Origin of the sequence: Paracoccus haematequi, from assembly GCF_900631945.1 — a bacterium.
GTDB classification, from domain to species: Bacteria; Pseudomonadota; Alphaproteobacteria; order Rhodobacterales; family Rhodobacteraceae; genus Paracoccus; species Paracoccus haematequi_A.
Map to the genome: position 1 here is coordinate 1 of NZ_UZWE01000025.1, position 56,116 is coordinate 56,116.

The window sequence follows — 56,116 nt, forward strand, 5'->3', positions numbered from 1 at the left end:
GCATCGCCATGCGTGCTTGCAAGACCGACCGGAGCTTTGAAGCAATGATCTACCTCGCTGCCGCCGTTATCAACTCACGATGAATCCCCACAGACCCTAGTCCACCCGGCATATTGCAATTTGCTAAGGGCTTCAGCTTTCCGAGGCAGAGAAGTTCCCCCAGAATAGACGCCGTAGGTCATGGTCTGCTTCTCGTGCCCGACAATGTCAGCGACGATGCCCTCAGAAACCTCAGCGTTTTCTAGGATCGTGACCACGGTCTTTCGGATGCTGTGGAAGACATGCTTTGGGCCGAAGCCTGCGGCAATCTTCAGCTTCCCAAAGCGCTTGCCAATGGCACTCGACCGGCTCCCATACTTGTTTTCCGTATCGAGACCCGAGAGGACATAGCCATCGCTGCTTTCTCGAACTAGCCTCGCCAGCGTCGGTGCAAGTTCCGCATGGATTGGCACTTCACGTTCACCCTTGCGGGTCTTCGCCTCCACAATCTGAATATAGCCATCGTAAACGTCGGAAACCTTAAGGCTGCACAATTCCTCGATCCGACAGCCGGTCCACATACCCAGGCGAATGAGGTCTGCCAGTTGATGATCCGGCTTGCGCTTGCTCTCTGCCGCTCTCAGCAGGCTTAGAACCTGAACATCGGTAAAGGGCTCCCTACTGCCGGTGCTGTCTGTTTTTGCGCGTTTCTTGCGATCACCTGAGAGCACGTTCAGGAAAGGGTTGTCTTCGCGCTCCAAGAGTTCGGCATCCTGCATGAACTGCCAGTATGTCCGAAGGGCAGTAAGCTTCCGCTTTATGGTTGCGTGCTGCACGCCCCGTCCCTCAAGCTCCACGATCCAACGCTTGACGGCCTTTTGGGTGATCTTGTCTGTGGTGGGAAAGCTCTTGGCGAACTCTAGGACGTCCGAACGCCGCATATCAGCCGTTTTGACCTCCACCCTTTGCTTCTGAACATTCACGAATGCGTCCAGATGCTCGGTGGTCAGGATGAACTCTGACCGGACGAGGCCGGGAAGCGCCGCAGCATGATTTGGATCGACGCGAGCCAGCTTGGCGGCCTGTTCCGCAAGAACATCATCGTAGTCCATGCGGAGTTCAGGATCGGCTGCTGCCTTCTGGTAGTCTTGACGCCATTCCAGAACGGTTGCCATGAAGTCTGCGCTAAGCGGTGACGCTCCTGTCCGATATGCCTCGAACTCAGCCTTGTATTTGGCCGCCAGCGGCTTGGCCCTGATCACGGCAATAGAACGGCTGTCGGTCTTGAGAGACTGCACGATGCGTTTCTTGCCATCGTAGTAGGGCCTTAACTTCTCCGGCACCTCAATCTCGAAATACCAGCCCCGTCTCCGTTGATTGACATAGTCCGCCATAGGCCATCCCCCACACGCTTACCCCACACAAATGCATCGCAAAATGCAATTATTCAAGTGGCTTAGTGGGTTATGCCTGCCCCGGTTCGTCTCCCCTTGGCTCCACCAATTTACTGCTATGCAAGCGTGAAATTCCCCGCATTTGCGGCATATTCGCCTTCCGCGCCCTTGAAATCGCTCTTAAATCCCGGCACATGAGGCAGAGCGATGGGCATCACCAAGGATCGCGGTTACTGGTATTCGTGAAACGGGTGGGGCAGCAAATTGTCCTTGTAGACGACAATCCAGAAATCTGACCCATCATAGGACGGATAGAGGGTCAGACTGTCGGCTTCAACACCGACGCTTGTTGCAAACTCGCTGATCGCGGCGTCAGCTATCTTGTCGAAATTTGCAGGGATGAAGTTGTTTCGGATGGGCGTTCTTGCTTCCGTCCAGCTTCCGGCGCATCGCAAGGCCCACCTCTCGGTTGAACTCTGCGCGCACCGCCGGGTCCCATGGGTGCCGCCAACGGGCCGTCTTGCCAGTCTCCTTCCCATGCTTCGAAGGCGTCGTCATAATCCCGATAGAAGCGGGACATGCGAATGCGCATCGGGAAGGTCAACAACTCGCCCAGAAGACCGCTGCAAGGCCTGTCAGGACAGGTCCTCGATGATGTAGTCCTCCCAGTCCTCCTCGGTGACCGAGGCCTCGCTGACGGTCCAGCCGCGCACGCTGGCGCCGGCGAGGTGGACCGACTCCCGGTTGCCGGAGATCAGGTGGTGCCACTTGTAAAGCGGCCGCCCTTCGTGGCGCAGGCGATAGGCGCAGGTGGCGGGCAGCCACCAGGCGATCTCGGCCAGCTTGCGGGGCGTCAGGACCACGCAGTCGGGCACATAGTCGTGGCGGTTGGCATAGCTGCTGCACTGGCATTTGTCGCCGTCCAGCAGCTTGCAGGCGACGCGGGTGAAGGCCAGTTCGCCCGTGTCCTCGTATTCGATCTTGTTCAGGCAGCACTTGCCGCAGCCGTCGCACAGCGCTTCCCATTCATCGGGCTGCAACTGGGGCAGGGGCAGTTCCCAGAAACGCTCGCGCATCAGGCGCCCGCCAGCACCGCGCGGGCCTGGTCGGCGTCGGCGGCGATCTGGTCGATCAGCACCTGCACGCTGTCGAACTCGGCTTCGTCGCGCAGGAATTCGACCAGCCCGACGGACAGGTGCTGACCATAAAGATCGCCGCTGAAATCGAACAGATGGACTTCCAGGTTCGGCGCGTTGCGGCCGAACATCGGGCGCACGCCCAGGCTGGCGACGCCCTGGCAGGACAGCTTGTCCGGCCCGGTCAGCACGTCGACCACCACGGCATAGACGCCCAGGCGGGGCAGGTGCAGGTCGTCGATGCGCATGTTGGCGGTGGGCCAGCCGAATTCGCGGCCGCGCTTGTTGCCGTGGACGACCTCGCCCTCGATCCGGTGCAGGTGGCCCAGCATCCGTTCCGCATCCCGAGGGCGCCCGTCGGTAAGCGCCTGCCGGATCGCGGTCGAGCTGTAGTCCTGCCCGCCCGCGCCGACCAGCGGCACCACGGTCACGCCGAAGCCGAATTGGCCGCCCAGGTCGCGCAGCGTGGCGACATTGCCCGCCCGGTCCTTGCCGAAGACGAAATCGGCGCCGACAGTGACATGGGCGACGCCCAGCCCCCCCACCAGCACATCTCGGGCGAAGGCCTCGGGCGCCAGGCCCGCAAGGACCGCGCCGAAGGGCAGTTCATACAGCTGTTCCACCCCCAGCCGGGCCAGCCGGTTGGCGCGCGATTCCGAATTCATCAGCCGGAAGGGCGGCGCGTCCGGGGCGAAGAACTGCCGGGGATGGGGTTCGAAGGTGACGATGCCCAGAGGCCCGCCCGCCTGGCGCGCGGCCTCGATCACGGCGCGGTGGCCCAGATGGACGCCGTCGAAATTGCCCATGGCGACGGATGCGCCGCGGGCGCTTGCCGGAAGACCTGTCCAGTCGCGGTGGATCTGCAAAGGGTGCCCTCATTGGGGCGGCCCGGCGCCCCGTCAGTCGAACTTGCGGCTTGGCGCCAGAACGACCGCCTCGCCTTTCAGGACGACCGTATCACCCACGAGGCAGCGGGTTGCAAGCGTGACCCGCCGTTTCCCATGGTCGATGGCGTCGACCGTCACTTCGGCGCGCACGGTATCGCCGGGACGGACCGGGGCCATGAACTTCAGCGTCTGGCCCAGATAGACCGTGCCATGCCCCGGCAGCTGTTCCCCGATCACCGCCGAGATCAGCCCGGCCGTCAGCATCCCATGGGCGATGCGCCCCTCGAAGATGGTTTCCTGGGCGTAATCGTCGTCCAGATGCACCGGGTTGCGGTCGGTCGAGACCTCGGCGAACAGTTCGATATCGCGATCGGTCACCTGCTTTTGCAGATAGCGGGTCATCCCGACCTCGAGATCCTCGATGACGATGGTGCCGCGGGGCAGATTGTCGAACATGCTGCGTTCCATTTGGCTGGCCGAACCGGGTGCGATGATGCTGCATAGCAGCGAAAACGCGGGCGCGCAACAAAAGTTACGATCACTTCAACCAAAGTATAATATTGTTGCTGGGCCGATTTCGGGTGGGGCAGGGCGGACGGCCCTGCGCCGGGCCGTCAGCGCAGCCGGCCGATGCTGTATTGCGGGGCCAGGGCGTGCCCTTCCAGCCAATCCAGCAGCAGGGCGTTGTCGGGGTTCTCGACATCCGGTCCCAGGGCGTCCGCCGCAAGGCCGCCGGTCACGAACAGCACGTCGATGCCCTGGTCCAGCCCGCCCTTCACATCGGTGAAAATGCCGTCGCCCACCGCCAGGATCCGCGCGTCCGGCGCCAGATCCAGCAGCCGCCGCGCCCGGTTATAGATCGGCGGATGCGGCTTGCCGAAATACAGCGACGTGCCGCCCAGCCCTTCGTAATATTCGGCCAGGGCACCGGCGCAGTAGATCCGCGTCTCGCCCATGTCCACGACCACGTCCGGGTTGGCGCAGAGCAGCGGCAGGCCCCGGTCGCGCGCCTGAACCAGCCGGTCGTGGTAATCCTGCGGCGTCTCGGTCAGTTCCTCGAAGGGGCCGGTGGCGACGATGCCCTCGGCTTCCTCCAGCGGCACGCGACGGATCGGGGCGGCATCGGCGAATTCGGGGGGAATGTCGTCGAAGAAGCCGTCGTCCTTGTCGGTGCCGATATGCCAGACCTTACGGCCGACCGCGCCGGAAAACATCGCCTCTTGCGCGGCGTCCCCCGAACTGACCACGATGTCCCAGGCGTCGCGCGGCACGCCCATACGGTCCAGTTGCCGGATCACAAACTGGTTCGGGCGCGGCGCATTGGTCATCAGCACGACCTGGCCGCCGTCCTGCCGGAAGGCCCGCAAGGCCGCGACGGCGGCGGGATAGGGCTGCTTGCCGTTGTGCAGGCAACCCCACAGGTCGCAGAACAGCACGTCGTAACCCGCGCCGATCTGCGACAGGGACTGGATGATCCGGGTCATTACAGCGCCAGGACCGGGATGATCTGCTTCTTGCGGCTCATCACGCCGGGCAGGACCACGGTGTCGCCGCTGACAGGCACCCCGAAGCTGCGTTCGGCCAGCAGGCGGACGAAATCGTTGGGGATCAGCAGGGTCGCTTCCTCGCGCAGGATGTCGACGATGAAGCACAGAACCTCGTCCGCGCCGTCTTCGGCCGCGACGCGCGGCATGGCGGCGATCAGCGCGTCCTTGCGCGCCAGCAGAACCTGGGGCGCGGTGGTTTCCAGAACCGTGATGCGCAGCTGCTTGCCGCCCAGTTCGTATTCCTTGCTGTCGGTCCGCAGCAGGGCCTCGTCGCTGAAGGCGCTGATGTCGGACTTGGCGGCGAACATCTGGGCCGCGTAATCGGCGATGGTGATCCCCAGGTCGGCGGCAAGCTTTTCGGCAACGGCGCGGTCATGGGCGGTGGTGGTCGGGCTGCGGAATTCCAGCGTGTCCGACAGGATGCAGGTCAGCATCGCGCCCTTCACCCCCTCGGGGGCGCGGGCCATGTCCTCGCCGATCAGGTCGTGCATGATCGTGGCGGTGCAGGCCAGCGGGCGGATGGTGATGTTGATCGGCATACGGGTCTTGATGCCGCCGGCCAGCAGGTGATGGTCGATGATCTCGATCACCTCGGCCTGGTCCAGGCTGGCGGGCAATTCGGCCGGATTGTTGGTGTCGACGATCACGCATTGGTCGCCCGCCGCCACGTCGGCGATGATCTGCGGCTTCGGCAGGTTCCAGCGGTTCAGCATCCACAGGGCTTCGGTATTGGGTTCGCCTTGCAGGACCGCCTGCGCGGGCGTCTTGCGCACCTCGTTCAGATACCAGGCCCAGATGATGGGAGAGCCGGTCGAATCCGTATCGGGAGAGGTATGGCCGAAGACCTTGATCATGATGCACCTTCGCAGCGTCTGGATGTCGCGCGCGTTATAGGGCGGGCGCGGCGGGATGTCCAAGGGAGAAGGGAAAGGCGGGAACTGGTGCCGGTTGAGGGGATTGAACCCCCGACCTTCGGTTTACAAAACCGCTGCTCTACCGCTGAGCTAAACCGGCCCGGTGCGCTCTTCCTGCGATAGCCTCTGTCAGCCGCTTCCGCAAGCGGGGAAAGCGGTTTGACTGCGCGGGCGGCCCCGCTACTGTGCGGCGGCGCCCCAGCGGCGGGCGGGATCGAAGGGGCAGTGCCGACATGCAGATGGCGTTTCACCTGGGGGTGCATGGCACGGACGGGGACAGGCTGCTGAAGACGCTTCTGAACAACCGCGACTGGCTGATGCAGCACGGCACGGACACCATCACCCCGAACCGCCATCGCGGCCTGTTCGAAGAGGCGCTGATGTCCCTGAAGGGCGGGCGCGCCACGGCCGAGATGCAGCAGATCATGCTGGACGCGGTCCTGCACAGCGACCACCCCGACCGGGCGGTCTTTTCGACGCCGACCTTCATGGGCGCGCCAGGGCGGGTGGTGGGCCAAACGGGTCTTTATCCGCAGATGGGCGCGCGCGCGGCGGCGCTTGCCAACCTGTTTCCCGACCACGAGGTCGAGTTCTTCCTGGCCATCCGCAACCCCGCCACCTTGATCGCCGAGGTTCTGCCGATCTTTACCGGCGGCGGCTATCATGTGCTGATGCAGGGGCGCCATCCGCTGGATCTGCGGTGGCGAGATCCGATCCAGGCGCTGCTGCGGGCGGTGCCGGGCCGCCGCGTTGTGATCTGGTGTCACGAGGACGTGCCGCTGATCTGGCCCGAGATCGCGCACCTGCTGGGTGACATCCCCCCTGACGCTCCGCTGAAGGGCGGCATGACCTATCTGGAGGAGATCCTGACCCCGACCGGGCTGGCGCAGTTGAGGGACGGCCTGGCCGCGCAGGACCAGATGACCGTCGCCCGGCGCCGCGCCCTGTCGGCGCAGGCAATCAAGGACCATGCGCTGCCCGCCGTCCTGGACCAGGTGGTCGACCTGCCGGGCTGGACACAGGATCTGGTGGACCGCGTTACCGACCAGTATCGCGCCGATGTGGCGGAAATCGCGGTCCTGCCGGGGGTGGAATTCGTCCTGCCCTGACAGGGCGCCTTGTCAGCGGCCCACCAGCCGGTCGTATTGCGCGGCGGTCAGATAGCCGGTCGCCTCCATGTCGTTGGCGCGCTGCCAGGCGGCGATGGCGTTGCGGGTGCCCCGGCCGAAAACCCCGTCCACGCCGCGCGTATCGAAGCCGCGTTGCGTCAGCCCGGCCTGCACCGCCTGGCGCTGCTGGCGGTTGAGGCCCAGATCCGCCTCGTTCCCCGCCGGGCCGACGGCCGGGGCGGTGGTCGAAGGCCGGGTGGTCGCCGTTCCTTGCAGGATTTCGTTGGCTTGGGCGGCGTTCAGCGTGCCGGTCTGGGCATAGTTGCGGTCGCGCTGCCACAGGGCGATCGCGCGGCGCGTGCCGGGACCGAAATTGCCGTCCGCCCCGTTCGTGCTGTAGCCCAGCCCGTTCAACTGTCTCTGGATCTGCACGCGCTGCTGGCGGGACAGGCCGGCGGTGTCCGTCTGGGACGGGTTCGTCGGAGCGACCCCGGTCCCGCCGCCCAGCCGCTGGATGCGGTCGCGCGCCTGTTCGGCATAGGCGCCGTTCGGGAACTGCCGCAGATAGGACTGATAGGCCGACAGCGTGTCGGCGCTTTGCGCCTGGGCGAAGGCGGCGCGGTCCTGTTCCTGTTGCAGATACTGGCGGGCCACCCCGCCGACGATATCGCCAAGATCCTGCGCCTGCGCGGGCGCCAGGGTGACGGCGGCGGCAAAGGCCGCGGAAAGCATCGTTCTGACCATCGAAAGGCCCTTTCGCGTTCAAGCCCCAAATCCGGGGCGCCGAAGCTATAGCGCAAAGAAGGGCGTCGGGTTCCGGCGGGGCGGGCGGCCGGGATCGGCAGACAAAGAAAAAGGGCACCCTGGGGCGCCCTTTCAGGTCTGGACCGGAACCGGAAGGCCCGGTCCTGGCGGCAGGATCGTTACTTGATCTTGCCTTCCTTGTATTCGACGTGCTGACGGACGACCGGGTCGAATTTGCGCACGGTCATCTTTTCGGTCATGGTGCGGGCGTTCTTCTTGGTCACATAGAAGTGGCCCGTGCCGGCGGTCGAGTTCAGCCGGATCTTGATGGTAGTCGGCTTCGCCATGTCATTGCTCCTGCTTCGGGGCAATCGCGCGGCGCAGACCCCGTGGAATTCGTTTGAAGCCCGCCTTTTAGCCATGGGCGGGCCGAAGTCAACCCGAATCGCCCCATTCAGACGGCGATTTGCGCGGAGGGCCTGTAAGCCGGATTCTGTCCACCGCTTTCGCGGCTGGATGACCATTCCTCTGGCCCGGCGGTTGCCCGCCGGATCAAGCTGCCTACCCGGACCTGCTGGGGCAAGGCGGCCCTGTGGCTTGCGCCACGCGCGGTCCCTATTCGGCATTGCTCCCGGTGGGGCTTGCCATGCGGGGCCTGTTGCCAGGCCCCCGGTGGGCTCTTACCCCACCGTTTCACCCTTACCCATGCGAACATGGGCGGTCTCGTTCTCTGTGGCGCTTTCCCTGGGGTTGCCCCCGCCGGGCGTTACCCGGCACCGTCGCCTCATGGAGTCCGGACTTTCCTCGACGGCGCGCCGCCGCGGTCATCCAGCCCTCCGCGCGGTGCCGATATGGCGGGGATGGGGGGCGGGGTCAATGCCGATGTCGCTCGACCGAAAAACCCCCGGCGCGGAGCCGGGGGTTCGGGCGTCTCAGAAGTCCAGCGTCAGGCCCAGCGTGACCGTCCGCCCCGGCGCGTAGAGCGGATACACGTCGCGCACCAGGTTGCGGCCATAGGACGAGCGTTCGTAATACGCCTTGTCCAGCAGGTTATCGACGCCCAGGCGGACCACGACGTTCTCGTATTGCGCGGGACGCCAGGCGGCATAGGCGTTCACGACGCCATAGCCGGGATGGTCGCCAAAGCCGTTGTCGTCGATGTAATCGCCCGACAGCCGGTCGGCCAGTTCGACGGTCGCGCCGACGGTCAGGTTGTATTGCGGGATTTCCTGATCGACATACAGGCTGGCCACGGTGCCGATCGGCGTGACCTCGCCCCCGGCGGGCGGCAGTTCGTCGCCGTCATAGGAGAGCTTGGCCTTGGTCAGGCTGGCGCCCGCGCGGCCGCTGCCCCAGCTGTATTGCCCCGACAGGGTAACGCCCCGGCTGCGGTATTCCTCGCTGTTTTCAAGGACGGGGAAATAGGCATTCGCCAGCCCGTCCAGGCGGGTGTCGAACAGCGTCAGGTTGCCGGTCCAGTTGTCCTGGGCCGCGTTCAGCCCCAGCTTGTAGTTCCGGGCCGTGGCCGGTTCGTAATCGGGCGACGTGACGACCGCGCTGTCCCGCGCGTGCAGATAGCCGTATTCGCCGATGTCATAGCCCAGCCAGGTGCGCGAGGCGCCCGCGAACACCTCGTATCCCGGCGCGAATTCATAGGACACCGTGCCGTTCACGCTGGCGCCACTGTCGGTTTTGCGCAGGCTGTTCCAGTCGGTATAGCGGTGGTGGTCCAGCCGCGCGCCGGTGGACAGGTCGATGCCGTTGTCGAACTCGAACCGGCCCTGGACGAAGGCGCCGACCTGCATCGTTTCGGTCGTGTGGATGCGGACATCCGTGTCGCCGTAATTGTCGATGCGGTAATCGGAATAGTTCCAGTCAAGCCCGGCGGTGACGGTGCCCGGCCCGGTGTCGAAGCGGTTCTGCATGACGCCGCCGACGGTCTGGGCCTCGAAGGCGAAGTCGCCGCCCGCCCGGCCCGGCACGAAGTTCGGGCGCCAGTATTCGTTGCGGTTCAGATAGAACACCACCTCGGGATCCCAGGTCGCGGTGGGGGCGGTCTGGGTGTATTTCAGGGTGAAGCTGTCGCGCGTGATCTCCAGCGGGAACAGGTCGCCGTCGCGCCGCTGGTCCATGTTCATGCGCGTCACGCGGTCGGCGTCATCGCGGCTGTGCTCATAGGACAGTTCGATCCGGTGGCCTTCGAATTCATAGCCCAGCTTGACCAGGCCGCCGGTGGTGGCCGATTCGCTGCCCTTGATCTCCAGGCCGTCGCCGGTCTCGTAATCGTCGCCCCGCGCGACATGGACCATCGCGAACCAGTCCATGTTTTCGTAGACGCCATAGCCCGCCAGATTGGCCGACAAACCGCGCCCGTTGCTGCCATAGGACAGGCCGACCCGGCCGCCCTGGTTGCGGCCCTCGGTCAGAAGATCGCGCGCGCCCAAGGTTTCATAGCGCACGGCGCCCGCCGCCGCGCCGAAGCCTGCATCGGCGGTCGCGGCGCCCGCCTCGACCTCGACCCGCTTGAGGAAGGCGGGGTCGATCACGTTCGAGCCGCTGTGGTGCCAGCTGTCCTTGATCTGCGGCACGCCGTCCACCGACACCGCGAGGTTCGACTGTTCCAACCCGAACACATGGACCCGCTTGGACTGGCCCGCCCCAGCCGACACGGTGACGGCCGAGTTGCGCGAGAAGAGTTCGGACACGTCGGCGGGCTGCAACGCCTCGATATCGTCGCGGCCGACCACGACGCCGCCGGTCGCCTCGACGTTTTCCCGGCCGTCGGCGATCAGGGTGATCGCGTCCAGGACGATGCCGCCGGGGGGCGTGGCTTCGGTGATGGTCTGGGCAGTGGCGGAAACCGCCAGGGCCAGGGTGGAAACCCCGGCCAGCAGAAGCCGGCTGTGCATCGGCATGATGTCCCTCGTGTTCTTGGTTGATCTTTTCGCCGCCTCTAATATTGGCTTTGGATAAAGTCAACTATAACAGTCAGGAATTTCATGCGGTGGTGCCGTGCGGCCGCATTGGATTGTTTCAAAAGAAAAACCCCGGCCTTCCGACCGGGGTTTTCCGAAGCGCCGCTGACTGGGATCAGCTTGCTGCCAGGTTGCGCAGCACGTAATGCAGCACGCCGCCGTTCTTGAGGTATTCGATCTCGACCTCGGTATCGACGCGGGCTTTCAGCTGGATTTCCTTCACCGTGCCGTCGCTGTACTTGATGGTGCAGGGCACCAGCGACAGCGGCTTGAAATCGCCCGCAAGGCCGTGGATGGACACCACCTCGTCGCCCTTCAGGCCCAGCGTCTTGCGGTTCTCGCCCGGCAGGAACTCGAACGGGACGACGCCCATGCCCACCAGGTTCGAGCGGTGGATGCGTTCGAAGGATTCCGCGATCACGCCCTTGACGCCCAGCAGGTTGGTGCCCTTGGCCGCCCAGTCGCGCGACGACCCGGCGCCGTATTCGACGCCGCCGAAGATCACCAGCGGCACGCCCGCCTCCTGATAGGCCATCGAGGCGTCGAAGATCGTCGTCTGCTGTCCGTCCGGCCCCTTGGTGAAGCCGCCTTCCACGCCGTCCAGCATCTCGTTCCTGATGCGGATATTGGCGAAGGTGCCGCGCATCATGATCTCGTGGTTGCCGCGGCGCGAGCCGTAGCTGTTGAAATCCTTGGGCGCGACCTGCCGCTCCAGCAGATACTGGCCGGCAGGGGTGGTGGGCTTGAACGACCCGGCCGGGCTGATGTGGTCGGTGGTGATCATGTCGCCCAGGATCGCCAGGACGCGCGCGCCCTCGATGTCGCTGATGACGCCCGCTTCCTTGGCCATGCCCTGGAAATAGGGCGGGTTCTGGATATAGGTCGAGGTCGGCGGCCAGTCATAGGTCTCGCTGTCCGTGACCTTCACGGCCTGCCAGCGCTCGTCGCCCTTGAACACGTCGGCGTATTTCGACTGGAAGGCCTGCCGCGTGACGGTGGCGTGGACCAGATCGGCGATTTCCTGGTTGGTGGGCCAGATGTCCTTCAGATAGACATCGCGGCCTTCCGGCGTCTGGCCGATCGGATCCTTGGTCAGGTCGACGTTCAGGTCGCCCGCGATGGCGTAGGCCACCACCAGCGGCGGCGAGGCCAGGAAGTTCGCGCGCACATCGGGGCTGATGCGGCCCTCGAAGTTGCGGTTGCCCGACAGCACGGCGGTCGCCACCAGGTCGTTTTCGGCGATCGCCTTGGAAATCGCCGGATCGCCCAGCGGACCCGAGTTGCCGATGCAGGTGGTGCAGCCATAGCCCACCAGGTTGAAGCCCAGGGCGTCCAGATCCTCTTGCAGACCGGCCGCTTGCAGGTATTCGCCCACCACCTGGGAACCCGGCGCTAGCGAGGTCTTGACCCAGGGCTTGCGGTTCAGGCCAAGCGCGCGCGCCTTGCGGGCGACCAGACCGGCCCCGATCATCACATAGGGGTTCGAGGTGTTGGTGCAGCTGGTGATCGCCGCGATCACGACCGAGCCGTCGCGGATGCTGTAATCGGTGCCCTCGACCGGGACGGTCTTGCGCACGTCCCTGGCCGGGGCGACGACAGCGCCGCCTTCGGCGCCCATTTCCAGCGCGTCCTTGGACAGATCCACGCCCCGGTAATCGGCCACCAGCTTGTAGAAGGTGCGCGCGCTGTCGGTCAGGGGCAGATAGTCCTGCGGACGCTTGGGACCGGAAATCGCCGGCACGATGGTGCCCATGTCCAGTTCCAGCGTCGAGGTATAGACCGGCGCGTAATCCGCCCCGCGCCAGAAGCCGTTCTGCTTGGCATAGGCCTCGACCAGGGCGATGCGGTCCTCGTCCCGGCCGGTGTTGCGCAGATAGCGCAGCGTTTCCTCGTCGATGGGGAAGAAGCCGCAGGTGGCGCCGTATTCGGGGGCCATGTTGGCGATGGTCGCGCGGTCGGCCAGCGGCAGGTTGTCCAGCCCCTCGCCATAGAATTCGACGAACTTGCCCACCACGCCGTGCTTGCGCAGCATGGCGACGACCTTCAGCACCAGGTCGGTGGCGGTCGTGCCCTCGACCATCTTGCCGGTCAGCTTGAAGCCGACGACTTCCGGGATCAGCATCGACACGGGCTGGCCCAGCATCGCGGCCTCGGCCTCGATGCCGCCGACGCCCCAGCCCAGCACGGCCAGGCCGTTGACCATGGTGGTGTGGCTGTCGGTGCCCACCAGCGTGTCGGGATAGGCGACAAGCGCGCCGTTCTGGTCGGTGTCGGTCCAGACGGTCTGGGCCAGGTATTCCAGGTTCACCTGATGGCAGATGCCGGTGCCGGGCGGCACCACGCGGAAGTTGTTGAACGCCTTCTGGCCCCATTTCAGGAAGGTATAGCGTTCGATGTTGCGTTCGTATTCCAGATCCACGTTCATCTGGAAGGCGCGCGGATTGCCGAATTCGTCGATCATTACCGAATGGTCGATGACCAGATCGACCGGGTTCAGCGGGTTGATCTTCTGCGCGTCGCCGCCCAGGCCCAGGATGCCGTCGCGCATCGCCGCCAAGTCGACGACCGCCGGAACGCCGGTGAAGTCCTGCATCAGCACGCGGGCAGGGCGATAGTTGATCTCGCGCGGGTTCTTGCCGCCCAGGGACGCCCATTCGCCGAAGGCCTTGATGTCGTCGACCGACACCGAAAAGCCGCCGTCCTCGAAGCGCAGCAGGTTTTCCAGCACCACCTTCAGCGCGGCGGGCAGCCGGGAAAAGTCGCCAAGCCCGGCTTCGGTCGCGGCGTCGATGGAGTAATAGGCGTATTCCTTGCCGCCCGCCGTCAGCGTGCGGCGCGTCTTGGCGGTGTCGGTTCCGATCTGGATGGGCATGGAGGCCTCCCTGTCTGCGAATTGGATGGGTCGGGCATGGATGGCCCCTGCTTTGCCCCATGCGGCGGGGCTGCGCAAGGGGATCGCGCCACAAATTGTATGCAATCGCATACCATGATGGCCGCTGTTGCTCAAGAGGCACGACGGCTGTGTCGGATCTTGCTTAACGAAGCGTTGATTTGTTCCCGGCGCGGGGGCGGGGTTAAGCAAGGTGAACGGATCAACCACGCATCGGATCTTTGGAATGCTGACCGGAACGGCAGCCAGACCATCCAGACTTCTTGCCGCCGCCCTGTGCAGCCTGGCCATCGCTGCGGGCGGATCCGCCTGGGCGCAGGACAGCGGGCCGGGCGCGGGGGGCGGCCTGTCCGCCATGGGCGCCCCCGCCGGGCCGGGTAGCGGGGGGCCGGGTAGCGGGGGGCAGGACGCCGAGGCGCCGGTCATCGCCGCGCCCAGCGATCCGGGCCGCTGGGCGCCGTCGCCGTCCTCGACCTATGTCCCGTCCGAGATGGGCGGTTTCAACAGCTTCGCCGCCGGGGACATGACCCCCCCGCCGCTGGAGCATTATGGCTTCAACCCGGACGCCCTGCCGGTGGTGGTCGAGCTTTTCACCTCGCAGGGCTGTTCGTCCTGCCCGCCCGCCGACGCCATGCTGGCGGGCCTGCTGGACGAGCCCGACATCCTGCCGCTGTCGTTCCACGTCGATTACTGGGATTACCTGGGCTGGGCCGACAGCTTCGCCCGCCCCGAGTTCACCGAGCGTCAGGAACGCTATGCCATGGCGGCGGGCGAACGGTCGGTCTATACGCCGCAGGTCATCGTCGACGGCCAGGACACCGCCGTTACGCTGGGACCGGCGCAGTTGATGGGGCTGATCGACGCCAACCGCCTGTCTCCCGCCACCATCAGCATCCGCCGCGACACCACCCCCAAGGGCGAGATGATCGAACTGATGCCGTTGTCAGACCTGGGCGGCAGGGTGGAGATCCTGCTGGTCCGCTATGCCCCCGAGCGCCGGGTCCAGATGACGGCCGGCGAGAATCGCGGCAAGGTCATCACGTACACCAATGTCGTTCTGTCCCTGGACCGGCTGGCGGAATGGGACGGGGTGGCGGCGCTGCGTGTGACGGTCAGCCCCGACGGCACGGCGGACGACCGCTTCCCCGACGATACCCGGCACGCCCTGCTGGTGCAGAAGGAAGACGGCGAGGACATGCCCGGACCGATCCTGGCGGCGATCAGGCTGGACTAGGCGGGCAGTCCGGCAGGGCTTGCCGGAAGGCCCGCGATGCAGCAGAACGGGCCGGTCGGCCGGAACAAGGACAGGGATGCGATGAAAGAACCGAAAGCCTGGGTGTTGCAGGTGCTGGAATGGGGGCCGCTGCTTCTGTTCTTCGCAGTCTTCATGCTGAACCGGGGATCGGATGTCGCGCTGTGGGGGCAGGCCTATACGCCGCTGGTCTTTGCCACTCTGATCTTCATCCCGGCGCTGGCCCTGGCCACGCTGATCCGCTGGCGGCTTACCGGCAAGCTGTCGCCGATGCAGATCGCCACGCTGGTGCTGGTCGCGGTCTTTGGCGGGCTGTCGGTCTGGCTGAACGATCCGCGCTTCTTCAAGATCAAGCCGACGATCATCTATCTGCTGTTCGCGGGGCTTCTGGGCTTCAGCTACGCGACGGGACGCAACTGGCTGCAAGCCGTCCTGTCCGAGGCCTTGCCGATGGATGCCGAGGGCTGGCGCAAGCTGACGCTGCGGATGGCGCTGCTGTTCCTGGGCCTGGCGGTTGCGAATGAGATCGTCTGGCGCAGCATGTCGGAAACCGCCTGGGTCTATTTCAAGACCTTCGGGATGCCGCTGGTGATCTTCGTCTTCCTGCTGGGCAATGCGGGCCTGTATCGCGCCCATGCGCTGCCCGAGCCGGGCGACAAGGCGGGCGGATAACATGCCGCCCGAGCCGGTGGTGCTGCCGGTCAGCCAGGCGCGGCTGGCCGTTTTCCTGATCAACATGGACCGTGCGCCCGACCGCCTGGCGGCGATGCGGGACAAGCTTGCGCGCGCGGACCTGCCCTTCCGCCGCATCGTCGGGGTGGACGGGCGCGCCCTGACCTATCCGATCCCGGAATTCTCGGAACGCGGCTATCGCCTGCTGCACGGCAGGCGCACCTCGCCTGCGGAGATCGGCTGCTATCTCAGCCATGTGGCGGCTGCGCGGGCGTTTCTGGAAAGCGACGCCGACCTGGCCCTGATCCTGGAGGACGACGTGTCCTTCCAGCCGGACTTCCTGGACACGCTGGACCGCGCCGCCATGCACCGCGACCTGTGGAACCTGCTGCGGCTGACCACCGTCAACCGGGGGCGGCGGTTCCGGGCGCGCGACCTGGGCAAGGGCCGGTCGCTGGCGATCACCCTGACGCGGGAAAAGGGGGCGGGGGCCTATGTGATCGACCGCCGCGCGGCGGAATGGATCGCCACGGATCTGCTGCCGATGCGCCTGGCTTTCGACATCGCCTTCGACCTGGAATACCTGTCCGGGCTGCGCGCCTGCTTCGTCCATCCGCTGCCAGCCAGCCAGGTGTCGGACCATCCCACGCAGATCCAGGATACCCGTCTGGCCTACAAGCTGCCCCGCTGGCGCTATGCGACGGTTCTGCCCTATCGGGCCTGGCTTGAACTGTCGCGGGTGGCGTGCCGGGGGGTGCGGCTGGTGGCGGCGCGGCGCGGATCAGGCCTTGACGCCGCCGAATTGTCCGGGCGCGGCCAGCAGGCGTGACCACCGGGGCTGCGTCCGGCCGGGCAGGCGGGTGCGCAGCAGCGACAGAGGCAAGGCCCAGGGCTGCGCCAGGGCGGTGCGATAAAAGTCGAACAGCCCGCGTCGCAAATAGGGCGACCAGTGCGACAGCCGCAGCGACGGCCGCTCGACCGGGAAGCCCAGCCGGTCCAGGGCGGCCAGGGTCGCGGCGTCGTCGATCTGCACGTCCAGCCAGTTGCCCGCCGGTCGGTCCAGGCCGAAGCCGAGCGTCTGCCTGCGGCCCCGGTCCAGCCACATCTCCATCGCGAAGTCGAACAGGTCGTTCTCGCGCGAGGTGATGTTCAGCACCTCGGCCCGGCGGCCTGCGGGGCTGTCCACGGCGGCGGCGGCGGTGTCGCGGAACTCTGCGCCGGTCAGCAGGACGATCCGCCCGATGCTGCCCGGATCGGCGTGGTTCAGCGCCTGCAAGGCCACCCGCGCGCCCAGCGAATGCCCGATCAGCGCCACTGGCCGCCCCGCCTGGCCGGCCAGACCCGACACCAGGGCCGCAACGGCGCGGCCCGCGTCGCCCGCGCGCGCATAGGCCTGGCCCAGCATTCCCCGCGCCTCCCAGCCGAAGGCCAGGGCCAACCCCTCATCCGCCGTGTCGGTGCCGAAGCCCAGGGCGCGCGGCCAGGACAGGCCCCGGCGGTGCGCGGGGTCGGGGTCCAGCGACAGGATGTGGCGGTGCGGGTCGCAATGCGGCGCGGCGGGGGAATAGCGATAGCCGTGGATCATCACGATCAGCGGGGCGTGGCCGGGCAGGGCGCGGGCGGCGGGGACCAACCCTTCGGGCAGCGTGCGATCCGCATCGACCTTGACCACCGGCATGGCGTTTTCCCCGTCTGTCTTGCCCGCAGGGCATAGGCGAAGGGTGCGACATCGGCGTGAAAGAACCGTTAAGGCTGCGTGACGCACGGTGCGCGGGCGCCGTTTTCGCAGGCTGAAACCCGCGTATTCCGCGCCATGCCGTTTTCGGCATTGAATTTTCCACGCCCGGACCTCTATGTTGCGGCTATGCGCCTCGCTTCCCGCAATCTTGGGTTGCGCGACGCCCACAGTTTCGCAGCGTGGCATGTGTCGCACCGGGTTTCGGAAGGCGGGATCGGTCACGCGGGAAAGCCCGTCCGGTGTGCATCGCGGTGCGGCCGGGCGAAAGCAGACAGCGGCGCGACCGGCCCGACAGCCGCCGTGCCCACCGTAAGGAACAGACGCGATGACGCGCGAAAGGGACGGACAGGATCGGAACGGGGGGGCGGTATGCCTGTCCCGCCGCATCCCCGTCGCCAATGCCGCGCCCGTGTCCCCATCATCATATCGCGGCCTGCGCGCGGGGGTGTCATTGGCGCCGCCGGGTGCGCGTCCGCGCGAAAGACATAGCAATGGCAAAGAAAATGCTGATCGACGCCACCCATGCCGAGGAAACTCGGGTGGTCGTGGTGGACGGAACCAAGGTCGAAGAATTTGATTTCGAGACCGTAAACAAGCGCCAGATCTCGGGCAACATCTACCTGGCCAAGGTGACGCGGGTCGAACCCTCGTTGCAGGCGGCTTTCGTGGATTACGGCGGAAACCGCCACGGCTTCCTGGCCTTCGCGGAAATCCACCCGGATTACTATCAGATCCCGGCTGCCGACCGCGCCGCGCTGATTGCCGAGGAACGCGCCTATGCCGAGGCGCAGGAGGCCGAGGAGGCCGCCCGCGCCAGCCGCCGCCGCAAGCCGCAGGCCGAACGCGCCGAGACGGGCGACGACATCGCCACCGCCGATGTCGCCGACGCCGACGATGACGCCGCGCCCCAGGCCGAGCATGAGGCCGAGGAGGCCGAAGATCACGACGGCGACAGCGAGGCCGCCCTCAACCATGCCTCCGACAAGGACGAGGACATCGAATCGGTGGCCGAGGAGGACGTGGCCGAGGAAATCCGCGTCCAGAAGAAGCCGCGCGCCCGCCGTTACAAGATCCAGGAGGTGATCAAGGTCCGGCAGATCATGCTGGTCCAGGTCGTCAAGGAAGAACGCGGCAACAAGGGCGCCGCGCTGACCACCTATCTGTCGCTGCCGGGCCGTTACTGCGTGCTGATGCCCAACACCGCGCGCGGCGGCGGCATCAGCCGCAAGATCACCAACATCGCCGACCGCAAGAAGCTGAAGGACATCGCGTCCGAACTGGACGTGCCCAAGGGCGCGGGGCTGATCATCCGCACGGCGGGCAGCCAGCGGACCCGGACCGAAATCCGGCGCGATTACGAATATCTGCTGCGGCTGTGGGAACAGATCCGCGACCTGACCTTCAAGTCGGTGGCCCCGGCCCCGATCTATGAGGAAGGCGACCTGATCAAGCGCACCATCCGCGACCTCTACAATTCGGAAATCGACGAGGTTCTGGTCGAGGGCGAGCGCGGCTACCGCGTCGCCAAGGACTTCATGAAGATGATCATGCCGACCCATTCCGGGGCCGTGCAGCAATATACCGACCAGATGCCGCTGTTCGCGCGCTATCAGGTGGAAAGCTATCTGGCCGGCATGTTCAACCCGACCGTGCAGCTGAAATCCGGCGGCTATATCGTCATCGGCATCACCGAGGCGCTGGTCGCCATCGACGTGAACTCGGGCCGTTCCACCCGCGAAGGCTCGATCGAGGAAACCGCGCTGAAGACCAACCTGGAGGCCGCCGACGAGGTGGCGCGCCAGTTGCGGCTGCGCGACCTTGCCGGGCTGATCGTCATCGACTTCATCGACATGGAGGAACGGCGCAACAACGCCGCCGTCGAGAAGCGCCTGAAGGACAAGCTGAAATCCGACCGCGCCCGGATCCAGGTGGGCCGCATCTCGGGCTTCGGCCTGATGGAGATGTCGCGCCAGCGGCTGCGTCCGGGGATGCTGGAATCGACCACTCAGCCCTGCCCGCACTGCCACGGCACCGGGCTGATCCGGTCCGACGACAGCCTGGCGCTGACCATCCTGCGCGCCATCGAGGAAGAAGGCACCCGCAAGCGGTCGCGCGAGGTGCTGGTCAAGGCGCCGGTCGCGGTGGCGAACTTCCTGATCAACCAGAAGCGGGAACATATCGCCGGGATCGAGGCGCGCTATGGCCTGTCGGTGCGGCTCGAGGCCGATCCGTCGCTGATCTCGCCCGATTTCGCCATCGAGAAGTTCAAGACCGCGACCCGCAACGTCCCCGAGGTGTCCGCCCCGGTGCTGTCGGTCGATGCCGACCTGATGGCCCAGATCGACGACGAGGACGACGACCTGCCCGAGGAAGTCGCGGCCGAAGCCGAGGCCGCCGAATCCGAGAGCGAGGCCTCGGCAGCCGATGAGCGGAACGACGAGGGCCGGTCGCGCCGCCGCCGCCGTCGCCGCCGCAAGGGCGGGGACCGTGCCGAGGGCGACGCGTCCGAGGCCGGCGACGATGCCGAAGCCGAAGCCGGTGCCGAGGACACCGCCGAGACCGCCGACGAACCCGAGGCCGAGACCGCCGAGGCAGAAGCCGAAGGTAACGGCCGCAAGCGCCGGTCGCGGTCTCGCAGCCGCCGCCGTGGCGGCGATCTGCCCCGCGCCGAGGGACTGCCCGAGGTCGTCGATCTGGCCGACGCCCCGGAAGAACCCGCCGAGGCGCTGCCGGGCCTGAACGCCCGCCCGGAACCGAAGGACGATCCTTCCGAGGACGGCGAGATCGTGCCCCTGTCCGAGATCGCGGCCGAACCCCAGGCCGCCGATCCCGAACCGCAGGCCGACGCCTTCGTGCCCGCCGAACTGGTCGCTGTCGAGGTCGAGCAGACGGTGGTCGAGGCCCTGGTGATCGAAGCCCCTGAACCGCAGGATGCCGAACCCGAGGCAGCCGAAAACCATCCCGAACCCACGCCGCCGGCCGCGCCCGCCGAGCCCGAGCCGGAAATGGCCGAGGCCGAGGCGGATCGTCCCAAGCGCCGGGGCTGGTGGTCCGGCAACCGCTGACACCGGATCGCCGACAAGAAAGGGGGCGCGGGAATGCCGCGCCCTTTTTTCACCGGGGCGTGACGCGATGACCCATGGTCGGCGCCGAATCAATCGCTAGACTGCGCGCCATGCTGGGAATCGAACTCGCCACCGCCGCCTTCCTGCCCGCCGCCCTCGTGGCGCTGCTGGCGGGGATCCTGTCATTCCTGTCGCCCTGCGTGCTGCCCATCGTGCCGCCCTATCTGGCCTATATGACCGGCGTGGGCGTGAACGGGCTGAAGGCGCAGGAACGCAGCGCCGTTCTGCCCGCGCTGTTCTTCGTGCTGGGCCTGTCCACGGTGTTCCTGGTGATGGGCTTCGCGGCCTCGGCCTTCGGGCGGGCCTTCCTGCAATACCAGGATCTTCTGGCCAAGATCGCCGGGGTCATGGTGATCGTGATGGGCCTGCATTTCCTGCATGTGATCCGCATTCCGATCCTGGACCACGAGGCGCGGATGAACGCGGGCAAGCAGGACGGCGGGGCCTTGGGGGCCTATGTCCTGGGCCTGGCCTTCGCTTTCGGCTGGACCCCCTGCATCGGCCCGCAACTGGGCATGATCCTGTCGCTGGCCGCGACCGGGGGCGAATTGTCGCGCGGCACCGCGCTGCTGGCGGTCTATGCGCTGGGCCTGGGGATCCCGTTCCTGCTGGCCGCGATCTTCATCAACCGCGCCATCGGGCTGATGAACCGCATCAAGCCCTGGCTGCATGTGATCGAACGGGCGATGGGCGCGCTGCTGCTGGTTGTGGGGACGATGCTGCTGACCGGCGCGTTCTCGGCCTTTGCCTATTGGCTGCTCGAGACCTTTCCGGGGCTGGCGATGCTGGGGTAAGCCCGGACAGGCTCGATGGCTGTCGCTTCATGACGTGATCGTGATACTCCGCCGGGTCCGCTCAGCCCGAAGGCGTCGCCTTGCGGCCACGGCACAGCGCTTCGCAATCCCCAGTAGCGCGCACCCGATTTTCGCGCTATGCTGACCGGCAGACCTGGACAACCAGGCGGATTTCTGAGGCAGTGACGGCGGTATTTCCATGACCGAGATGGTCTTTGGCGCGACGCCCGTTCGCGCGGGCGACCCGATTCTTCCGCGCTGGTGGCGCACCCTGGACAAATGGTCCCTGGCCTGCGTGCTGGGCCTGTTCGCCATCGGCATCCTGCTGGGGCTGGCGGCATCCGTCCCGCTGGCGGAAAAGAACAATCTGCCGCGCTTCTACTATGTCCAGCGGCAGGCAGTGTTCGGCGGTATGGCCCTGATGATCATGCTGGTGATCTCGATGATGTCGCCGCGCCAGATCCGGCGGATCGGGGTGATGGGCTTTGCGGCGGCCTTCGTGCTGATCCTGCTGCTGCCCCTGATCGGCGAGGATCACGGCAAGGGCGCGACCCGCTGGCTGTCCATCGCCGGGATTTCCATGCAGCCGTCCGAGTTCCTGAAGCCCGGATTCGTCGCGATGTGCGCCTGGTTCATGGCCGCCGCGCAATCGGTCGGCGGACCGCCGGGTAGGCTTTATTCCTTCATCACCGCCATGGTCGTGGTGATCCTGCTGGCCTTGCAGCCGGATTTCGGGCAGGCCTCGCTGGTGCTGTTTTCCTGGCTGGTGATGTATTTCGTCGCGGGCGCGCCGATGGTGCTGCTGATGTCCGTCATGGGCATCGCGGCACTGGGCGGGTTCTTCGCCTATGGCGCGTCCGAGCATTTCGCCCGGCGGATCAACGGCTTCCTGAACCCCGAAATCGACCCGCGCACCCAGATCGGCTATGCCACCAAAGCCATCCAGGACGGCGGCTTCTTCGGCGTCGGCGTGGGCGAGGGGTCGGTGAAATGGTCGCTGCCCGACGCGCATACCGACTTCATCATTGCCGTCGCGGCCGAGGAATACGGCACGGTCCTGGTGCTGGCGGTCATCACGCTGTACTGCACCATCGTGGTGCGGTCGTTGCTGCGGCTGCTGCGGGAACGCGATCCCTTCGCGCGCATCGCCGGGGCGGGGCTGGCCTGCGCCTTCGGCGTGCAGGCGCTGATCAACATGGGCGTGGCCGTGCGCCTGCTGCCCGCCAAGGGCATGACGCTGCCCTTTGTCAGCTATGGCGGGTCGTCGGTGATCGCATCCGGCATCGCCGCCGGGATGCTGCTGGCCCTGACCCGCACCCGCCCCCAAGGCGAACTGGCCGAGATCCTGCGCCGGGGCCGGGGATGACTGCGCCGCTGGCCTTGATCGCCGCCGGGGGGACCGGCGGGCACATGTTTCCCGCCCAGGCCCTGGCCGAACTGCTGCTGGCCGAGGGCTGGCGCGTCCGCCTGTCCACCGACGATCGGGGCGCGCGCTATGCAGGCGGCTTCCCGGATGCCGTCGAACGCAGCATCGTGCGGTCGGCCACGACCGCGCGCGGCGGGCTGCTAGGCAAGCTGACGGCGCCTTTGAAGATCGCCGCCGGCGTGCTGGCGGCGCGCACCGGCCTGCGCCGCGACCGGCCCGCCGTGGTGATCGGCTTCGGCGGCTATCCGACGATCCCGGCGCTGTCGGCGGCGGTGACGCTGGGGCTGCCCCGGATGATCCACGAACAGAACGGCGTGATGGGCCGCGTGAACCGGCTGTTCGCGCGCCGGGTACAGCGGATCGCCTGCGGCACCTGGCCCACAGACCTGCCCGACGGCGCGACCGCTGTTCATACCGGCAACCCGGTCCGCCAGGCGGTGCTGGACCACGCCGCCGCGCCCTATGCCCCACCCGGCGACGGGCCGCTGCATCTGCTGGTGATCGGCGGCAGCCAAGGCGCGCGGGTCTTGTCGGACGTGATTCCCGCCGCCGTCGCCGCCCTGCCGGACGACCTGCGTGCCCGCCTGCGCGTCAGCCACCAGGCGCGGGCCGAGGATCGGGACCGGGTGATCGCCGCCTATGCCGATGCCGGGATCGCCGCCGACGTGCAGCCCTTTTTCACCGATGTTCCCGACCGCATCGCCCAGGCCCAGCTTGTCGTCAGCCGGTCGGGCGCCTCGTCGCTGGCCGACATCACCGTGATCGGCCGCCCGGCGATCCTGATCCCCTATGCCGCCGCCGCTGGCGACCACCAGACCGCCAATGCGCAATCCCTGGCCGAGGCGGGCGCGGCGCTGATCCATCCCGAATCGGTGCTTGACGCGCCGGGGCTGACGCGCGACATCCGCGCGATCCTGAACGATCCCGCCCGCGCCAGCCAGATGGCCGCCGCCGCCCTGTTCCTGTCCCGCCCCGACGCCGCGCGGCGCCTGTACGACCTTGTCACGGAGATTGCCCGATGAACGCCGCCACCAAACTGCCGCACGAGCTGGGGCCGATCCACTTCATCGGCATCGGCGGCATCGGCATGTCGGGCATCGCCGAGGTGCTGCTGACCCTGGGCTATGACGTGCAGGGCAGCGACGCCAAGAAATCCAAGATTACAGACCGCCTTGAAAAGCTGGGCGCCCGCGTTTTCGAAGGCCAACGGGCCGAAAATATCGGCGCGGCCGGTGTCATCGTCATCTCGACCGCCATCAAGAAGGGCAACCCGGAACTGGAGGAAGCGCGCCGTCGCGGCCTGCCCGTTGTCCGCCGGGCCGAGATGCTGGCCGAACTGATGCGGATGAAGTCGAACATCGCCATCGCCGGGACGCATGGCAAGACCACCACCACGACCATGGTGGCGACGCTGCTGGACGCGGGCGGGCTGGATCCGACCGTCATCAATGGGGGCGTGATCCACGCCTATGGATCGAACGCGCGCGCCGGGGCGGGGGAATGGATGGTGGTCGAGGCCGACGAATCGGACGGCAGCTTCAACCGTCTGCCCGCCGACATCGCCATCGTCACCAACATCGACCCCGAGCATATGGAGCATTGGGGCAGCTTCGACGCGCTGCGCCAGGGTTTCTACAACTTCGCCTCGGGCATTCCGTTCTACGGTCTGGCCGTCTGCTGCACCGACCACCCCGAGGTGCAGGCCCTGGTCGGCAAGCTGACCGACCGCCGCGTCGTGACCTTCGGCTTCAACGCCCAGGCCGATGTGCGGGCGATGAACCTTCGCTATGAAAACGGCATCGCCCATTTCGACATCGCGTTGCAAGGCGAAGGCCCGACCGACACCGGCGACGTGGAAATGATCGAGGGCTGCACCCTGCCAATGCCGGGCGACCACAACGTGTCGAACGCGCTGTCGGCCGTGGCCGTGGCCCGCCACCTAGGCATCAAGAAGGCCGAGATCCGCGAGGCCTTGGCGAAATTCGGCGGCGTGGGACGGCGCTTTACCCGAGTCGGTGAAATCAACGGCGTCACCATCATCGACGATTACGGGCATCATCCGGTGGAAATCGCCGCCGTGCTGAAGGCCGCGCGCCAGGCCACCAAGGGCCGCGTGATCGCCGTCCACCAGCCGCACCGCTTCAGCCGGTTGTCGAACCTGTTCGACGATTTCTGCACCTGCTTCAACGAGGCCGACGTGGTCGCCATCGCCGAGGTCTATGCTGCGGGCGAGGATCCGATCCCCGGCGCCACCCGCGACGACCTGGTTGCGGGGCTGATCGCCCATGGCCACCGCCACGCCCGCGCCATCCTGGACGAGAACGACCTGGAACGCCTGGTTCGCGAACAGGCCCGGCCCGGCGACATGGTGGTCTGCCTGGGGGCGGGCACGATTTCCACATGGGCGAACGGGCTCCCCGAGCGGTTGCAGGGACGCGCCGCATGATCCACTCGGCGGTCCTTGCGCTGGCGGTGGTGATGGGCTGGCTTCTTCTGGCGCGGCTGGCCCGGACCCTGCGCCCGCGCCAGCGGCAGCGCGCCCTGTGGGCCTTGATTGCCACGGGTGTGCCGATCCTGGGCTGGCTGACCTATACCTGCGGACCTTTGGCCGGGTTCGGATTTCTGACCGTGGGCGTGCTGGTGCTGGTCCGCCTGCCGGTAAGGCGACGGGCGGCCTAAAGTCCTGATGTTGATTGATCCCCGTTCCTTCTACACCATCGTCTTCGCCATTATCGCGCTTGTTGTCGGTTGGAGTGTCTGGACAGGCGTCACGCGCATGGCTGCGCGATCCCTTCGGCCCCTTTCGATGGCGCTCGCCGTGCTGCTGGCCGGGGCAGGGGCCTGTTACCTGATCGGTCAAAGCAAGTCCGGCGTTGATCTGCGTGGCCTGGGGGGAATGCTTCTGTGCCTGCTGTTGCTGCTTGCGGCAGGCTCTCTGGCATTTGGGGCCGCGCTGAGGTGGCTGCATGACGCGACCCGGCGTCGCGTCGAGCCTGAATGGAATACGCTTCCCGACCGCCCTTGGGACATCTGGGGCCTCTGCGCGCTGTCGATCCTGGCGGTCGGCATCAGCCTTCTGGAGTGATCCCGCGCGGTTGACCCGGCCCGCCCGGCTGGCTACCACACCGGGCATGATGACCGATCTTCCCCTCGCACGCGGCACGCTGACCCCCGACCGTCCCCTGGACGCCCTGACCTGGCTGCGCGTGGGCGGTCCCGCCGACTGGCTGTTCCAGCCTGCGGACGAGGATGACCTGGCCGATTTCCTGCGCGCGCTGAACCCCGCCGTTCCGGTCTTTCCGATCGGCGTCGGCTCCAACCTGATCGTGCGCGACGGCGGCATCCGGGGCGTGGTGGTCCGGCTGGGGCGCGGCTTCAACGGCATCGCGGTCGAAGGGGACCGTGTGACCGCAGGCGCCGCGGCACTTGATGCCCATGTCGCGCGGCGGGCGGCGGACGCGGGGCTGGACCTGACCTTCCTGCGCACCATTCCGGGCAGCGTCGGCGGCGCAGTGCGCATGAACGCGGGCTGCTATGGCAGCTATGTCGCCGATCACCTGGTCGAGGCCCGCGCCGTGACCCGTGGTGGCGAGCGGATCGTTCTGTCCCCGGACGACCTGCGTTTCGCCTATCGCCACGCCGACCTGCCCGATGGCTGCGTCCTGACCGAGGCCACCTTCCGCGCAGCCCCCGGCGATCCCGACGCGCTGCACCAGAAGATGGCCGACCAGCTTGCCCGGCGCGACGAGACGCAGCCCACCAAGGACCGCAGCGCCGGGTCCACCTTCCGCAACCCGGCCGGGTTCAGCTCGACCGGGCAGGCCGATGATGTCCATGACCTGAAAGCCTGGTCGCTGATCGACCGCGCGGGCCTGCGCGGCCACAGCTGGGGCGGCGCGCAGATGTCGGAAAAGCACCCCAATTTCCTGCTGAACACTGGTGGCGCCACGGCCGCCGAACTGGAAGCCCTGGGCGAACTGGTCCGCCGCCGCGTTCTGGAAGACAGCGGCCACGACCTGCAATGGGAGGTGATCCGCGTGGGAGATCCTTTGCCTGATGCAACCGAGACTTGATCAACGATTCCTTCAACAATCTTTAGCAGATAGCTAAATTTGACCTTTTGCGATTTCCGCGCATCCGCTATTCTTGTCCGATAAGCGCAGGATCGGGACCAACCCGACCGCGCGGGACAGGAAAATCCCGGACCAACCGGGTCGAAAGGCGAAACGTGGCGGGCAGGTCGAGCAGGACAGCCCATACCGTAGCCGTTCTGATGGGCGGACCCTCGGCCGAACGAGAGGTGTCGCTGTCATCGGGGCGCGAATGCGCGAATGCGCTGCGGGTGGCGGGCTATGAGGTGATCGAGGTCGAACTCGGTTCCGAACGCGGCGGCGATCTGGTCGCCCGCCTGGCCGAACTGCGCGCCGATGTCGTCTTCAACGCCCTGCACGGCCGCTGGGGCGAGGACGGCTGCATCCAGGGCCTGCTGGAATGGCTTGGCCTGCCCTATACCCATTCCGGCGTGCTGGCCTCGGCCCTGGCGATGGACAAGACGCGGGCCAAGGGCGCGCTGCGCGCCGCCGGTCTGCCGGTGGTGGACAGCGTGATCGCCGATGCCTGCGACGTGCGCGCCGGCCATGTCCTGCCGCCGCCCTATGTGGTCAAACCCAACGATGAAGGCTCGTCCGTGGGCGTCTATATCGTCCATGACGGCGCCAACCAGCCGCCGCAACTGGCCGACACGATGCCTGCGCGGGTGATGGTCGAAACCTATGCGCCGGGCCGCGAACTGACCACCGCCGTCCTGGGCGACCGCGCCCTGGGCGTGACCGAGATCATCACCGAGGGCTGGTACGACTATGCCGCGAAATATTCGGTGGGCGGTTCGCGCCATGTGATCCCGGCCGATATTCCGGCCGAAATCACCGCGGCCTGCCGGGATTACGCCGTGCGCGCGCACGAGGCGCTTGGCTGCCGGGGCCTGTCGCGCACCGATTTCCGCTGGGACGACACGCGCGGGCTGGACGGGCTGATCCTGCTGGAGGTGAACACCCAGCCCGGCATGACGCCGACCTCGCTTGCCCCGGAACAGGCCGCCCATGCCGGGATGGATTTCCCCGCGCTGATGCGCTGGATGGTCGAGGACGCGCTGTGCCGGACGTGATCGACCATCGCCCGAACCGCCAGCCCCCGTCGCAGCCGAAACGCGACCCTGCGCCCTCGCGGCTGCAATACCGGCTGGAGCGGATGTGGCTGCGCCCGATCTGGCGGCGCGCGGTGCGCGTCGGCGTCCCGGCCTTCCTGGTCGCCATGACGGCGGGGCTGTGGCTGTCCGATCCCGACCGCCGCGCGCTGCTGACCGACGGCGTGCAGCAGATCATGACCAAGGTCCAGAGCCGAGAGGAATTCCAGGTCAGGATCATGACGGTCGAGGGCGCGTCCCCGGTGGTGGACAAGGCGCTGCGGGCGATGCTGCCGGTCGATCTGCCGGCCTCGAGCTTCGACATCGACCTGACCGCGCTGCGCTTGCAGGTGATGCAGCTTGACGTGATCGAATCCATCGACCTGCGCATCAAGCCGGGCGGGATCCTGTCGGCGGTGGTCAAGGAACGCGAACCCGCGATCCTGTGGCGCCATGCCCGCGGGATCGAGATCCTGGACAAGACCGGCCACCGCGTCGCATCCGTCACCGCGCGCGACGTGCGCCCGGACCTGCCGCTGATCGCGGGCGAGGGCGCCGACCTGGCCGTGCCCGAGGCCTTGGCCCTGATCGACGCCGCCGGGCCGATCCTGCCGCGTGTGCGCGGCCTGGTGCGGCGGGGCGAACGCCGCTGGGATCTGGTGCTGGATCACGGCCAGCGGATCATGCTGCCCGCCCAGGGCGCGCTGATCGCGATGGAGGCCGCCATCGCCCTGGATCGCGCCCAGGACATGCTGGGCCGCGACATCGCGGTGGTCGACCTGCGCAACCCCTCTCGCCCGGTGATGCGGCTGGGGATCGACGCGCGCAACACCATCCGCCAAGCGCGGGGCGAGCCGATCCTGGGACCGGACGGCAAGGTTATTCAGGAAGACGACCGGAAGGGGGGTTAGGACGATGGCGGAGTTGTACCAGACGCAGCGGGCTATGCGGAACATCCGCCGGGCGGCCCTGCAACGCGGCGTGATCGGCATCCTGGACATCGGCACGTCCAAGATCGCCTGCCTGGTGCTGCGCTTCGACGGCACCGGCACGTTCCGCGAGACCGACGGCGTGGGACCGATGGCGGGGCAGGTGAATTTCCGCGTGATCGGCGCGGCCTCGACCCGCTCGCGCGGGATGCGGCGCGGTCAGATCGACGTGATGGCTGAAACCGAACGCGCGATCCGCACCGTGGTCGCCGCCGCGCAGAAGGTCGCGGGGGTGCGCGTCGATCACGTCATCGCCTGCCTGTCGGGCGGCCGTCCCGCATCCTATGGCCTGGCCGGGGAAATCACGCTGGAGGCGGGGCGGGTCCACGACCACGACGTGGCCTCGGTCCTGGCCGCCTGCGACGCGCCCGATTTCGGGCGGGGCCGAGAGGTCCTGCACGCCCAGCCGGTGAACTTCGCCGTCGACAACCGCAGCGGGCTGGGCGATCCGCGCGATCATGTCGGCAACCGGCTGGCCTGCGACATGCATGTGCTGACCGTCGACGGCGACGTGATCGGCAATCTGGTCCAGTGCATCCGCCGCTGCGACCTGGAACTGGCGGGCGTGGCCTCGGCCTCTTACGCGTCGGCGCGGGCCTCGCTGGTGGAAGACGAACAGGAACTGGGCGCAGCCTGCATCGACTTTGGCGGCGGCGGCACGGGTGTTTCAATTTTTGTCAAGAAACACATGATCTTCGCGGATAATGTTAACATAGGCGGCCAGCTTGTCACCCAGGACATCGCCCAAGGGCTGCGGGTGCCTTTGCCTGTCGCGGAACGGCTGAAGACCCTGAACGGCGGGGTCGAGGCGACCGGACGAGACGACCGCGACATGCTGGATACCGGCACGGGCAGCGGCGAATGGGACGCCGACCGCCGCCCGGTCAGCCGCGCCGATCTGATCGGCATCATGCGCCCCAGGGTCGAGGAGATCCTGGAAGGCGTGCGCGAAGTGCTGGACGCGGCGGGGTTCGACTCCATGCCCAGCCAGCAGATCGTGCTGACCGGCGGAGGCAGCCAGATCCCCGGCCTGGACGGTCTGGCGGCGCGCATCCTGGGGCCGAACATCCGCTGCGGGCGTCCGCTGCGCATCGACGGGCTGGCGCACCAGTTCACCGATCCGGGCTTTTCCAGTGCCGTGGGGCTGGCGCTGTTCGCGGCCCATCCCCAGGACGAATGGTGGGATTTTGAAATGCCCGCCCACAGCTATCCGACCCGAAGCCTGCGCCGCGCCTATCGCTGGTTCAGGAACAACTGGTGATTTCGGGCCTGACATCGGGGCATCGCGCGGGCGGCGCCCTGTTCAACTGGATTGGCAAGATACCGCCGAAAAGACCTGCAAAGACCACTACATTTTGCGTTTTTGCGCGTTTTTCCAGTGACGCAGCGGCGGTCCGCCGTTAGGATTGGAAGCTGATTACGTGGGATTCGACGGGCGGCAGGACATGACCCGATCGACATAGCAAAAAACAGGCGGAACCATGAACCTCAACCTGATGATGAACGACGAAGACGAGCTGAAGCCCCGGATCACCGTCTTCGGTGTTGGCGGTGCGGGCGGCAACGCGGTCAACAACATGATCGAGAAGAATCTCGACGGGGTCGAGTTCGTGGTCGCCAATACCGATGCCCAGGCGCTGTCCAGCTCTCGCGCGTCGAACCGCATCCAGATGGGTCCGAAAGTGACCGAGGGGCTGGGCGCGGGGGCCAAGCCCGCCATCGGCGCCAAGGCCGCCGAGGAAACCATCGAGGATATCGTCGATCACCTGATGGGCGCGCATATGTGCTTCATCACCGCGGGCATGGGCGGCGGCACCGGCACCGGCGCCGCCCCGATCATCGCCCAGGCCGCGCGCGAGATGGGCATCCTGACCGTCGGCGTCGTGACCAAGCCCTTCCAGTTCGAGGGCACCAGGCGGATGCGCCAGGCCGACGAGGGGATCGAGGCGCTGCACAAGGTCGTCGACACGCTGCTGATCATCCCCAACCAGAACCTGTTCCGCATCGCCAACGAAAAGACTACCTTCACCGAAGCCTTCGCGATGGCCGACGACGTTCTGTATCAGGGCGTCAAGGGCGTGACCGACCTGATGGTCAAGCCGGGCCTGATCAACCTGGACTTCGCCGACGTGCGCTCGGTCATGGACGAGATGGGCAAGGCGATGATGGGCACGGGCGAGGCGTCGGGCGAGAACCGCGCCCAGGAAGCCGCCGAACGCGCCATCGCCAACCCGCTGCTGGACGAGGTCAGCCTGAACGGCGCCAAGGGCGTGCTGATCAACATCACCGGCGGCTATGACATGACCCTGTTCGAACTGGACGAGGCCGCGAACGTCATCCGCGACAAGGTGGACAGCGACGCCAACATCATCGTCGGCTCGACGCTGGATCCCGACATGGACGGGTCCATCCGCGTGTCGGTCGTGGCGACCGGCATCGACGCCGCCGCCGCCGTGGCCGAGGTTCCGGCCCCCCGCCGGTCCATGGCCGAGCCGCTGACCCAGAATCCCGCGGTCTCGCAAAAGGTCGAAACCGCGTCCCAGCAGGACGACCTGCCGCCGCGCCGCGTGGCTCCGCCGGTCGTGGAAACCCGCCCCGCCGCCGCCCCCGCAGCGCGGGCCGAGGACGACATGCCTGCCCCCGCCTATCAGCGCAAGGAACCCGCGCAGCCGATGATGCTGAACGTCAACGACGACGCCGGTTTCATCGCGCCGCGCGCGCCGCAGGGCGCATCGCGCGGCCAGGCCTCGCCCGAGACGCTGGAGCGTCTGCGCCGCGCGGTCGAACACAAGGGCGAGCGTCAGCAGCCCCAGCCCGCGCCGCAACCGGCCGAACCCGCCCGCAACCAAAGCCGCATGGCGGGGCTGGGCCGGATGCTGGAACGGATGGCGGGCCATGCCGACCAGGGCGCGCCGAAGCCTCCGGCGGCCTCGATTTCCGAACGGGTCAACGAACGCGTGGCGGTGCGCGCGCGCCAGCAGGAAACCGATTTCGACGATCTGGCCAGCCCTGATGCGGCAGGCGACAATGTGGAAATCCCGGCTTTCCTGCGCCGCCAGGCCAACTGAACCTGTCACGAAAACGATACGGGAAGGGCCGCGTCATGCGGCCCTTTTCCATTGCGGCGCTGCGTGAACGAATGGCGCCGCGCATCGCCCGTGCCGAATGTTTCATGCCGTCACAATTCGTTAATTGAACGCCTGCCCCCCAAGGCCTAGGTCAACCGTTACAGCGATGGACCTTTCCGTTGCGACACGAGTCAGAGGCAGGTTGTCATGCAGGCGACGTTGAAAAAAGCGGTGATGTTTCAGGGCGTGGGTCTGCACTCGGGCGCCCCGGCTCGGCTGGAAATCCATCCCGCCCCGGCCGGTCACGGCATCGTCTTCCGGCGCACCGACCTGAACCCCGTCGTGGACATTCCCGCCCGCTGGGATCACGTCACGCCGTCCCGGCTGTGCACCCTGATGGACGACGGCAAGGGCAACACCCTGTCCACCGTTGAACACGTCATGGCGGCCCTGGCCGGAACCGGCATCCACAACGCCTTGGTCAAGGTCGACGGCCCCGAGGTTCCGATCCTCGACGGATCGGCGGCCCCTTTCGTGCGCGGCATCCTGCGCGGCGGGATCCTGCTGCAACAGGCCGACCTGCGCGCCATCCGCGTGCTGCGCCCCGTCGAGGTGCGCGAGGGAGAGGCTTTTGCCCGGCTGGCCCCGGCCGACCACCTGGAAATCGACTTCCAGATCGACTTCGCGGATGCCGCCATCGGCCATCAGGAAAAGCGGCTGGACATGGCCAATGGCGCCTTCCTGCGCGAACTGGCCGACAGCCGGACCTTCTGCCGCCAGGCGGATGTGGATGCGATGCGCAAGAACGGGCTGGCCCTGGGCGGCACCTATCTGAACGCGGTGGTGGTGGATGGCGCGCGGGTGCTGTCGCCCGGCGGCCTGCGCCACCAAGACGAGGCCGTGCGCCACAAGATGCTGGACGCGATGGGCGATCTGGCATTGGCGGGCGCTCCGCTGCTGGCGCGCTATACCGGCCATCGCGCGGGTCATGCGATGACCAACCGTCTGCTGCGCGCCTTGTTCGCCGATCCGACCGCATGGCGCTGGGAGACCTGTTCCCCCGCGTTGGAGGACCGCCTGCCGGGCGCGGGCGTCGCCGCCTATGACCTGGCGGCGACGGCCTGGGTGGCCGCTTAGGCGGCCTTCCGCAACGTCAAGCCATGCCGTAAAACGCGGGTGAAATTCAACGGATTGCCATTTTGCGCCCCCTGATGTTCTGTGCTAGAGGGTCCGGGCAGCGCGGCCCGGATGGGGCGGCTGCAAGGAAGAAGTCACAGGCAGGGTGAATATGGCGCGCTCGAAATTCTCGGCTTCCGTGATGGCGGCGGTTCTGGCGGGTCTGGTGCTGACGGGCTGTGGCAGGGGCGGGACCGATTCCGACAAGCAGAACCTGGACCGCTTCACCGCCGAGGAAATCTACAAGCGCGGCGAGTTCGAGCTGGAAAACAGCCGCAAGCCGGAAGACGCTGTGTTCTATTTCGCCGAGGTCGAGAGGCTGTATCCCTATTCCGAATGGGCCAAGCGCGCGCTGATCATGCAGGCCTATTCCAACCACCGCGCCCAGAACTATGAAGAAGCGCGCAGCGCCGCGCAGCGGTTCATCGACACCTATCCCGGCGACGAGGACGCGGCCTATGCGCAATACCTGCTGGCCTTGTCCTATTACGACCAGATCGACGAGGTGGGCCGGGACCAGGGCCTGACCTTCCAGGCGCTTCAATCGCTGCGCACCGTGATCGAGCAATATCCCGACAGCGAATATGCGCGCAGTTCGATCCTGAAATTCGACCTGGCCTTCGACCACCTGGCCGCCAAGGAAATGGAGATCGGGCGCTATTACCTGAAGCGCGGGCATTATGCCGCCGCGATCAACCGTTTCCGCGTCGTGGTCGAGGAATTCCAGACCACCGGCCCGACGCCCGAGGCGCTGCTGCGGCTGGTCGAGGCCTATCTGGCCCTGGGCCTGACGGACGAGGCGCAGACGGCCGGGGCGATCCTGGGCCACAACTTCCAGTCCTCGCCCTTCTATCAGGACGCCTATGGCCAGTTGCGCGGCCGCGGATTGGCGCCCGAGGCGCGGGGCGACAACTGGTTGAACAACGTCTATCGCCAGATGATCCAGGGACGGTGGCTGTAACGGGCGGGGTCGGGCCTCGCGCTGCAAGGATTACTGATGCTGCGTTCGCTGGACATCCGCAACATGCTGCTGATCGACCGGCTGGACCTGTCCTTCGGTCCCGGCCTGAACGTGCTGACCGGCGAAACCGGGGCGGGCAAGTCGATCCTTCTGGACTGCCTGGGCTTCGTGCTGGGCTGGCGCGGGCGGGCCGATCTGGTCCGCCAGGGCGCCAGCCAGGGCGAGGTGACGGCGGTGTTCGATCTGCCCGCCGCCCATCCCGCGCGCACTGTTCTGGCCGATGCCGGGATCACGCTGGAGGATGACGACCTGATCCTGCGCCGCGTGAACGGCGGCGACGGGCGCAAGACCGGCTTTGTCAACGACCGCCGCGTCTCGGGAGAGGTGCTGCGGTCGCTGTCGGATACGCTGGTCGAACTGCACGGCCAGCATGACGACCGGGGCCTGCTGAACCCGCGCGGCCACCGGGCGCTGCTGGACGCCTTCGGGGCCATCGACCTGGCCCCGGTGCGCGCCGCCTGGGCCGCGCGCCGGACCGCCCGCCGTGCCCTGGACGAGGCCGAGGCCCGCCTGACCGCAGCGCGGGCCGAAGAGGATTTCCTGCGTCATGCCGTCGCCGAACTGGACGACCTGTCCCCCGAGGCAGGCGAGGAGGCGGTTCTGGACACCCGCCGCCGCGCCATGCAGGGCGCCATCCGCATCCGTGAGGATGTGGCCCGCGCCCTGAAGATGCTGGGCGGCGAGGGGGCCGAGGGCGCGATGCTGGACGCGACCCGCTGGCTGGAAGGCGCCGCCGACCGGGCCGAGGGGCGGCTGGACGAACCTTTGGCCGCATTGTCCCGCGCCATTGTCGAACTGGGCGAGGCGCATCGCGGGGTCGAGGACGCGCTGTCCGCGCTCGACGTGGATCCGTCGCAGTTGGAGGCGACCGAGGAACGGTTGTTCGCCTTGCGCGCGCTTGCCCGCAAGCACAATGTCCTGGCCGACGATCTTGCAGGTCTTGCCGACGAATTGCGCGCCCGCCTGGGCCAGATCGACGCCGGAGAGGCGCAGATCGCCGCCCTGCGCCGCGCGGTCGAGGATGCCGAGGCCGGTTATGACGCCGAAGCGGATGAGGTGACACGGGCGCGCAGCCAGGCGGCCGCCGCGCTGGATCGCGCCGTGACGGCGGAACTGGCGCCGTTGAAGATGGAGCGTGCGGTCTTCCAGACCATCGTAGCGCCCGGCGAACCCGGACCTGACGGGCGCGACGACGTGGCCTTCACCGTCGCCACCAACCCCGGCGCGCCTGCGGGGGCCTTGGACAAGATCGCATCAGGCGGGGAATTGTCGCGCTTCCTGCTGGCGCTGAAGGTCTGCCTCGCACGCGGCAACGACGCGCTTGTGCTGATCTTCGACGAGATCGACCGGGGCGTCGGCGGGGCGACGGCAGACGCGGTGGGTCGGCGCCTCAAGCGGCTGTCCGAGGATGCGCAGGTGCTGGTCGTCACCCATTCCCCGCAGGTGGCGGCCCTGGGCGCGCATCATTTCCGGGTGTCGAAATCGGTCCATGACGACATGACGACCTCGACTGTGGCGGCGCTGACGCCGCCCCAGCGGGTCGAGGAGATCGCCCGGATGCTGTCGGGCGACCGCATCACCGACGCCGCCACCGGCGCGGCACGGGCGCTGTTGCAGGGCTGATGCGCCGCCCTAGGTGGTGATGAAGTCCCGCACGAATTCGGTGGCGGGCTTGGCGCGGATGTCCTGCGGCTTGCCGATCTGTTCGATCCGGCCCATCGACATCACCACCACCAGGTCGGCAAGCTCCATCGCCTCGTCCTGGTCATGGGTCACGAAGACCGTGGTCAGGCCGGTTTCGTCGTGGATGTCGCGCAGCCCCTGGCGCAATTCGCGGCGGACCTTGGCGTCAAGCGCGCCGAAGGGTTCGTCCAGCAGCAGCATCCGCGGCTCGATCGCCAGGGCGCGGGCCAGGGCGACGCGCTGGCGCTGCCCGCCCGACAGTTGCGTGGGATAGCGCCCGGCGATGTCGGGCAACTGGATCAGATCCAGCAGCTTGGTCACGCGGCGGGTGATTTCCGCCCTGGGCGGCCGTTGGGCGCGCGGGCGGGCGCGCAGGCCATAGGCGATGTTGTCGAAGACCGTCATGTGCCGGAACAGCGCATAGCTTTGGAACACGAAGCCCGCGCGGCGGTCCTGCACGCTCATCCCCGTGGCGTCCTGGCCGTTGAACAGCACCCGCCCCGAGGTCGGGAATTCCAGCCCGCCGAGGATCCGCAGCAGCGTGGTCTTGCCCGAGCCCGACGGCCCCAGCAGTGCGACCAACGCGCCCGAAGGGATGTTCAGCGACACCGGATGCAGCGCGGTGGTGCCGCCGAAGGTCTTGGCGATTTCGTCGATGTCGATATGCATGGGCTTTCCCCCTCAATGGCGGCGGATGGCGGCAAGCTGGTCGGCGTGGCGCAGTTCCAGCAGGGTTTTCAGAAGCAGGGTGACAAGCGCCAGCGCGGTCAGCAGCGCGGCCATGCTGAAGGCGGCGACGGACAGGTATTCGTTGTAGAGCATCTCGATGGTGATCGGCATGGTCGCGGTCTGGCCGCGGATCTTGCCCGACACCACCGCGACGGCGCCGAATTCCCCCATCGCGCGCGCCGTGCACAGCAGCGTGCCGTAAAGCAGCGCCCAGCGGATATTCGGCAGCGTCACGGTCCGAAAGGTCCGCCAGCCCGAGGCCCCCAGGGTCAGGGCGGCCTCTTCCTCGGTCCGGCCCTGTTCGATCATCACCGGGATCAGCTCGCGCGCGACAAAGGGGAAGGTCACGAAGACCGTCGCCAGAACGATGCCCGGAATGGCGAAGACGATGGGCCAGCCATGGGCGACGAGGAAGCCGCCGACCAGCGAATTGGCGCCGAACAGCAGCACGATGCACAGGCCCGCCACGACCGGGCTGACGCTGAAGGGCAGGTCGATCAGGGTGATCAGGAAAGCCTTGCCGCGAAAGTCGAACTTGGTGATCAGCCAGGCGGCAGCGATGCCGAAGACGGCGTTCAGCGGCACGGCGATGGCGGTGATCAGCAGGGTCAGGCGGATCGCCGACCGGGCGTCGCGGTTGCCCAGGGATTCGACGGCCGCCAGCCAGCCGTTCTTCAAGGCCTCGGCAAAGACCACGGCCAGCGGGGCGAAGACGAGGATGGCCAGCCCGGCGACGGCGATCGCGATCAGGGCGATGCGCAGGGCGGGCGTTTCCTCGGTCGCGCTGCGGAAGGCGCGGGGACGGTGCACGGACGCATCAGACATGGCCCATCTTTCTTCGGCTGACGATCTGGATCAGGTTGATCGCCAGCAGCATGGCGAAGGAAATCACCAGCATGGCGATGCCGATGGCGGCGGCGGCGTCATAGTTGAATTCCTCAAGCTGGATGACGATCAGCAGGGGCGCGATTTCGGTGCGCAGCGGAATGTTGCCCGCGATGAAGATGACCGACCCGTATTCCCCGACCGCGCGGGCCAGGGCCAGGGCAAAGCCGGTCAGCGCAGCGGGCGTCAGCATCGGCAGGATCACATGGCGCAGCGTATGCAGGCGGGACGCGCCCAGGGTCGCGGATGCCTCTTCGATCTCTCGGTCGATCTCCTCGACCACCGGCTGGACGGTGCGGGTGACGAAGGGCAGGCCCACGAAGACCAGGGCAATGAAGATGCCCGCCTGGGTATAGGCGATCTTCAGGCCCAGGGATTGCGCCAGGCCGCCGAAGGCCCCGTTCGGGGCATAGAGCGCGGTCAGCGCGATCCCCGCCACGGCGGTCGGCAGCGCGAAGGGCAGGTCGACGGCCGCGTCCAGAAGGCGCTTGCCGGGAAAGCGGTACCGGACCAGCACCCAGGCCAGCACCACGCCGAAGACCAGGTTGAAGATCGCCGCCAGCAGCGACAGCTTGAACGACAGCAGCAGCGCGGCCTGGACGCGTTCGCGCGCCACCACGGCCAGGACATTGGACAGACCGAAATTGACGCCCTGCAACAGCAGGGCGCCGATCGGCAGCAGGACGACGACGGACAGCATCGCCAGGGTGATGCCCCCTGACAGGCCAAGGCCGGGCATCGCGGTCCTGTGGATCAGGGGGCGGGCGGCCATGGTCACTTGGCCACGTAGATCTGGTCGAAGATGCCGCCTTCACCGAAATGTTCGGGCTGAACCTTCTTCCAGCCGCCGAAATCCTCGATGCTGACCAGATCCAGTTCCGGGAAGCGGGCCACGTCCTCGGGGTCGGCGGCGCTGTCGTCCCAGGCGCGGTAGAAATGCTTGAAGGCAAGCGCCTGGCCCTGCGGCGAATACAGGAAGTCCAGATAGGCCGCTGCCAGTTCGCGCTGCGCGTCGTTGGCGATGTTGCCCTCGACGATTGCGACCGGGGGTTCCGCCAGGACCGAGACCGAGGGCACGACGATGTCGAACTGATCCTCGCCGATCTCCTCAAGCGCCAGATAGGCCTCGTTTTCCCAAGCCAGCAGCACGTCGCCGATGCCGCGTTGGGCAAAGGTGGTGGTCGAACCGCGCGCGCCGGTATCCAGCACCGGGACGTGCTTGAACAGCTCGCCCACGAAGGCCTGCGGATCCTGGCCGTTCTTTTCCGCCCAGGCCCAGGCCGCCAGATAGTTCCAGCGCGCGCCGCCCGAGGTCTTGGGGTTCGGCGTGATCACCTCGACCCCGTCCTTGACCAGATCGCCCCAGTCGGCGATGCCCTTGGGGTTCCCCTCGCGCACCAGGAACACGATGGTCGAGGTATAGGGGCTGGAATTGTGCGGCAGCTTCGACTGCCAGTCGGCGGGCAGCTTGCCGGTTTCCGCGATCTTGTCGATGTCCGAGGCCAGGGCCAGCGTGACGACCTGGGCGTTCAGCCCGTCGATCACCGCGCGCGCCTGCGCGCCCGACCCGCCATGGCTGGTCTCGATGGTCGGGGCCTCGTGCCCGTCGGCGGTCCATTTTTCGGCAAAGGCGGCGTTCACGTCGCGATAGAGTTCGCGCGTGGGGTCATAGCTGACGTTCAGCAGCGTTTCGGCGGATGCCGGGGCCGCGATGGCCAAAGCCAGCACGATGGCCGACAGCGAGGCGCCGATGCGGCTGGTTTTCGATGTGGTCATGGACCGTTTCTCCTGAAGAACTGCGTCGGTTATCGGTGGGTGCGGGTGGCGAGCGATTCGATCCGCGCCTCCCACAGGTCGGGATCGCGTCCCTCCAGCAGGGACGCGGCCGCCGCCTGGGGTTCCCGGCTGAGCGCCAGAAGCGGCGCGCCGTTGACGCGGTGGACCTGTCCGGTGCGGCGGTCGATCAGCCTGACCGAATAAAGCGGCCGCGATGCGGCGCCGATGTCTTGACCCTGGATCGTCATCTCCGCTCCTCTGACTCGCTGGCCTCGTATCCCCTAAATAACGACAGGAGAAGTCGTGTTTATCAAGAGCAGAGATCTGCTGAAATTGGCAGGATCGGGAGAATAAAATTCTAACCCGGGACAGAAAAGGCCCGCCTTTTCGGGGCGGGCCGTCCCTGGCATCCTGGGGGCCGGTCAGGCCGGGATCACCTTGTCCAGCACCGTCCGCAGCCGGGCGACCGTGCCGTCCACGTCCTTCAGCTTGTCCAGCCCGAACAGGCCCAGCCGGAACGTGGAAAACGCGTCGCCTTCGTTCACGGCCAACGGCACGCCGGCGGCGATCTGCATCCCTTCCGCCGCGAATTTCCGGCCGTTCCTGATGTCGGGATCGTCGGTATAGCTGACCACCACCCCCGGCGCGGCGAAACCCGGCGCCGCGACCGAGCGGATGCCGCGTTCGGCCAGCAGGTCGCGCACGGCATTGCCCAGCCGCCATTGCGCATCCCGCGCGGCGTCGAATCCCATCGCGCGCGTTTCTTCCATCGCGTCGCGCAGGCCCAGCAGGGCGTCGGTCGGCATGGTCGCGTGATAGGCGTGGCCGCCGTCCTCATAGGCCGCCATGATCGCGCGCCATTTCTTCAGATCCAGGGCGAAGCTGTTGCTGTCCGTCGCGGCCAGCCGTTCCGCCCCGCGGTCCGACAGCATCACCAAGCCTGCGGCGGGCGATGCCGACCACCCCTTCTGCGGGGCCGAGATCAGCACGTCCACGCCTGTTGCCTTCATGTCCACCCAGATCGCGCCCGACGCGATGCAGTCCAGCACCATCAGCGCGCCGACCTGATGCGCGGCGTCCGACAGCGCGCGGATATAGTCGTCGGGCAGGATCAGCCCGGCCGAGGTTTCGACATGGGGCGCAAAGACCGCATCGGGCCGGGTGTCGCGGATCTTGGCCACGACTTCCTCGATGGGCGGGGGCGCGAAGGCGGGCTGCGGCTCGTTGCCCGCAGGGCGGGCCATGGCGACGGTCGTTTCCCGCGCAAAGCCGCCCATCTCGAAGATCTGGCTCCAGCGATAGCTGAACCAGCCGTTCCTGACGATCAGCGCATGGCCGGTGCCGAACTGGCGGGCGACCGATTCCATCGCATAGGTTCCGCCGCCCGGCACGATGGCGACCTGGGACGCGCCATAGACCTGTTTCAGGGTGGCGGACAGGTCGCGCATCACCTGCTGGAATCGCTGCGACATGTGGTTCAGCGACCGATCGGTGAACACGACCGAGAATTCGTCCAGGCCATCGGGGTCGATGTCGGGGTGAAGATGGGGCATCGCATTCTCCTGTCCAAGCCGGGTGCAGGTTAGCGCCTGCCGTCCGAGGCCGCCAGACAGCCAAAGGCCGCAGGCATCAGCCGGGGGCAAGCGCGCCCAGGCCGACGGCGATCATCACCGCTGCCGCCACGTAACGCGAAATCCCCGCCGCCGCGAAGCTGCGCCCGCGCATGGCCGATGAAAACAGGATCGCCAGAAAGGAATACCAGATCACGCTTTGGACGATAATCAGAATGAATATCTCGGCATAGACATATTCGGGTGCGGCGGCGGGAATGGCGGCCAGGAAGGTGCCCAGCCAGAAGGCGATGGCGACAGGATTGGCAAGGGCCGTCAGCAGACCCAGCAGAAAGGGCTGGCGGCCCATCATCCCGCCGCGCCGCATGGGGCAGGCGGTCAGCATGCGCAGCCCCATCCAGACCAGATACAGCGCCGCCAGAACCCGCAGGGCCAGGAAAACATGGCCGTCCCGGTCCGCCACCGCATCCGCGCCCAGCAGCGCCAGGCCGACCCACAGCCCGGTCGCCGCCACCACGCCCGCCGCGACCGAAAGCCCGTCCCGTCGCGTCCCCGCGCTGGCCGCGCAGCAGATTGCCAAGGTATTCGGACCGGGGGTCATCGCTATCGCCAGATGCAGCCCGGAGATCAGGAACAGGGTCGCAAAAACGTCCATCGTTAAAAACCCGCAGTAATGATTTATATTAATGGAAAAGCGTCTATTTTAATATGAATTAATACTCCGGCATATTCGCGGCTTGACCGGAAATGCCCGCGCGCCCCCCTTGCGGCCCCCCCGCCCGCGCGACTACCTTTGACCCGACAGCAACATCGCAGGTTCTTCATGCGCATCGGCATTCTTCAATGCGGCCAGGCGCCCGCCGAATTGAGGCAGGATATGGGCGACTATCCCGACATGTTCGTCCGGCTTCTGGACGGGCGCGGCTTCGAATTCCGCACCTGGGATGTCGAGGCGATGGACTTTCCCGCATCCGTCCACGACGCCGACGGCTGGCTGCTGACCGGATCGCGGCACGGCGCATACGAGGATCACGCCTTCATCCCGCCGCTGGAACGCTTCATCCGCGAGGCCTATGACGCGGCGGTGCCGCTGGTCGGCATCTGCTTCGGCCACCAGATCATCGCGCAGGCGCTTGGCGGCACGGTCGTCAAGCATCCTGGCGGCTGGTCGGTCGGCACGCAGGATTACGATTTCGACGGCGAGAGCGTGCGGCTGAACGCCTGGCACCAGGATCAGGTGGTGGCCCTGCCCAAGGATGCGCAGGTGGCGGGGCGCAGCGCGTTTTGCGAAAACGCCGCGCTGATCTATGGCGACCGCGCCTATACCGTGCAGGCGCATCCCGAATTTTCCGACGACTTCATCCGGGGGCTGATGGACAAGCGCGGGCAGGGCGTCGTGCCGCAGGATCTGCTTGACCAGGCCTCTGACCGGATGGGCGAACCGAAAGGCTCGGCCAGTGTCGCCGACCGGATCGAGGCGTTCTTCAAGCAGCCCCGCGCCATCGCCAGGGGTGCCGCATGAGCGACTGGATCGACAGACTGCCCCAGGCCGCCCGCGATTTCGTCGCCGGTCGGCGCCTGGACGAGGTCGAATGCATCCTGGCCGACATCGCGGGCGTCGCGCGCGGCAAGGCCATGCCCGCGTCGAAATTCGCGCGGCAGGAAAAATTCTATCTGCCGAACTCGATCTTCCTGCAAACGATCACCGGGGAATGGGCCGACAACCCGGCGGGGGCGTTCACCGAACCCGACATGATCCTGACGCCCGATTTCAGCACCGCGACCGCCGCGCCCTGGACGGCGGACTGGACGCTGCAAGTCATCCACGACGCCTATGACCAGCAGGGCAACCCGGTGCCCATCGCCCCGCGCAACGTGCTGAAGCGCATCGTCGGGCTGTATGCGGAACGCGGCTGGAAGCCCGTCGTCGCCCCGGAAATGGAGTTCTTCCTGGTCGCCCGCAACATCGACCCGAACCAGCCGATCATCCCGCCGATGGGCCGCACCGGACGTCGCGCGGCGGCCAAGCAGGCCTATTCCATGTCGGCGGTGGACGAATACGGCAAGGTCATCGACGACATCTACGACTTCGCCGAGGCGCAGGGGTTCGAGATCGACGGCATCTTGCAGGAAGGCGGCGCAGGGCAGGTCGAGATCAACCTCAACCACGGCGATCCGGTGGCGCTGGCGGACGAAATCTTCTATTTCAAGCGCCTGATCCGCGAGGCCGCGCTGCGCCACGACTGTTTCGCCACCTTCATGGCCAAGCCGATCGAGGGTGAGCCCGGCAGCGCCATGCACATCCATCATTCGGTCATCGACGTGGCGACGGGGCAGAACCTGTTCTCGGACGAGAAGGGGCGCGAGACGCCGCAGTTCCTGCATTTCATCGCCGGGATGCAGAAGCACCTGCCCGCCGCCGTGGCGCTGCTGGCGCCATACGTGAACAGCTATCGCCGCTATGTCCCGGACTTTGCCGCGCCGATCAACCTGGAATGGGGCCGCGACAACCGCACCACCGGGCTGCGGGTGCCGATCTCGTCCCCCGAGGCGCGGCGGGTGGAAAACCGGCTGGCGGGCATGGACTGCAACCCCTATCTGGGCATCGCGGCCAGCCTCGCCTGCGGTTATCTGGGACTGGTCGAGGCCGAGAATCCGCGCGGCGAATGCCTGGGCGACGCCTATATGTCTTCGCAGGACGAACTGCCCTACAATCTGGGCGACGCGCTGGACATCATGGCCGAAAGCGCGCCGATGCGCAGCGTGTTGGGCGAGGATTTCGCGGCGGTCTATGAATCCGTGAAGCGCAACGAATACAAGGAGTTCCTTCAGGTCATCAGCCCCTGGGAACGCGAACACCTGCTGCTGAACGTATGAAGCTGCTCTATGCCAACGACCGGCGCGGGGAATATCCGCCCAGCGTCTATGCCCAGACCATCGATCTGCTGGACCGTTTCCCGCCGCTGAAAGGCGAGACGAGCGCCGATGTCGCGGTGGTGGGGGCGGGCTATACCGGCCTGTCCGCCGCGTTGCATCTGGCGCGGGCAGGGCGCGACGTGGTGCTGGTCGATGCGCAGCGGGTGGGGTTCGGCGCGTCGGGGCGCAACGGCGGGCAGATCGGATCGGGCCAGCGGCAAGAGGTGGACTGGCTGGAACGCCAGTTCGGCCGCCCGACCGCGCGCCGCCTGTGGGATCTGGCCGAGGATGCCAAGGCGCTGACCCGCGCGCTGGCGGCGGAATCGGGCGTGCCGGTCCGCGACGGCGTGGCCCATGCCTGCCGCTCGGCCTCCGAGGTGGACCACAGCGCCCGCATGGCCGCGCATCTGGCTGCGTATTACGAATACGACCGCGTGCAGCCGCTGGATCGGGACGCGATGGCGGCGCATCTGGGAAGCGCGGCCTATGCGGGCGGCGACCTGGACCGGGGCGCGGCGCATGTCCAGCCGCTGTCCTTGGCGCTTGGCATGGCGCGGTTGGCCGTGGCGGCAGGGGTGCGCATCCATGAGGGCACCCATGTCCACCGCATCGAACATGGCAGTGCCACGGGCAAAAGCCGCGTCTTGTGCGACACCGGCAGGATCCTCTGCGATCAGGTGATCCTGGCCGGGAACGGCTATCAGGGGCGGCTGGACGGCAAGGTCGCGGCGCGGGTCATGCCGATCAACAATTACATCGTCGCGACCACACCGCTGGGCGATGATTTCCCCGAGATCCTGCCGCAGCGCATCGCCGTGGCGGACACCAAGTTCGTGGTGAATTACTGGCGGCTGGACGACGACCGCCGCCTGATCTTCGGCGGGGGGGAAACCGCGACCTATCGGTTCCCCAGGGACATCGCGGCGCTTGTGCGCCCGCATCTGCTGTCGGTCTATCCGCAACTGCGCGACGTGGCGATCACCCATGCCTGGGGCGGCACGCTGGCGATCACCATGAACCGGATGCCGCATTTCGCCCGGCCCGCGCCCAACTGCCTGTCGGCGGGGGGATACAGCGGACATGGGGTGGCGCTGGCGACGCTGGCGGGCAGGCTGATGGCCGATGCGGTGGCGGGGCAGTCAGACGGCTTCGACGCCATGGCGGCGATCCCGACGCGGCCCTTTCCCGGCGGCACCATGCTTCGCAGCCCGCTGCTGGTCGCTGGAATGGCCTGGTACGGGTTGCGGGACCGGCTGGGATTCTAGCGCCCGCCCGCGACGCGCTGGCGCTGGATAGCGGATTCGCGGTCGGTCACGCCCAGCAACCCGGCCACCAGGCGGATCGCCGCTTCCTCTTGCGCGGTGCGGCGGTCGTCGGCCAGAGAGATTTCCCACATCGCCCCGATGATGCCCATCCGATCCTCAAGCGAGACGCGGCTCTTGATCAGGCGGGTGAAGCGGACGGTATCGGGGGCCTCGGCTTCGATCATCTCGGCCACGGCGCGGCGTTCGGCGGCGTCGATCGGGCCAAGGCCGTGCAACTGACCCAGCACCTGATCGATGCGCATCCGTTCCGAGGCGTGATAGTGATCGTCCGCACGCGCCACGCGCACCAGCAGCGCGGCCACCGCAACCTCGGCATCGTCCGTCGCCAGGGGTCGCGGAGCGGGGTCTTCTGTGAACAGGCGGTCCAACAGATTGCGAAACATGCCCCCATCTTACGGCGTTGCGCCCGTCATTCAAGATTTAAGGGTATCACTTTTCTTTTGTTATACCTTGCGTTGATTGACCGATCAGAAACGCCGCCCCGCCAATCAATAGCGTTGCGGCACATAAAGGTCGCGCGGCAGCACGTCGCGTTCGTAATCCGGGTTGAACACGCGGTCGGGCAGGGTCACGTCCTCGTGCTCGACATCGGTATAGGGGATCAGGCTCAGCAGGTGGCTCATGCAGTTCAGCCGCGCGCGCTTCTTGTCGTTGGCCTCGACGATATACCAGGGCGCCTCGGGGATGTTGGTGTGTTCCAGCATGTCCTCTTTCGCCTTGGTATAGGCTTCCCAGCGGACGCGCGATTGCAGGTCCATGGGCGACAGCTTCCACTGTTTCAGGGGATCGTGGATGCGCATCAGGAAGCGCAGCTGCTGTTCCTCGTCGGTGATCGAGAACCAGTATTTCACCAGCCGGATCCCCGACCGGACCAGCATCCGTTCGAATTCGGGAACGTCCTGGAAGAACTGGTCCACCTGGTCCTCGGTCGCGAAGCCCATCACGCGTTCCACGCCCGCGCGGTTGTACCAGCTGCGGTCGAACAGCACGATCTCGCCGCCCGCGGGCAGGTGGGGGACGTAGCGCTGGAAATACCACTGGGTCTTTTCCCGATCCGAGGGGGCGGGCAGGGCCACGGTCCGCACCACGCGGGGGTTCAGCCGCTGGCTGATGCGCTTGATGGCGCCGCCCTTGCCGGCGCTGTCGCGGCCCTCGAAGATGACAACGACCTTTTCCTTGGTATGCGCCACCCAGTCCTGCAACTTGATCAGCTCGGTCTGCAACCGCAGCAATTCGCGGAAATACAGCTTGCGGTCCATCTGGTCGGGCCGCTTTTCGCGATAGATGCGGCGAATTTCCTCGGAGAGGACGGCGTCCTCAAGTTCGATCTCGTAGTCCTCGTCCAGGGTTTCCAGAAGCTCGGCTTCCAGCCAGTCCTTGGGTTCGTCGGTCATGGTCAACTCCGGCAATGCGAGGGTCCGTCTACGGCGGGAATGTAACGATGATGCGGCAGTCAGCGACCGAACCGCGCGGCGCAGGCCGGGGTGACGGCCAGGACGAAATTGCCGCGCCCCCCGTCGACGGTGCCGCACCATTGGCCGGTGACGGTGAACAGGCTGCGCGTGCCGCGCGCGGGGCGATAGGCGACGCGGCGGCCGGCCACGTCGAACAGGTTCAGCACGCCGCCCTGGTTGGTCGCGTAATATTCCAGCACGCCGCCGTCGCCGGTGATGATCAGCCGCCGTTCGTTGTCGGGGTTCGAAGGGCGGTTCTGCCAGGAGGTGCCGGAATTGGCGGTATTGCCCGATGAATTCCACGCAGCATTCGGGGAGTTGGCCGGGCGTGCCGGATTGTTCGCCGGATGGCCGGGGCCAAGGTCGAAGGGCAGCCGGGTCTGGTCCAGCACGATCAGCGGCGCATCGGCCTGGGCGGCGGCCGCAGCGAACAGCGCCGTCACAAGGGACAGGACGCGCATTGCTAGTCCTGTGCGGGCGGGTCGTCGGGTCGTTGGGGCCTGGTCCGCATGTCCAGGGGCAGGGCGTCCGATCCTTCGGCCCGGTCGCGTTCCAGGGCGGCGCGGCCCAGCATCATCAGCGTGATCGGCGTGGTCAGCACGATGCAGAAGCCGATCGCGAATTCGTGGACGATGGCCCGCCCCTCGATGAAGCTGAACATCAGGGCCGAGGCGATCATCACCCCGCCGGTGCCCCAGCTTGTCGCCAGGGTCGGCGCGTGCAGCCGGTCATAGAAGGACTGCAACCGCGCAAAGCCAAGCGCCCCGATCAGCGTCAGGGTGGAACCCAGCACCACGAAGAAGGCCACGGGAATGGCCAGCCACAGCGGGACGGATTGAAGCGGGCTCATTCGATCACCTCGCCGCGGAACAGGAACTTGGCCAAGGCCACCGAGGACACGAAGCCCATGATGGAAATGACCATGGCCGCCTCGAAGAAGAAGGCGGTGCCCAGCTGCATCCCCGTGACCAGGAACAGCAGCATGATCGAGACATAGAGCGAATCGAGCGCCAGCACCCGGTCCTGGGCACGCGGCCCCCGTAGGATCCGCGTGCCCACCAGGCAGCCCGCAAGCGCCAGGGCGATCTGGGCATAGCCAAGCGCAATGGTCAGGATCGTCTCGCTCATTCGAAGATCTCCATCAGCATGGGTTCATAGGTCTGGCCGACGATCCGGTGGTAATGGTCGGCCTCGGACGCGTCGAAGATGTGCAGCGTCAGGATGCCGGTATCGGTTCCGTATTCCACCCAGGCCGTGCCGGGGGTCGCGGTCAGGATGATCGCCAGGACGGCCAGGGCGTTGGGGCTGGTGATCTGAAGGGGGATCTGGATGAAGGCCGAGGTTCGGCCGTTGCGGCCTTCGGTCAGAAGCAGCCGCGTGATCGCGGCGTTGGATCGGATGATGTCCAGGACCAGCGTCGCCGCCAGCCGGGGGATGGTCTGCCACCGCCGGATGCGCGGCTTGGCCGAATGCAGTGCCGAATAGGCCCAGCCCGCGACCAACGACAAGGCTGTCCCCAGAATCAGATAGCCCAGCGAGAACCGCGTCAGCATCAGCCACAGGAAGATCAGGCACAGCGACAGGACCGGATGGGGGAAAAGGCGGATCATGGCTGGTCCTCGGCTGCGTCGGGACGGTCGGCGGCGCGTGGCGTGGCGAAGACGCCATAGGCATAGGCGGCCGTGTCGTGCAGGGCGTGGGCGGTCCCGGTGGTATAGCGCAGCATCGCCTCGGCCCGGAAGCCGATCAGGGACAGCACGACCAGCAGGGCGATCACCGGGGCGATCTCCAGCGCCAGCACGCGGGGCAGGGGCACGTCATTGGCCCAGAAGGTCTGGATGCCGATCCGCGCCATGCCGATCAGCGTGGCGAAGCCCGAAAGGATCAGCAGCGCGATGAAGGCCCAGGCCAGCCCGGCGGGCAGCGCGGTCTGCGCGATCAGCGGCTGGATCATCGCGATCTTGCCGATGAAGCCCGGCAGGGGCGGCAGCCCCGCCAGCATCAGCACACACAGCGCGAAGCACAGGCCCAGCACGGTCATCGTCGCGGGGATCGCCAGGCCGATGTCGGGCACCTCGTCCAGTTCGGCCTCGTCGATGCCATAGGCGTCGGCGGTCAGGGCCAGCATCGCGGCGATGCCGCCATCCTCGCGGTTCATCGGCTCGATCAGCAGGAACAGCGCGCCGGTCGCCAGGACCGACCCGACCAGGTAATACAGCGCGCCCGACAGCATCGCCTCGCCCCCGCCCGCAAGCGCGAAGCCGGTGATCCCCAGCACCGTCCCCGACGAGATCAGCACCGAATGCGCGGCCATCCGCCCCAGCCCCTGCGAGGCAAGGATGCCCAGCAGCCCGGACAGCACCGTGATCATGCCCAGCACGATCAGGATGCCAGCCCCGAACCCGGCCGAGGCGCCGCCCGTTTCCCCGAACAGCAGCATCGCCAGCCGCAGGATCGCATAGACGCCGACCTTGGTCATGATCGCGAACATCGCGCCCACCGGGGCCGCTGCGGCCATATAGGCGGTGGGAAGCCAGAAGTTCAGCGGCCAGCTTCCGGCCTTGACCAGGAAGGCCACAGCCAGGATCGCCACGCCCGCGTGCAGCAGGGGCCGGTCCTCGCCCGGCATGGACGACACCAGGTTCGCCAGATGCGCCATATTCAGCGTGCCGCTGACGCCATAGATCAGGCTGACGCCGATCAGGAACAGCAGCGAGGCGGCCAGGTTGATGGCGATGTAATGCAGCCCGGCGCGGACGCGCAACTGCCCCGACCCGTGCAGCAGCAGCCCGTATGACGCGGCCAGCAGGATTTCGAAGAACACGAACAGGTTGAAGATGTCGCCGGTCAGGAAGGCGCCGTTCAGGCCGACCAGCAGGAACTGGAACAGCGAATAGTAATGCGGACCCTGCCTGGCCCAGCCCGCGCCGGCATAGACCAGCGACGGAATCGCCAGCAGCGCCGTCAGCACCAGCATCATCGCCGCCAGCCGATCCAGCACCAGAACGATCCCGAAGGGCGCCGACCAGTCGCCCAGCAGATAGAAGCTGATCCCTTCCGCGTCGCTGATATCGCCGCCGGTCTTGGCACGGACCACCAGCTCGACGGCGATCAGCAGTTGCGCCGCGACCGAGATCAGGCTCAGCCAGAATTTCGCCTGCCGCTGCCGGTCGTCGTACAGCAGCATCAGCGCGCCCACGACGAAGGGGATCAGGATCGGCGCGATTATCAGGTGTTCGCTGATCACTGGCTGCGCTCCTTCCCGTCGACATGGTCGGTGCCGGTCATCCCGCGCGAGGCGATCATCACCACCAGGAACAGCGCCGTGGTGGCGAAGCTGATGACGATGGCGGTCAGCACCAGGGCCTGCGGCAGCGGGTCGGCATAGCGGGTGGGATCGACGAAGCCCCCCTTGGGCATGATCGGCGGCGCGCCCGGCGTCAGGCGGCCCATCGAGAAGATGAACAGGTTGACGGCATAGGACAGCAGGCACAGCCCGACGACGACCTGGAAGCTGCGCGGACGCAGCAGCAGCCAGATGCCGGACGCGGACAGGATGCCGATGGCGGCGGACAGGATGATCTCCATCAGGCGGCTTCCTTCTTGGCGGCGGCGAGTTCGTCGGCTTCGCGCATCCGGCTGGCGCGCAGCGACTGGTGGGCGATGGCGACCAGCATCAGCACGACCGCGCCGACCACGGTGGCGAAGACGCCGATGTCGAACAGCAGCGCGGTGGCCGCCGGAACCTGGCCGATCAGCGGAATGTCGACATAACGGGCATGGGCCGTCAGGAAGGGATAGCCGAACAGCCAGGCCCCCATGCCGGTCGACACCGCGATCAGCAGGCCGAAGCCCATCCAGCGGATCGGCAGCACGGTGATGCGCGCCTCGACCCAGCGGACATTGGTGGCGATGTACTGGATCAGGAAGGCGATCGCCAGGGTCACCCCGGCGGCGAAGCCCCCGCCCGGCAGGTCGTGGCCGCGGAAGAAGAAATAGCCCGACAGCATGATCAGGATCGGGAACATCCAGATCATCAGGACCGAGGGGACATACAGGTAATCGTCCAGCGACGGGCTGTCGTCCACGGTCTGCTGATAGGGTGCCTCGACGCTTTCGGGGGCGGGGCGGAAGCGGCGCAGCAGGCCATAGACCGTCAGCCCCACGATCGCCAGAACCGAGATCTCGCCGAAGGTGTCGAAGGCGCGGAAATCGACCAGGATCACATTCACCACATTGGTGCCGCCGCCTTCGTAATAGGCATTGCCCAGAAACCAGTCGCCGACATTGCTGACCACGGGGCGCGTCATCACGGTGAACGCGATCGCGGCGATGCCGAAGCCCCCGGCCAGCGCGATCACCAGGTCGCGGCCGCGCCGGATCTTGGCGGGCATCAGCTTGTCCTCGGCGATCTCGGAGCGGCGCTTGGGCAGCCAGCGAAGGCCCAGCAGCAGCAGGACGGTGGTCACGATCTCGACCAGAAGCTGCGTCACGGCCAGGTCGGGCGACGAGAACCAGGCGAAGGTCAGGCAGGTGACGACCCCCGCCCCGCCCAGCAGCACCAGGGCGGCGAAGCGGTGATACTTGGCCTGCCAGGCCGCGCCTATGGCGCAGGCGGCGCCCACCGTCCACAGCATGGCGAAGGCCGGGTTCGGCGCGTGCAGCCGCAGTTCCTGTGCCAGGGTCAGGCCCCCCCACAGCGACGCCACCGCCACCGCGACCCCGGTCAGCACCAGCAGGCGCAACTGCGGCTGCAAGGATTCGGTGGACATTACCCCATGCGCCAGGCGCGGCAGCCGCCAGGTCAGGCGGAACAGCAGCCAGTCATAGACCCGCTGCGCCCGCAGGCGGTGCAGCAGGAACGGTCCTTCGGGACCGGCCGCGATGGCCCTGGCGCTGAACACATAGATCAGCGCGCCCACGGCAAGCGCCACCAGGCTCAGCATCAGGGGGGCGTTCACGCCGTGCCAAATGGCGATCTTGTAATAGGGCATCTCGGCCCCCGCCACAGACCGCGCCGCGGCATTGACGATGGGACCAAGCGTCAGCGCCGGGAAGATGCCCACCAGCAGGCAGATCAGCACCAGCAGTTCGACCGGGCGGCGCATCCAGGCGACCGGCTCGTGCGGCGCCTTGGGCAGGTCGGTCGCCTGCGGGCCGAAGAACACCGTGGCGATGAAGCGCAGCGAATAGGCGACCGACAGGCAACTGCCCACCACCGCCAGATAGGGCAGGGCCTCGTCCAGCCAGGTGCCGTTGTGCCAGTCCACCGCCTCGGCCAGGAACATCTCCTTGGACAGGAAGCCGTTCAGCAGCGGCACCCCGGCCATGGCGGCGGCGGCGACGATGGCCAGGGTCGCGGTGAAGGGCATCGGCCGGAACAGCCCGGACAGGCGGCGCATGTCGCGGGTGCCGGTCTCGTGGTCGATGATGCCCGCCGCCATGAACAGCGAGGCCTTGAACACCGCGTGGTTGCAGATGTGGAAGATCGCCGCCAGGATCGCCACCGGCCCGCCGATCCCGGCCAGCGCGGTGATCAGGCCCAGATGGCTGATCGTGGAATAGGCCAGCAGCCCTTTCAGATCGTGGCGATACAGCGCCACCGCCGCCCCCAGGATCAGCGTGATCATGCCGATGCCGGTCACGGTGAAGAACCAGGCCTCGGTCCCGCCCAGGGCCGGGGAAAAGCGCACCAGCAGGAACACCCCCGCTTTCACCATCGTCGCGGAATGCAGGAAGGCCGATACGGGGGTCGGCGCGGCCATCGCGCCGGGCAGCCAGAAATGGAACGGGAACTGTGCGGACTTGGTGAACGCGCCCAGCAGGAACAGCGCCAGGATCGCGCCGTACCAGGGATGGGCGCGGATCGCGTCGCCCGACCGCAGGATGATCCCCAGGTCATAGGTGCCCGCGACCTGGCCCAGCATCAGCATCGCGGTCAGCAGGCACAGCCCGCCAAGCGCGGTGATGATCAGCGCCGTCCTTGCCCCGTCGCGCGCCGCCGCGCCCTGGTGCCAGAAGCCGATCAGCAGGAAGGACATGAACGAGGTCAGTTCCCAGAACACCACCATCACCAGCACGTTGCCGGAAATCAGGATGCCCTGCATCGCCCCGGTGAAGGCCATCAGCAGCGCGAAGAAGCGCGGCAGGCTGTCGCCCGACCCCATGTAATAGCGCGCATAGATCACCACCAGCACGCCGATGGACAGCACCAGCGTGGCGAACAGCCAAGCGAACCCGTCCATCCGCAGCGCCAGGTTCATCCCCAGCGAGGGCACCCATTCGCCGCTGGCGCGCAGCACGCCGCCGGTTCGGATATCGGGCAGGAACCCCGCCAGGATCGCCAGCCCGGCGACCAGCGACAGGCCGGACAGCCAGGTCGCCGCGCCGCGCGCGGTCTGGCGCAGGGTCAAAAGAATAAGCGAGGTCGCGAAGGGAAGGCAGGCAAACAACAGGAACAGATTGTGTTCGGCCATCTTCGCGTCGCCCTCACCTCAGCAAAACATCTTGTCTTTCCCGGCACATGATGGTGCAGCCTTATCCATTCGAAAGAAAGGGACAAGCTGCGAGGCGCCTTCGGGAACACGACCCGAATGCCTTTCGCCCCGGTCGAGTTCAAGGCCAGATTGCCCGCGATGAGGGGATTTTGCCAACTTTTCCGTTATCGGCAGCAGCCGGGCGGGGGACGCCGCCCGTCCGCTGTCCTAGACCTCGACCGCGATCGGGCCGAGAGGATGGGAACAGCAGGCCAGGATATAGCCCTCCTCGATGTCCTCGTCGCTGATGCCGCCGTTGTGGACCATATGCACCTCGCCCGAGATCTTGCGGATCTTGCAGGTGCCGCACAGGCCGAAGGTGCAGCCCGAGGGGATGTTCAGGCCCGACCGCTTGGCGACCGCCAGAACCGTGTCGGTTTCCGCGCAGGGGGTGGTGACGCCGCTGGCCGCGAAGGTGATCTGGGCCTTGGCGCCTTCTTCGGGGGCCACATCGTCGATCACCGGGGCGTCGGCCTCGGTCTTGATGGGGGCGCCGAAGCTTTCCTGGTGGTAATGATCCATGTCGAAGCCAAGCGCCACCAGCATGTCGCGCACAGACTGCATGAAGGGTTCCGGCCCGCAGCAGAACACCTCTCGCTCCAGGTAATCGGGGGCCATCAGCCCCAGCATGATCTGGTTCAACCGCCCCTGATAGCCGGTCCAGGCGGTGAAGGGGTCGTTCTGTTCCACCGTGAAGCGCAGTTGCAGGCCGGGCACGCGGTCGGCGAACTGTTCCAGGCGGTGGCGGAAGATGATGTCGGACGGGCTGCGGGCGGCGTGGACGAAGACGATGTCCGGCATCTCGCCCGAATCCCAGGCCCAAGTGGTCATCGACATCATCGGCGTGACGCCCGATCCGGCCGAGATGAACAGGTGCTTCTTCGCCGGGTGGCGGTGGCTGGAAAAGATCCCCGACGGGCCATAGGCCTTGATCCGCATCCCCGGCCGCAGGTGGTCCAGCATCCAGCGGGTCGCCAGCGACGTGCGCTGCGCCTTGACCGTGACCGAGATCGACAAGGGCCGCGACGGGCTGGAGCTGATCGTATAGGTCCGCTGCACGTTGCCGGACGGCAGCGGCAGGTCCAGCGTGATGAACTGCCCCGGCTGGTAATCGAACCACGCCCCCGACGGCGCCCGAAAGGTGAAGGTGGCGGCGTCCGCCGTTTCCGGCACCACCATCGCGCATTCCAGATGCTCGTCGTCGGACCACGGCTCGGCGGCCCAGTTCAGGCGTGGCTTCGGCATCCCGCGCTTACTCCGCTGCGACGCTGGTGGGGGTCAGGCGGCGGGCCATCAGCCCGCAATACCAGTCGATCAGGTGGATGACGCCCGCTTCCTGGGTCGGCGAATAGGGGCCGGGCTGATAGGCGGGCGACAGGATCCCGCGCTGGTTTTCCTCGACCACCTGACGGTCCTCGTCATTGGTTGCCAGCCAGACCTCGGTCAAGGCCTTGAGGTCGTAGTCCTTGCCCTCGATCGCGTCCTTGTGGACCAGCCACTTGGTCGTGACCTCGGTTTCGGTGGGGCTGATCGGCAGGATGCGGAAGACGATGGCGTGGTCGGGCAGGAAGTGGTTCCAGGACGACGGGAAGTGATAGAACATCAGCGACCCCGCGTCGTTCCAGGGGATCGTGCCCATCCGCCGCGCCACGGCGGCCTTGCCCGACATGGTGAAGCTTTCCTGATTGTCCATCAGCGGCACGCGGGCCATGCGCCACTGCATGTCGGGCGCGTTGGTGAACCGCGACGGCAGGTTGGCGGCGTCGCAGCGCGCCCAATGCGCAAGGATTTCCGGGCTGGCGGAATTCGGGCCTTCCATCACCGTCATCAGCGGATCGTCCGAATACGTCCGGCACAGCGAGGGATGGGAGCCGCCGCAGTGATAGCATTCGCGGTTGTTTTCCATCACCAGCTTCCAGTTGCCCTTCTCGACGATGGTCGAACTGAAGGCGACCTTGCTGTCGGCGATGGCCGAGGGCAGAACATAGCGCGTCAGGTTCGCGGCCAGTTCGTTGATCGCGGGGGGCACCTGGGCCAGGCAGATGAACACCATGCCGCCCAGATCGACGCAATGGACCGGCTTCAGCCCGTATTTGCTGGCGTCGAAGCCTTCGCCCATGTCGCGCGCATACAGCAGCTTGCCGTCCAGGTCATAGGTCCACTGGTGATAGGGGCAGACCAGTTTCGGATTGGATCCGTTGGTCTTGGGGCACAGCCGCTGGCCGCGATGGCGGCAGACGTTGTGGAACGCCCTGATCCGGCCGTCCGCGCCGCGGATGACGATCACCGGATAGGCGCCGACGTTCAGGGTGACGAAGTTGCCGGTCTTGGGGATCTCGCACGAGGGCAGCGCGAAGAGCCATTCGCGATACCAGATCTGTTCCAGGTCGTCCTGAAAGGTCTGTTCGCTGCAATAAAGGTCGCGCGGCAGGGAAAAGCCGGGGACGCGTTCGGCGATCAGGCTGGCGGTAAAGGTCGTGTTCATGTCTGGACCCATCGAGGTGCTGGCTGCTATGTGACCCAAATTAGCCGCATTGCGACCGGGACGTGGCAGATTTGCGACCCCAAAATGCGCGATTGAGACATTGCCGCGCGGGCGGCGTTGTTTTGCGGCGGCAGGGACGCGGCAATCCGGGGGCGGATGCCCGGCGTCATGGCAATTCGGCGCCGCCTCGGCCCCGAATCGCTTGTCAAGATGTTAACTAGATGTTGACGATTGCGGCGCCCTCATGTCTATATGATGTGGTCGTGACGCCCTGCGGTTGTAGGGCTTGACCGGCAAGACATCACTGGCGGCGGATCGGGCCTTGCGGCGCGGCGGGATTCGGTTCCGCCCCGCGGCCCGCCGCCGACCACACAGAAGGAGCAGAGGCCATGACCATCACCGTTTATTCCAAGCCGGCCTGCGTGCAATGCACCGCGACCACCCGCGCCCTTGATGCGCGCGGGCTGTCCTATGACGTGATCGACCTGACCGAGGACGAGGCCGCGATGGAACGGGTGATGGCGCTTGGCTATCGGCAGGCGCCTGTGGTGGTGGCGGGGGACTCGCACTGGGCCGGCTTCCGTCCCGACATGATCGGCCGCCTGGCCTGATCCGGCCATGCCTGGGCTGGTCTTCTATTCCTCGGCCTCGGGGAACACGGCGCGTTTCGTGGCGCGCCTGGGCCTGCCCGCGCTGCGGATCCCGATGCGGCCGGGCGAGCCGATGCCTGCGGTCGAC

At 66.9% G+C, this 56,116-nt stretch carries 53 protein-coding genes, 1 tRNA gene and 1 other RNA gene (1 of these 55 cut by a window edge); 24 read left to right on the forward strand and 31 right to left on the reverse strand.

All coding sequences use genetic code 11. The features are described 5' to 3' along the window. Nucleotides 1-74: 74 nt before the first annotated feature. The 7 genes from PARHAE_RS06420 to PARHAE_RS06450 all read right to left on the reverse strand — a co-directional run bounded on the left by PARHAE_RS06420 (nt 75) and on the right by PARHAE_RS06450 (nt 5,957). On the reverse strand, nt 75-1,373 hold the full coding sequence (locus tag PARHAE_RS06420; protein WP_126153786.1) for a tyrosine-type recombinase/integrase: 1,299 nt from the start codon (nt 1,371-1,373) through the stop codon (nt 75-77). Nucleotides 1,374-2,008: 635 nt separating this feature from the next. Continuing rightward, nucleotides 2,009-2,449, reverse strand: coding sequence for a YcgN family cysteine cluster protein (locus PARHAE_RS06425; RefSeq protein ID WP_126153787.1), 441 nt, complete (start codon nt 2,447-2,449; stop codon nt 2,009-2,011). Further along, the gene (locus PARHAE_RS06430; RefSeq protein WP_126153788.1) at nt 2,449-3,375 is read right to left on the reverse strand and encodes a bifunctional riboflavin kinase/FAD synthetase; all 927 of its coding nucleotides are present in this window, start codon (nt 3,373-3,375) and stop codon (nt 2,449-2,451) included. Before PARHAE_RS06430 ends, PARHAE_RS06425 begins: the two co-directional genes overlap by 1 nt. Nucleotides 3,376-3,408: 33 nt before the next feature. Further along, complete coding sequence (locus PARHAE_RS06435) at nt 3,409-3,852, reverse strand: MaoC family dehydratase (protein WP_126153789.1); 444 nt, start codon at nt 3,850-3,852, stop codon at nt 3,409-3,411. A gap of 158 nt (nt 3,853-4,010) precedes the next feature. Next, nucleotides 4,011-4,880, reverse strand: a complete 870-nt coding sequence (locus tag PARHAE_RS06440; RefSeq protein ID WP_126153790.1) for a TIGR01459 family HAD-type hydrolase — start codon at nt 4,878-4,880, stop codon at nt 4,011-4,013. Further along, nucleotides 4,880-5,797: a manganese-dependent inorganic pyrophosphatase gene (locus tag PARHAE_RS06445; protein WP_126153791.1), complete on the reverse strand. Its 918-nt coding sequence runs from the start codon at nt 5,795-5,797 to the stop codon at nt 4,880-4,882. Before PARHAE_RS06445 ends, PARHAE_RS06440 begins: the two co-directional genes overlap by 1 nt. Before the next feature lie 85 nt (nt 5,798-5,882). Further along, nucleotides 5,883-5,957 (reverse strand) — tRNA-Thr (locus tag PARHAE_RS06450). A gap of 139 nt (nt 5,958-6,096) precedes the next feature. Here PARHAE_RS06450 and PARHAE_RS06455 point away from each other — a divergent pair. Further along, nucleotides 6,097-6,966: a hypothetical protein gene (locus PARHAE_RS06455; RefSeq protein ID WP_241232699.1), complete on the forward strand. Its 870-nt coding sequence runs from the start codon at nt 6,097-6,099 to the stop codon at nt 6,964-6,966. Nucleotides 6,967-6,978: 12 nt separating this feature from the next. On the opposite strand, the gene PARHAE_RS06460 is transcribed toward PARHAE_RS06455, so the two are convergent. The 5 genes from PARHAE_RS06460 to acnA form a co-directional block, all read right to left on the reverse strand. Then, entirely contained in the window at nt 6,979-7,710 is a 732-nt protein-coding gene (locus tag PARHAE_RS06460; protein ID WP_126153793.1) for a peptidoglycan-binding domain-containing protein, read from the reverse strand. A gap of 179 nt (nt 7,711-7,889) precedes the next feature. Continuing rightward, nucleotides 7,890-8,057, reverse strand: a complete 168-nt coding sequence (gene rpmG / locus PARHAE_RS06465; protein WP_089389030.1) for a 50S ribosomal protein L33 — start codon at nt 8,055-8,057, stop codon at nt 7,890-7,892. 119 nt (nt 8,058-8,176) lie between these two features. Continuing rightward, nucleotides 8,177-8,550, reverse strand: an RNA gene (gene rnpB, locus PARHAE_RS06470) — RNase P RNA component class A. A gap of 92 nt (nt 8,551-8,642) precedes the next feature. Next, a complete protein-coding gene (locus tag PARHAE_RS06475; protein WP_126153794.1) occupies nt 8,643-10,625 on the reverse strand; it encodes a TonB-dependent receptor domain-containing protein in 1,983 nt (660 codons plus the stop codon). 175 nt (nt 10,626-10,800) lie between these two features. After that, nucleotides 10,801-13,557: an aconitate hydratase AcnA gene (acnA, locus tag PARHAE_RS06480; protein ID WP_126153795.1), complete on the reverse strand. Its 2,757-nt coding sequence runs from the start codon at nt 13,555-13,557 to the stop codon at nt 10,801-10,803. Nucleotides 13,558-13,801: 244 nt separating this feature from the next. Between acnA and PARHAE_RS06485 the strand changes: the two genes are divergently transcribed. From PARHAE_RS06485 to PARHAE_RS06495, 3 genes are all read left to right on the forward strand, one after another. Continuing rightward, the gene (locus tag PARHAE_RS06485; RefSeq protein ID WP_126153796.1) at nt 13,802-14,809 is read left to right on the forward strand and encodes a DUF1223 domain-containing protein; all 1,008 of its coding nucleotides are present in this window, start codon (nt 13,802-13,804) and stop codon (nt 14,807-14,809) included. Between the two features lie 81 nt (nt 14,810-14,890). Continuing rightward, nucleotides 14,891-15,499 (forward strand): inner membrane-spanning protein YciB, encoded by a 609-nt coding sequence (locus PARHAE_RS06490; protein WP_126153797.1) that lies wholly within the window; start codon nt 14,891-14,893, stop codon nt 15,497-15,499. A gap of 1 nt (nt 15,500) precedes the next feature. Then, a complete protein-coding gene (locus PARHAE_RS06495; protein WP_126153798.1) occupies nt 15,501-16,328 on the forward strand; it encodes a glycosyltransferase family 25 protein in 828 nt (275 codons plus the stop codon). Here PARHAE_RS06495 and PARHAE_RS06500 read toward each other — a convergent pair. After that, a complete protein-coding gene (locus tag PARHAE_RS06500) occupies nt 16,281-17,177 on the reverse strand; it encodes a lipase family protein (RefSeq protein ID WP_126153799.1) in 897 nt (298 codons plus the stop codon). The two genes, PARHAE_RS06495 and PARHAE_RS06500, sit on opposite strands and share 48 nt — an antisense overlap. Nucleotides 17,178-17,728: 551 nt before the next feature. Here PARHAE_RS06500 and PARHAE_RS06505 point away from each other — a divergent pair. The 15 genes from PARHAE_RS06505 (at nt 17,729) to recN (ending at nt 35,641) form a co-directional block, all read left to right on the forward strand. Continuing rightward, nucleotides 17,729-20,302, forward strand: coding sequence for an Rne/Rng family ribonuclease (locus PARHAE_RS06505; RefSeq protein WP_126153800.1), 2,574 nt, complete (start codon nt 17,729-17,731; stop codon nt 20,300-20,302). A gap of 110 nt (nt 20,303-20,412) precedes the next feature. Continuing rightward, nucleotides 20,413-21,156: a cytochrome c biogenesis CcdA family protein gene (locus PARHAE_RS06510; protein ID WP_126153801.1), complete on the forward strand. Its 744-nt coding sequence runs from the start codon at nt 20,413-20,415 to the stop codon at nt 21,154-21,156. A gap of 199 nt (nt 21,157-21,355) precedes the next feature. Continuing rightward, the gene (ftsW, locus tag PARHAE_RS06515; RefSeq protein ID WP_126153802.1) at nt 21,356-22,522 is read left to right on the forward strand and encodes a putative lipid II flippase FtsW; all 1,167 of its coding nucleotides are present in this window, start codon (nt 21,356-21,358) and stop codon (nt 22,520-22,522) included. Then, nucleotides 22,519-23,604, forward strand: coding sequence for a UDP-N-acetylglucosamine--N-acetylmuramyl-(pentapeptide) pyrophosphoryl-undecaprenol N-acetylglucosamine transferase (locus tag PARHAE_RS06520; RefSeq protein ID WP_126153803.1), 1,086 nt, complete (start codon nt 22,519-22,521; stop codon nt 23,602-23,604). The genes ftsW and PARHAE_RS06520 overlap by 4 nt, the downstream gene beginning before the upstream one ends. Then, the gene (gene murC / locus PARHAE_RS06525; RefSeq protein WP_126153804.1) at nt 23,601-25,028 is read left to right on the forward strand and encodes a UDP-N-acetylmuramate--L-alanine ligase; all 1,428 of its coding nucleotides are present in this window, start codon (nt 23,601-23,603) and stop codon (nt 25,026-25,028) included. Before PARHAE_RS06520 ends, murC begins: the two co-directional genes overlap by 4 nt. Then, nucleotides 25,025-25,261, forward strand: coding sequence for a DUF2484 family protein (locus PARHAE_RS06530; protein ID WP_126153805.1), 237 nt, complete (start codon nt 25,025-25,027; stop codon nt 25,259-25,261). The genes murC and PARHAE_RS06530 overlap by 4 nt, the downstream gene beginning before the upstream one ends. A gap of 7 nt (nt 25,262-25,268) precedes the next feature. Next, nucleotides 25,269-25,667, forward strand: a complete 399-nt coding sequence (locus PARHAE_RS06535) for a hypothetical protein (protein ID WP_126153806.1) — start codon at nt 25,269-25,271, stop codon at nt 25,665-25,667. A gap of 46 nt (nt 25,668-25,713) precedes the next feature. After that, nucleotides 25,714-26,655 carry a UDP-N-acetylmuramate dehydrogenase gene (murB, locus tag PARHAE_RS06540; RefSeq protein ID WP_126153807.1) on the forward strand — a complete coding sequence of 314 codons (942 nt, stop codon included), beginning with the start codon at nt 25,714-25,716 and terminating at the stop codon, nt 26,653-26,655. A 200-nt stretch (nt 26,656-26,855) separates the two neighbouring features. Continuing rightward, complete coding sequence (locus PARHAE_RS06545) at nt 26,856-27,746, forward strand: D-alanine--D-alanine ligase (protein ID WP_241232705.1); 891 nt, start codon at nt 26,856-26,858, stop codon at nt 27,744-27,746. Beyond that, nucleotides 27,734-28,675, forward strand: a complete 942-nt coding sequence (locus tag PARHAE_RS06550; RefSeq protein ID WP_241232700.1) for a cell division protein FtsQ/DivIB — start codon at nt 27,734-27,736, stop codon at nt 28,673-28,675. Before PARHAE_RS06545 ends, PARHAE_RS06550 begins: the two co-directional genes overlap by 13 nt. Before the next feature lie 4 nt (nt 28,676-28,679). Continuing rightward, nucleotides 28,680-30,014 (forward strand): cell division protein FtsA, encoded by a 1,335-nt coding sequence (gene ftsA / locus PARHAE_RS06555; RefSeq protein WP_126153809.1) that lies wholly within the window; start codon nt 28,680-28,682, stop codon nt 30,012-30,014. A 220-nt stretch (nt 30,015-30,234) separates the two neighbouring features. Beyond that, nucleotides 30,235-31,821 (forward strand): cell division protein FtsZ, encoded by a 1,587-nt coding sequence (ftsZ, locus tag PARHAE_RS06560; protein ID WP_126153810.1) that lies wholly within the window; start codon nt 30,235-30,237, stop codon nt 31,819-31,821. Nucleotides 31,822-32,028: 207 nt separating this feature from the next. Beyond that, a complete protein-coding gene (lpxC, locus tag PARHAE_RS06565) occupies nt 32,029-32,958 on the forward strand; it encodes a UDP-3-O-acyl-N-acetylglucosamine deacetylase (protein ID WP_126153811.1) in 930 nt (309 codons plus the stop codon). Nucleotides 32,959-33,109: 151 nt separating this feature from the next. Next, on the forward strand, nt 33,110-33,958 hold the full coding sequence (locus PARHAE_RS06570; RefSeq protein WP_126153812.1) for an outer membrane protein assembly factor BamD: 849 nt from the start codon (nt 33,110-33,112) through the stop codon (nt 33,956-33,958). Nucleotides 33,959-33,994: 36 nt separating this feature from the next. Next, nucleotides 33,995-35,641: a DNA repair protein RecN gene (recN, locus tag PARHAE_RS06575; RefSeq protein ID WP_126153813.1), complete on the forward strand. Its 1,647-nt coding sequence runs from the start codon at nt 33,995-33,997 to the stop codon at nt 35,639-35,641. Nucleotides 35,642-35,650: 9 nt separating this feature from the next. Here the strand turns inward: recN and PARHAE_RS06580 are convergent, their stop codons facing one another. The 7 genes from PARHAE_RS06580 to PARHAE_RS06610 all read right to left on the reverse strand — a co-directional run bounded on the left by PARHAE_RS06580 (nt 35,651) and on the right by PARHAE_RS06610 (nt 41,317). Beyond that, nucleotides 35,651-36,370, reverse strand: a complete 720-nt coding sequence (locus PARHAE_RS06580; protein WP_126153814.1) for a sulfate/molybdate ABC transporter ATP-binding protein — start codon at nt 36,368-36,370, stop codon at nt 35,651-35,653. 12 nt (nt 36,371-36,382) lie between these two features. Next, entirely contained in the window at nt 36,383-37,255 is an 873-nt protein-coding gene (cysW, locus tag PARHAE_RS06585; RefSeq protein WP_126153815.1) for a sulfate ABC transporter permease subunit CysW, read from the reverse strand. Further along, on the reverse strand, nt 37,248-38,087 hold the full coding sequence (cysT, locus tag PARHAE_RS06590; protein ID WP_126153816.1) for a sulfate ABC transporter permease subunit CysT: 840 nt from the start codon (nt 38,085-38,087) through the stop codon (nt 37,248-37,250). Before cysT ends, cysW begins: the two co-directional genes overlap by 8 nt. A gap of 2 nt (nt 38,088-38,089) precedes the next feature. Then, on the reverse strand, nt 38,090-39,091 hold the full coding sequence (locus tag PARHAE_RS06595; RefSeq protein ID WP_126153817.1) for a sulfate ABC transporter substrate-binding protein: 1,002 nt from the start codon (nt 39,089-39,091) through the stop codon (nt 38,090-38,092). Nucleotides 39,092-39,120: 29 nt separating this feature from the next. Next, nucleotides 39,121-39,339, reverse strand: coding sequence for a hypothetical protein (locus PARHAE_RS06600; RefSeq protein ID WP_126153818.1), 219 nt, complete (start codon nt 39,337-39,339; stop codon nt 39,121-39,123). 174 nt (nt 39,340-39,513) lie between these two features. Beyond that, nucleotides 39,514-40,644: an aminotransferase class V-fold PLP-dependent enzyme gene (locus PARHAE_RS06605; protein ID WP_126153819.1), complete on the reverse strand. Its 1,131-nt coding sequence runs from the start codon at nt 40,642-40,644 to the stop codon at nt 39,514-39,516. A 76-nt stretch (nt 40,645-40,720) separates the two neighbouring features. Beyond that, entirely contained in the window at nt 40,721-41,317 is a 597-nt protein-coding gene (locus PARHAE_RS06610; protein ID WP_126153820.1) for a LysE family transporter, read from the reverse strand. A gap of 168 nt (nt 41,318-41,485) precedes the next feature. On the opposite strand from PARHAE_RS06610, the gene PARHAE_RS06615 reads away from it, so the two are divergent. Genes PARHAE_RS06615 through PARHAE_RS06625 form a run of 3 tightly spaced genes read left to right on the forward strand, consistent with a single transcriptional unit; the run spans nt 41,486 to nt 44,843 of the window. Continuing rightward, complete coding sequence (locus PARHAE_RS06615; protein WP_126153821.1) at nt 41,486-42,184, forward strand: type 1 glutamine amidotransferase; 699 nt, start codon at nt 41,486-41,488, stop codon at nt 42,182-42,184. After that, nucleotides 42,181-43,539, forward strand: a complete 1,359-nt coding sequence (locus PARHAE_RS06620) for a glutamine synthetase family protein (RefSeq protein WP_126153822.1) — start codon at nt 42,181-42,183, stop codon at nt 43,537-43,539. Before PARHAE_RS06615 ends, PARHAE_RS06620 begins: the two co-directional genes overlap by 4 nt. Further along, nucleotides 43,536-44,843, forward strand: a complete 1,308-nt coding sequence (locus PARHAE_RS06625; protein WP_126153823.1) for an NAD(P)/FAD-dependent oxidoreductase — start codon at nt 43,536-43,538, stop codon at nt 44,841-44,843. Before PARHAE_RS06620 ends, PARHAE_RS06625 begins: the two co-directional genes overlap by 4 nt. On the opposite strand, the gene PARHAE_RS06630 is transcribed toward PARHAE_RS06625, so the two are convergent. The 11 genes from PARHAE_RS06630 to PARHAE_RS06680 all read right to left on the reverse strand — a co-directional run bounded on the left by PARHAE_RS06630 (nt 44,840) and on the right by PARHAE_RS06680 (nt 55,378). Continuing rightward, nucleotides 44,840-45,286 (reverse strand): tellurite resistance TerB family protein, encoded by a 447-nt coding sequence (locus tag PARHAE_RS06630; RefSeq protein WP_126153824.1) that lies wholly within the window; start codon nt 45,284-45,286, stop codon nt 44,840-44,842. The two genes, PARHAE_RS06625 and PARHAE_RS06630, sit on opposite strands and share 4 nt — an antisense overlap. A 105-nt stretch (nt 45,287-45,391) precedes the next feature. Further along, the gene (ppk2, locus tag PARHAE_RS06635) at nt 45,392-46,297 is read right to left on the reverse strand and encodes a polyphosphate kinase 2 (protein ID WP_126153825.1); all 906 of its coding nucleotides are present in this window, start codon (nt 46,295-46,297) and stop codon (nt 45,392-45,394) included. Between the two features lie 59 nt (nt 46,298-46,356). Continuing rightward, nucleotides 46,357-46,818, reverse strand: a complete 462-nt coding sequence (locus PARHAE_RS06640; RefSeq protein ID WP_126153826.1) for a hypothetical protein — start codon at nt 46,816-46,818, stop codon at nt 46,357-46,359. A 2-nt stretch (nt 46,819-46,820) separates the two neighbouring features. Beyond that, the gene (gene mnhG / locus PARHAE_RS06645; RefSeq protein ID WP_126153827.1) at nt 46,821-47,207 is read right to left on the reverse strand and encodes a monovalent cation/H(+) antiporter subunit G; all 387 of its coding nucleotides are present in this window, start codon (nt 47,205-47,207) and stop codon (nt 46,821-46,823) included. Next, nucleotides 47,204-47,485 carry a K+/H+ antiporter subunit F gene (locus PARHAE_RS06650; RefSeq protein ID WP_126153828.1) on the reverse strand — a complete coding sequence of 94 codons (282 nt, stop codon included), beginning with the start codon at nt 47,483-47,485 and terminating at the stop codon, nt 47,204-47,206. The genes mnhG and PARHAE_RS06650 overlap by 4 nt, the downstream gene beginning before the upstream one ends. Continuing rightward, nucleotides 47,482-47,967, reverse strand: coding sequence for a Na+/H+ antiporter subunit E (locus tag PARHAE_RS06655; protein WP_126153829.1), 486 nt, complete (start codon nt 47,965-47,967; stop codon nt 47,482-47,484). Before PARHAE_RS06655 ends, PARHAE_RS06650 begins: the two co-directional genes overlap by 4 nt. Further along, complete coding sequence (locus PARHAE_RS06660) at nt 47,964-49,604, reverse strand: monovalent cation/H+ antiporter subunit D (RefSeq protein ID WP_126153830.1); 1,641 nt, start codon at nt 49,602-49,604, stop codon at nt 47,964-47,966. Before PARHAE_RS06660 ends, PARHAE_RS06655 begins: the two co-directional genes overlap by 4 nt. Further along, entirely contained in the window at nt 49,601-49,945 is a 345-nt protein-coding gene (locus tag PARHAE_RS06665; RefSeq protein ID WP_126153831.1) for a Na+/H+ antiporter subunit C, read from the reverse strand. Before PARHAE_RS06665 ends, PARHAE_RS06660 begins: the two co-directional genes overlap by 4 nt. Beyond that, nucleotides 49,945-52,833 (reverse strand): monovalent cation/H+ antiporter subunit A, encoded by a 2,889-nt coding sequence (locus tag PARHAE_RS06670; protein WP_126153832.1) that lies wholly within the window; start codon nt 52,831-52,833, stop codon nt 49,945-49,947. The genes PARHAE_RS06665 and PARHAE_RS06670 overlap by 1 nt, the downstream gene beginning before the upstream one ends. 228 nt (nt 52,834-53,061) lie before the next feature. Continuing rightward, nucleotides 53,062-54,138, reverse strand: coding sequence for an FAD-binding oxidoreductase (locus tag PARHAE_RS06675; protein ID WP_126153833.1), 1,077 nt, complete (start codon nt 54,136-54,138; stop codon nt 53,062-53,064). A gap of 7 nt (nt 54,139-54,145) precedes the next feature. Further along, entirely contained in the window at nt 54,146-55,378 is a 1,233-nt protein-coding gene (locus tag PARHAE_RS06680) for an aromatic ring-hydroxylating oxygenase subunit alpha (protein ID WP_126153834.1), read from the reverse strand. A 389-nt stretch (nt 55,379-55,767) separates the two neighbouring features. Between PARHAE_RS06680 and nrdH the strand changes: the two genes are divergently transcribed. After that, nucleotides 55,768-55,989, forward strand: a complete 222-nt coding sequence (gene nrdH / locus PARHAE_RS06685) for a glutaredoxin-like protein NrdH (protein WP_126153835.1) — start codon at nt 55,768-55,770, stop codon at nt 55,987-55,989. A 7-nt stretch (nt 55,990-55,996) separates the two neighbouring features. After that, on the forward strand, nt 55,997-56,116 hold the start of the coding sequence (gene nrdI / locus PARHAE_RS06690; RefSeq protein WP_126153836.1) for a class Ib ribonucleoside-diphosphate reductase assembly flavoprotein NrdI. 294 nt of this gene lie beyond the right edge of the window; only the first 120 of its 414 coding nucleotides appear in the window; the start codon lies at nt 55,997-55,999; the stop codon falls past the right edge of the window.

Coding starts and splice junctions, on each gene's coding strand:
- mnhG (WP_126153827.1), bottom strand. CDS start 47,207: ATGAGCCCGCTTCAATCCGTCCCGCTGTGGCTGGCCATTCCCGTGGCC.
- PARHAE_RS06600 (WP_126153818.1), bottom strand. CDS start 39,339: ATGACGATCCAGGGTCAAGACATCGGCGCCGCATCGCGGCCGCTTTAT.
- PARHAE_RS06420 (WP_126153786.1), bottom strand. CDS start 1,373: ATGGCGGACTATGTCAATCAACGGAGACGGGGCTGGTATTTCGAGATT.
- cysW (WP_126153815.1), bottom strand. CDS start 37,255: ATGTCTGATGCGTCCGTGCACCGTCCCCGCGCCTTCCGCAGCGCGACC.
- PARHAE_RS06445 (WP_126153791.1), bottom strand. CDS start 5,797: ATGATCAAGGTCTTCGGCCATACCTCTCCCGATACGGATTCGACCGGC.
- murB (WP_126153807.1), top strand. CDS start 25,714: ATGATGACCGATCTTCCCCTCGCACGCGGCACGCTGACCCCCGACCGT.
- PARHAE_RS06595 (WP_126153817.1), bottom strand. CDS start 39,091: ATGACCACATCGAAAACCAGCCGCATCGGCGCCTCGCTGTCGGCCATC.
- PARHAE_RS06500 (WP_126153799.1), bottom strand. CDS start 17,177: ATGCCGGTGGTCAAGGTCGATGCGGATCGCACGCTGCCCGAAGGGTTG.
- PARHAE_RS06605 (WP_126153819.1), bottom strand. CDS start 40,644: ATGCCCCATCTTCACCCCGACATCGACCCCGATGGCCTGGACGAATTC.
- murC (WP_126153804.1), top strand. CDS start 23,601: ATGAACGCCGCCACCAAACTGCCGCACGAGCTGGGGCCGATCCACTTC.
- ftsW (WP_126153802.1), top strand. CDS start 21,356: ATGACCGAGATGGTCTTTGGCGCGACGCCCGTTCGCGCGGGCGACCCG.
- PARHAE_RS06655 (WP_126153829.1), bottom strand. CDS start 47,967: ATGATCCGCCTTTTCCCCCATCCGGTCCTGTCGCTGTGCCTGATCTTC.
- PARHAE_RS06620 (WP_126153822.1), top strand. CDS start 42,181: ATGAGCGACTGGATCGACAGACTGCCCCAGGCCGCCCGCGATTTCGTC.
- PARHAE_RS06510 (WP_126153801.1), top strand. CDS start 20,413: ATGCTGGGAATCGAACTCGCCACCGCCGCCTTCCTGCCCGCCGCCCTC.
- PARHAE_RS06640 (WP_126153826.1), bottom strand. CDS start 46,818: ATGCGCGTCCTGTCCCTTGTGACGGCGCTGTTCGCTGCGGCCGCCGCC.
- PARHAE_RS06495 (WP_126153798.1), top strand. CDS start 15,501: ATGCCGCCCGAGCCGGTGGTGCTGCCGGTCAGCCAGGCGCGGCTGGCC.
- PARHAE_RS06530 (WP_126153805.1), top strand. CDS start 25,025: ATGATCCACTCGGCGGTCCTTGCGCTGGCGGTGGTGATGGGCTGGCTT.
- PARHAE_RS06435 (WP_126153789.1), bottom strand. CDS start 3,852: ATGTTCGACAATCTGCCCCGCGGCACCATCGTCATCGAGGATCTCGAG.
- PARHAE_RS06460 (WP_126153793.1), bottom strand. CDS start 7,710: ATGGTCAGAACGATGCTTTCCGCGGCCTTTGCCGCCGCCGTCACCCTG.
- PARHAE_RS06580 (WP_126153814.1), bottom strand. CDS start 36,370: ATGCATATCGACATCGACGAAATCGCCAAGACCTTCGGCGGCACCACC.
- ftsZ (WP_126153810.1), top strand. CDS start 30,235: ATGAACCTCAACCTGATGATGAACGACGAAGACGAGCTGAAGCCCCGG.
- PARHAE_RS06505 (WP_126153800.1), top strand. CDS start 17,729: ATGGCAAAGAAAATGCTGATCGACGCCACCCATGCCGAGGAAACTCGG.
- PARHAE_RS06490 (WP_126153797.1), top strand. CDS start 14,891: ATGAAAGAACCGAAAGCCTGGGTGTTGCAGGTGCTGGAATGGGGGCCG.
- PARHAE_RS06670 (WP_126153832.1), bottom strand. CDS start 52,833: ATGGCCGAACACAATCTGTTCCTGTTGTTTGCCTGCCTTCCCTTCGCG.
- cysT (WP_126153816.1), bottom strand. CDS start 38,087: ATGGCCGCCCGCCCCCTGATCCACAGGACCGCGATGCCCGGCCTTGGC.
- nrdH (WP_126153835.1), top strand. CDS start 55,768: ATGACCATCACCGTTTATTCCAAGCCGGCCTGCGTGCAATGCACCGCG.
- ftsA (WP_126153809.1), top strand. CDS start 28,680: ATGGCGGAGTTGTACCAGACGCAGCGGGCTATGCGGAACATCCGCCGG.
- PARHAE_RS06615 (WP_126153821.1), top strand. CDS start 41,486: ATGCGCATCGGCATTCTTCAATGCGGCCAGGCGCCCGCCGAATTGAGG.
- PARHAE_RS06425 (WP_126153787.1), bottom strand. CDS start 2,449: ATGCGCGAGCGTTTCTGGGAACTGCCCCTGCCCCAGTTGCAGCCCGAT.
- recN (WP_126153813.1), top strand. CDS start 33,995: ATGCTGCGTTCGCTGGACATCCGCAACATGCTGCTGATCGACCGGCTG.
- lpxC (WP_126153811.1), top strand. CDS start 32,029: ATGCAGGCGACGTTGAAAAAAGCGGTGATGTTTCAGGGCGTGGGTCTG.
- PARHAE_RS06610 (WP_126153820.1), bottom strand. CDS start 41,317: ATGGACGTTTTTGCGACCCTGTTCCTGATCTCCGGGCTGCATCTGGCG.
- PARHAE_RS06570 (WP_126153812.1), top strand. CDS start 33,110: ATGGCGCGCTCGAAATTCTCGGCTTCCGTGATGGCGGCGGTTCTGGCG.
- acnA (WP_126153795.1), bottom strand. CDS start 13,557: ATGCCCATCCAGATCGGAACCGACACCGCCAAGACGCGCCGCACGCTG.
- PARHAE_RS06485 (WP_126153796.1), top strand. CDS start 13,802: ATGCTGACCGGAACGGCAGCCAGACCATCCAGACTTCTTGCCGCCGCC.
- PARHAE_RS06625 (WP_126153823.1), top strand. CDS start 43,536: ATGAAGCTGCTCTATGCCAACGACCGGCGCGGGGAATATCCGCCCAGC.
- PARHAE_RS06455 (WP_241232699.1), top strand. CDS start 6,097: ATGGCGTTTCACCTGGGGGTGCATGGCACGGACGGGGACAGGCTGCTG.
- ppk2 (WP_126153825.1), bottom strand. CDS start 46,297: ATGACCGACGAACCCAAGGACTGGCTGGAAGCCGAGCTTCTGGAAACC.
- PARHAE_RS06680 (WP_126153834.1), bottom strand. CDS start 55,378: ATGAACACGACCTTTACCGCCAGCCTGATCGCCGAACGCGTCCCCGGC.
- PARHAE_RS06650 (WP_126153828.1), bottom strand. CDS start 47,485: ATGAGCGAGACGATCCTGACCATTGCGCTTGGCTATGCCCAGATCGCC.
- PARHAE_RS06630 (WP_126153824.1), bottom strand. CDS start 45,286: ATGTTTCGCAATCTGTTGGACCGCCTGTTCACAGAAGACCCCGCTCCG.
- PARHAE_RS06440 (WP_126153790.1), bottom strand. CDS start 4,880: ATGACCCGGATCATCCAGTCCCTGTCGCAGATCGGCGCGGGTTACGAC.
- PARHAE_RS06545 (WP_241232705.1), top strand. CDS start 26,856: ATGGGCGGACCCTCGGCCGAACGAGAGGTGTCGCTGTCATCGGGGCGC.
- PARHAE_RS06665 (WP_126153831.1), bottom strand. CDS start 49,945: ATGGAGATCATCCTGTCCGCCGCCATCGGCATCCTGTCCGCGTCCGGC.
- PARHAE_RS06475 (WP_126153794.1), bottom strand. CDS start 10,625: ATGCCGATGCACAGCCGGCTTCTGCTGGCCGGGGTTTCCACCCTGGCC.
- PARHAE_RS06675 (WP_126153833.1), bottom strand. CDS start 54,138: ATGCCGAAGCCACGCCTGAACTGGGCCGCCGAGCCGTGGTCCGACGAC.
- rpmG (WP_089389030.1), bottom strand. CDS start 8,057: ATGGCGAAGCCGACTACCATCAAGATCCGGCTGAACTCGACCGCCGGC.
- PARHAE_RS06535 (WP_126153806.1), top strand. CDS start 25,269: ATGTTGATTGATCCCCGTTCCTTCTACACCATCGTCTTCGCCATTATC.
- PARHAE_RS06520 (WP_126153803.1), top strand. CDS start 22,519: ATGACTGCGCCGCTGGCCTTGATCGCCGCCGGGGGGACCGGCGGGCAC.